The sequence below is a fragment of the Ideonella sp. genome (genome assembly GCF_044358605.1).
Taxonomy (GTDB): Bacteria; Pseudomonadota; Gammaproteobacteria; order Burkholderiales; family Burkholderiaceae_C; genus Ideonella.
On sequence record NZ_JBIKNQ010000019.1, the window covers coordinates 1 to 56037 of the forward strand.

Sequence of the window (56037 nt, forward strand, 5' to 3'; positions counted from 1 at the left end):
CCTACAACCATCGAATTCCTCAACGCGCCCTCAACCACCAGACCCCCATCGAGGCCCTGAAAAAATGGCACGCCTCACACCCCAAGCTCTTCACAAAACGTGTGAATGATCTCCCGGGGCTTGACATTTAGTCAAATGCGTTCTCGAATGAATTCTGCTTTCCCATGGGCGCTGTCCCTCGGGCTGGCTGCTGCTTGTTTGTCGGGTTGTGGCGGAGGTGGCGTTGAAACGGGTGGTACGGGCAAAGAGCCCCCCGCTTTTGCCAACGGCCCCATCAGCGGCTTTGGCTCCATCATCGTGGGCGGCGTGCGTTACGACGACAGCGCAGCCACGGTGCGCAACGATGACAACCAGAGCCTGAGCAGCGCCGATCTGCGTCTGGGCATGGTGGTGACCATCGACGGCAAGAACCTCGACCGAACCTTGGGCACGGGGGTGGCCAACAGTGTGGTGGTCAACAGCGAGATCGTGGGCCCCGTGAGCGCCAGCGTCATCACCACGGGCGATCTGACCGTCTTGGGTCAGGCGGTCAAAGTCACGACCTCGACCGTGTTTGATGACCGCTTGGTTGGCGGGCACAACGGCATCACCCTGGGCTCATTGCTGGAGGTCTATGCCGTGTATGACCCGGTGACTGGCACCTACATCGCCAGCCGGGTTGAGCCCAAGAGCAGCGCCTCGGCTTACAAGGTGCGTGGGGTGGTGAGTGCGAACAACACGACACAGCGCACCTTCCGCATCGGTGCCGCCACCTTCACCTATGCTGCTGGTGCAGCACCGGCGGGCTTGGCCGATGGTGTGTTGCTGCGCGTGAAGGTAGGCACCAGCACCGATGGCAATGGCTACTGGGTGGTTACCAGCAGCGACAGCGACCGCCCCAAGCCCGGTGAGGGCGTTGAAGTCGAGGTTGAAGGCGTGATTGCCAGCTACAGCAGCAATGCCAGCTTCAGCCTCAACGGCATCACCGTCAATGCCAGCTCGGCGGCACTCAGCCCAGCGGGCTCGGTGTTGGCGGCTGGGGTGCGGGTAGAGGCCGAGGGCAAGATGAGTGGCGGTGTGTTGCAAGCCACCAAGGTCGAGGTCAAGAAACGCGAATCGTCTGGCGGAGATGACGACGATGGCGGCGGCGACGACTCCAGCAAAGAGTACGAAATCAAGAGCACCGTGCAGAGCGTGGACACCGTGGCCAAGACCTTTGTGGTGAAGGCGGGCCTGCAGAAAGTCAACTACGCTCAGGCCAGCTTCAAGGATGGTACGGCGGCCGACCTGAAGGTGGGCGCCAAGGTGGAGGTCAAGGGCCGCATCTCTAGCGACGGCACGGTGGTGAACGCCAGCGAAGTCAAGTTCGACGATTGAGTCGCCGCTCCTCCGCCGCGCGGTGGAGGGCTACAGAAAAGGCGCTCACGACGAGCGCCTTTTTTATTTTGGTTAGGGAGCGCTCAAACCAAGCGCTTCAGGTGCCGCTCAATCTGCGCCTGAGCCTGTGCGGGCGCGGTGCCCCCCAGCACATTGCGGGCATTGAGCGAGCCGCGCAGTGACAGCACCTCAAACACGTCTTGCTCAATGCGGGCGTCAAAGCCTTGCAAGGTGGCCAGCGGCAGGTCGGATAAGTCCACCCCCAGCTTCAGGCCCTCCTTCACCGCATGGGCCACCACCTCGTGGGCGTCGCGGAAGGGCAGGCCCTTCTTCACCAAGTAGTCGGCCAGATCAGTGGCCGTGGCATAGCCGCGCAGCGCAGCCGCTTCCATGGCCTCGGCCTTCACCGTCAGGCCACCGCTGCGCGAGCCATCGGCTGCCACTTCGCCGCCAATCATCTCGGCCATGATGCGCAGCGTGTCCTTGACCGTGTCCACGGTGTCGAACAGCGGCTCTTTGTCTTCTTGGTTGTCTTTGTTGTAGGCCAGGGGCTGGCCCTTCATCAGGGTGATCAGGCCCATCAAATGGCCCACCACGCGGCCACTCTTGCCACGGGCCAGTTCGGCCACATCGGGGTTGCGCTTCTGCGGCATGATGGAGGAGCCGGTGCAGTAGCGGTCGCTCAGGTTGATGAAGCCGAAGTTCTGGCTCATCCAAATCACGATCTCTTCGGCCAGGCGCGAGACGTGGATCATCACCAGCGTGCTGAAGCTGGTGAACTCGATCGCAAAGTCGCGGTCACTCACGGCGTCCAAGCTGTTCTGGCTCACGGCTTCAAAGCCCAGGGTGCGCGCCACCCGTTCGCGGTCCAGTGGGTAGCTGGTGCCGGCCAGCGCGGCCGAGCCCAAGGGCAGGCGGTTGACCCGCTTGCGCAAGTCGGCCAGGCGCTCGGCATCGCGGGCGAACATTTCCACATAGGCCAGCAGGTGGTGGGCAAAGCTCACCGGCTGAGCCACCTGCATGTGGGTGAAGCCAGGCATCACCGTGTCGGTGTTGTGGGCTGCCACGGCCACCAGGGCGCGCTGCATGTCGGCCAGCAGCAGGGCGATCTGGTCGATCTCGCTGCGCAGCCACAGGCGCACGTCGGTGGCGACTTGGTCGTTTCGGCTGCGGCCGGTGTGCAGGCGCTTGCCTGGGTCGCCCACCAACTGGGTCAGGCGCGCCTCGATGTTGAGGTGTACGTCTTCCAGCTCCAGCTTCCACTCAAACGCACCCGACTCGATTTCGGCGCGGATCTGGGCCATGCCGCGCTGGATGTCGGCCAAGTCTTGCGCACCGATGATGCCCTGTGCCGCCAGCATGTCGGCATGGGCCAGGCTGCCTTCGATGTCGGCCTGCCACATGCGCTTGTCAAAGAACACGCTGGAGGTGTAGCGCTTGACCAGCTCGCTCATGGGTTCAGAGAACAGGGCCGACCAGGCCTGGGACTTCTTGTCGAGTTGATTGGTGCTCATGGGGAGGCGATCTGGAAGCGCAGGGCGTTGCGCCTGCAAAGAAGGGGGCGGGCCACCACAGGGCCAGCGCCGCAAGAGGGAAAGCCGTCATTGTAGGGGGGGACCTTGCCGGTGCTTGACGCGCACCGGCCTCGCGCCCCGCGCCCTTTCCCTGAGAATGGAGGGCATGAGCCAGCGCCCAGACTTTCAGCACAGCACCTTGTTCGAGGACCTGCAGCAGGTGTTGCAGGCCGCTGGGGCAGGGGGTGCGGGCCGTCAGGCGGCGGTGCTGCCTCTGTGCGGCACGGGTCCTCTGATCCGTGCCTTGATGCTGGTGCTCAGTACGGTGTATCTCGGGCTGCTGTTCGTGCAACCCAGCTACTCCGAGTGGTTGCTGGCGCTGCCCACGGCGGCCTTGGTGGCCATTCCTGCCACCTTGATGTGGTTGGTGCTGGCCTGCAGTGCGCGCCGCTTGTTGGCCACTTGGGCACCCCTGTTGCAGTGGTTGGCCGTCAGTCTGACAGGCGCCTTCGCTGCCCTGTCCGCCATGGGCTTCACCCATTGGCTGGGCCTGTGGCAGCCCACCGCCCTGCAACCACTGGCCGTGGGTTTGACGGGTGCTGCCATGGCCGCAGCGGTTTACCAGGTGGAGCGCCTGCGCGAGCGGGCGCGCCTGCCCACGGTGGCCACGGCACGGCTGGCCGACTTGCAAACCCGCATCCGCCCGCACTTTTTGTTCAACACTCTGAACACCGCCATTGCGCTGGTGCAACTCGACCCGCAACGCGCCGAAGAAGTGCTGGAAGACTTGGCCGAGCTCTTCCGTGCTGCGTTAGGCGCCCTGGACCAAGCCACCACCTTGGGCGCCGAGGTCAGCTTGACCCAGCGCTACATCGCGATTGAGCAACTGCGCTTTGGCCGCCGCCTGGAGGTGGACTGGCAGCTCGATCCCCAGGCCGCCGCCGCCCGCCTGCCGCCCTTGACCCTGCAGCCCTTGATTGAAAACGCCGTACGCCACGGTGTGGAGCCCAGCGACAAGGGCGGCGTGATCGAAGTGCGCACCTTGCGCCGCCGCGACAGGGTGCTGATCTCCATCACCAACACCCGGCCGACAAATCCATCACGCCCTGGCCATGGCATTGGCCTGGCCAGCGTCAAAGAGCGGCTGCGCCTGATGCATGATCTGGACGCCGACTTTCGCAGCGGCGTGATTGAAGATGGCCGCTGGCGTGTCAGCATCAGCGTACCAGCCTCCAGCTGAGCATCCAAGAAGGACAGTTGACCGTGAGTGAGCCCAAGCCCACCCGACTGCGGGTCTTGATCGTCGATGACGAGCCCCTGGCGCGCATGCGTTTGCGCAGCCTCTTGGCCGACTGCGGTGTGGCGGGCGTCGAGGTGGTGGGCGAAGCTGGCAGCGCGCCCGAGGCCCTGCATGTCTTGAGCATCTCGGGGGTAGATCTTTTGCTGCTGGACATCCACATGCCCGGCCTGAACGGCCTGGAGGTGGCCCGGCGCCTGCGCGAACAAGCCCAGCGCGAAGGCAGCCCCGCGGCACCGGCGGTGGTGTTTGTCACTGCCCATGCCGAGCACGCCTTGGATGCCTTTGAGCTGAACGCTTGCGACTACCTCACCAAGCCTGTACGCCGCCAGCGCCTGCAAGAAGCCTTGCAGCGCGTCGCTCAACGCCTGGGCCGCAGCTTAGTGGCGCCCCAAGCTACCGCAGCGCAGCCCGACAAGGTCTTGGTGGTCAGCGACCGGGGCCGCATCTTGCGCCTTCCCATCGCTGAGTTGGTGTCGCTCAAGGCCGAGATGAAGTACGTGACCCTGCGCACGCTCACTCACACCTATGTGCTCGACGACGCCTTGGTCGACCTGGAGCAGCGCCTGGGTGACGCGGCGGTACGCATCCACCGCAGCGCCGTGGTCGCCAAAGCGGCCATCCGCGCCCTTGAGAAACGCGTGCTGCCCGGCGCAGAAGAAGGCGACGCCACCGAATCCTGGGCTGTCCACCTGGCTCCCACCGACGAATGGTTGCCGGTGTCCCGGCGGCAGTTGACGGCGGTGCGTGAGGCGCTGGTGGTTCTCTGACCGTTGGGATGCGCATCGGTTCGCCCTCTCAAGAAAGCGTCGGGGGCCGGGACGGGCAAGCCCCAGCCCTTGGGGGTGCTCAGAACAGGGTACTGATCGCATCCACCACATTCAGCCCCTCATCCACCACCGGCATCCAGCGCCATTTGTCGAAGGTGGTGCAGGGGTGGGAGATGCCCAGGGCGACGCGGTCGCCGACCTGCAGCGTGGGGGCGCCGTCGGCCAGGCGCAAGTAGGCGTGTTGGTCGTTCATGGCGGTGAGGCTCCAGCCAGCGGGGGCGGCTTGGGCCGTGCGCGCGTCAGCGGGTGCCCAGGCCACGGGCACGGGCAGACCCATGTCGGTAGAGGCGTCGCGCTTGCCGGCGTTCAAGATCACCAGGCCGGGTTCGGGGCCGGATTGCACCAGGGTCCAGACGCGCAGCGCGGCGCGCAGGCCGTCACCATCAGCACAGCCCAAGCGGCGGTTGGCCACATGCACCAGGCGCTGGTAGTGGCCGTCGTCATGCGTCAGGTAGCAGCCTGAACGCAGCAAGCCCAACACCGGGCGAGAGAGTTTGGGCGTGAGGGCGCCAGAGACTTGGTCGAACAGGGCCGAGCCACCGGCGGTGATGATCACCTGATCGTGCTCGAACAGGCCTTCTGCATCACAGCGCTGAGCCAAGCGGTGCACAGCGTCGGTCAGCCCGTGGACCAGAGCCTGGTCGGCGGCGGAGTCCCCACTGCCCCACAGGCCTTCGTAGGTGGACAAGCCCACCAGCCGCACCGCCGGGCTGGCCTTGGCCGCACGGGCCACCGCCAGGGCTTCGGCTTCGCTGCGGCAGCCCGTGCGGCCCTGCGCCAAGCCCCATTCCAGCAAGACTTCAAAAGGCTCACTCAATCGGTGGGTGGCAGCCGTGGCTTCAATGGTGTGGAGCTGTGCCAGTGAGTCCAGCAAGAAGGGGGCACGCAAGCCTGGGTGGGTGGCCCGCAAGCCATGAAGCTGTAGCAGGTCAGCGGCTTGCAGTACTTGATTGGCGATCAAGGCCTGCCGCACGCCATGCTGCAGACCCAGCGCCAATTGATGCACCGAGGCAAAGGTGATGCCCCAGGCCCCGGCCTGCAGTTGTGCTGCAAACAGCTCGGGCGACAGCGTGGTCTTGCCGTGCGGGGCCAGCGCAATGCCGGCATCGTCCACATGCTTTTGCATCCAGCCCAGGTTGTGCCGCAAGGCTTGGCGGTGCAACACCGCCACCGGCAGTGGCAGGTCGCCTGCCAGCACGTTCCAGCCTTGGGCGCTGATCTGCGCACGGTCCAAGGCGGGTGCAGTCCAGGGGTAGCCTTTGAGGCCAGGGGCGAAATGAGGGGCTTGCATGGTTGAATTGCACCACATCGCTCACAGCCCGTTACGGGAATTGCGCGCTTAGCGTCTATGTAAAGACGCTTCTCGCATACCCTCTGGCCTGTGGTGACAACGGGGGTAAGGTGTGCAAGGTCGACGATGGGTGCTGGCGGTTCTGGTGGGCTTAACGGCCTGCGGTGGCGGTGGTGAAAGCGCCGCGCCCGTGCCACCGCCCGTTCCGCCGTCGTCCTTGAGCCGGGCCGATGCCTTCAGGTTGGCCGAGCAAGCCACCTTCGGCCCTACCGAGAGCTTGCTCACCAGCATGACCCAGCAAAGCGCAGCCGCTTGGGTCAAGGGCCAGATGAGCACCAACGGCTCGCGCTACACCTTGGGCCAAGGTGATGCCATCCACCGCGACACCTCGGGCAAAGACTTTTGCAGCTTGCCCGCTTATGCGGGGCCGAATTGCTGGCGGGACTGGTTCTCAACTCAGCCTCTGGCTTGGGACTTTTATCGCAACGCCACCACCCAGCCCGATCAACTTCGTCAGCGGGTGGCGCTGGCCTTGCAGCAGATCTTGGTGATCAACAACCAAGAGGTCGATGGCACCTATGGCTTTAGGCTGTACTACAACAAGCTGCTCGATCAGGCTTTTGGCAATTACCGCGAAGTGCTGCGTCAAGTGACGCTTTCGCCGGTCATGGGCGAGTTCCTCAACAACGTCAATAACGATAAAGCGGCGCCCAATGAAAACTTTGGGCGTGAGCTCTTGCAGCTCTTCAGCATTGGCACCTGCGAGCTGAACCTCGATGGCAGCCTCAAGGGCGGAGCCTGCCAAGCCAGCTACAACAACGAACAGGTCCGGGCCTATGCCTATGCGCTGACCGGATGGACCTATCCTGCGGGAGGTCAATCGGCCAAGACATGCTGGCCCAAGGGGGCGAACTGCCGCTATCTGGGCGGTGAGATGGTGCCGCTGCCGCGCTTGCATGATGAAGCGGCACGCACGCTGCTGTCAGGTGTCGCCGTGCCCGCAGGCAGCACCGCACCTCAGGCCTTGGAAAAGGTGTTGGACAGCCTCATGCAGCACCCCAATATGCCGCCCTTCATCGGCCGACAGTTGATCTTGCATCTGGTCAGCAGCAACCCCAGCCCGGCGTACGTGCAGCGGGTGGCCCAGGCCTTTGCCAGTGGCAGCTTCACCGCCCAAGGGCAGAGCTTTGGCGCGGGCCAGCGGGGTGATTTGGCCGCCACGGTGGCCGCCGTGCTGCTGGATGTGGAAGCGCGCGGTGACACCCCCAGTGCTGCCCAAGGCGGCAAGCTGCGCGAACCCGCGCTGTACTTCGCCGGGGTGATCCGGGCTTTGAATGGGCAAACCGATGGCAATGACTTCACCTGGTGGTGGGGCGAAGGCCTGCAGCAGCATCTTTTCAGGCCGCCCTCGGTGTTCAACTTCTACCCGCCCGACTTCCCAGTCGCGGGCACCACCCTGCGCGGCCCGGCCTTTGGCATTCACAACGCCAACACCGGGATGCAGCGCCTGAACTTTCTGACCTACCTCCTGTTCTGGAATGGCAGCGCGCCGGACAGCACGGTGCCAGGCGCCACGGGCACGCGCATCAACACCACAGCCTTTGAGCCCGATGCGGGCCAAAGCACGGTGCTGGTCGATCGGCTGGCTGTGCTGTGCTGCGGCGCTCGTTTGAGCGCTGCGGCCCGTGCCGAGGTGGTGCGTGCGGTGGACAGCATTGCGGCTGATGCGCAGCGCAACCCCGGCTGGGCGCGCGACCGGGTGCTGCAGGCCGCTTTTCTGCTGTGGGCCTCCCCCGCGCATCAGGTGCACCAATGACGAAAGCGCCCCACATGCCTACACGCCTCTTGGCCTACGACGAACAACGTCGCCGCTGGCTGCGTGCGGCCGCAGGGTTGGGAGCCACCTTGGGGCTGGGCGGGCTCGGCACCTTGCTGCTGCCGGCGCGACGAGCCTGGGCGGCTGACTACAAGGCCCTGGTGTGCATCTCGCTCTATGGCGGCAATGACGGGCTCAACACCGTGGTGCCCACAGATGCAGCCTCATGGGCCGCCTACAGTGCGGTGCGAGGGGCGCTGGCCTTGCCAATCTCCAGCCTGGGTGTGTTGCCGGGGACAAAGTTTGGCCTGCACCCCTCGTTGGCGCCTTTGCAGGCTGCGGCTCAAGCGGGGCGTCTGGCGCCTGTGTTGAATGTCGGCCCCTTGGCCCAGCCCCTCACCAAGGCTCAATACCTGGCTGCCCAGCCGAACGACGGCACGGTGCCGAATAGTTTGTTCTCGCACTCTGACCAGCAGATCGTGTGGGAGGCGGCAGACCCGGACTCTTTGGCCCGAACCGGTTGGGGTGGGCGCGCTGCCGCCACCCTGCGGACCACGAACCCGGTGATCTCAGTTGCGGCCAACGCTCACTTCGGCCTGTCGAGTGTGGGCGCGCCCATTGTGGTGCCCGCCTTGGGCGGAGGCTTCGGGGTGGAAGAGTTGTCGGGCGACCCGCCGCGAGACACTTATGCCCCTTATATCGCCCGCGCCGCAGCCCTGCGCGCCCTGCATGCAGAAGCGCAAGCCCATGCCTTGACGGGGGCCTACAGCCGCATGCAGGCGGATGCGTTTGAGCTTTCTGCGCGCTTGGGTGGCTTGGTAGAGGCCGCACCTGGCGATGCTTTGGCGGTGCCCGAGATTGACGCTGCCTTTGCCAGCCTGATCAGCAACAAGCGCGTCACAGAGTTTCTGGCCAGCCAGCTCTATCAGGTGGCCAAGCTGATTGCAGGCCGCGCCACCGTGCAGGGCCAGCGCCAAATCTTCATGGTGCGCCTGGGGGGCTTTGACACCCATGGCGGGCAGATTGCGGGCGATGCCTTGAGCGGAACCCATGCCGACCTGCTGGCCCGCTTAGGTAAGGCCATGGCGGCCTTTGACGATGCCATGCAGCGCCTGGGCTTGGGCGGCGCGGTGACCAGCTTCACCCAAAGCGACTTCGGCCGTACCTTCGCGCCCAATAACTCCAGCGGCACCGATCATGCCTGGGGCAACCACCACTTGGTGATGGGCGGCGCGGTGAAGGGCGGCGCAGCCTACGGTCGAGCCCCGGAGCTGGTCTTGGGCAGCGACGACGATGTCGGCGTCCAAGCCTGGGAGTTGCAAGGCCGCTGGATCCCCAGCAGCAGCGTGGACCAGTACGCCGCCACCTTGCTGCGATGGTTTGGAGCGGAAGAATCGCAACTGGATCAGATCCTGCCCCAACTGAGCCGCTTTGGTCAGCGGGACTTGGGTTTCATGGCGGGCTGAGCCGCATTCAACCCGTGTTGCGCAGGCCCGCCGCGATGCCGTTGATCGAGAGATGAATACCGCGCTGCACACGCTCCAGCGTGGGGTCCAGCGCGCTGTCATCGGCGCTGGCCTTGGGGCGCTTGCGGTAGCGGCGCATCAGCTCCACTTGCAAGTGGTTGATCGGGTCCAGGTAGGGGAAGCGGTGCTCGATGGAGCGGGCCAAGCTGGGGTTGGATTGCAGACGGTCTGATTCGCCGGTGATCAGGCTCAAGGCGGCTTGGGTACGCTCCCACTCGTCCTTGATGGCGGTGAAGATTTTCTTGCCCAAGCGCTTGTCCTCGACCAACTCCACATAGCGTTGGGCAATGCGCAAGTCGCTCTTGGCCAGCACCATGTCCAGGTTGGACAGCAAGGTGCGGAAGAAGGGCCACTGCTTGAACATGCGCTGTAGCAGCTCCAGCCGTTGGGCATGCTGCTTCTTGTCTTCGCCCAGGTAAGACTCCACGGCAGAGCCGAAGCCGCACCAGCCCGGCAGTGCCACGCGGCACTGGCCCCAGGAGAAGCCCCAGGGGATGGCGCGCAGGTCTTCGATGCGGCGGGTGGCTTTGCGCGAGGCCGGGCGCGAGCCGATGTTCAGCTCGGCAATCTCGCGGATGGGCGTGGCCGCGAAGAAATAGTCGGTGAAGCCCGGCGTCTCGTAGACGATGTGCCGATAGGCCGCCATGCTGCCCACGCTCAGCGCCTCCGCCGCCTCTAAAAAGGCTTTGGGGGCAGATTTGGTGGGGTGCAGCAAAGTGGCTTCCAAAGTGGCGGCCACCAGGGTTTCCAGGTTTCGTCGGCCGATCTCCGGGTGGGCATATTTAGAGGCGATGACTTCGCCTTGTTCGGTCAGCCGGATCTGGCCCTTCACCGTGCCCGGGGGTTGGGCCAAGATGGCCTGATAGCTGGGGCCGCCGCCCCGGCCCACCGTGCCACCCCGGCCATGGAAGAGGCGCAGGCGGATGCCGTGGGCGGCTTCCAGCTCATCAAACAAGGCCACCAGCGCGATCTCGGCGCGGTAGAGCTCCCAGTTGCTGGTGAAGAAGCCGCCATCTTTATTGCTGTCGGAGTAGCCCAACATCACGTCCTGCTCGCCACCGCTGCGGGCCAGTAGGCCGGCAATGCCAGGCAGGGCGTAGAACTCGCGCATGATGCGTCCGGCTTGGCGCAGGTCTTCAATGGTCTCGAACAAGGGCGAGACGATCAAGGCCGCCACCGCCGCTTCGTCCAGCGTGCCCACCAGCAAGCCGCTTTCCTTCTGCAGCAGCAGCACTTCCAGCAGGTCAGAGACCTCTTCGGTGTGCGAGATGATGGTGTGGCGGATCGCCTCGCGGCCAAAGCGCTGCAGGCTTTGCGCGGCCGTCTCAAAAATGGCCAGCTCGCCCAGGGTCAGCGCCGAATAGGCGGCGCCGGGGACGCGCAGGGGCCGGGCATCGCAGAGTTGGCGCAGCAGCACTTGGCGCTTGGCGGCTTCGTCCAAGCGCACATAGTCCGCCTCCAGCCGCGCGTGGCGCAGCAACTCCGCCACGACCAGCTCGTGCTGGTCCGAGCTTTGGCGCAAGTCGACCGTGGCCAGATGGAAGCCAAACACCTGTACCCCGCGCATCAAGGGCGCAAGGCGAGGTGCCACCAAGGCCTGGGCATGGTGGCTCTTGAGCGAGGCCTCCACGGTGCGCAGGTCGGCCAGGAAGTCATCGGGGCTGGCGTAGGGGTCTTGCGGGGCCACGGCATGGCGCAGGGCTTCGGTGCCGGTCAGCGCATGCAAGGTGGCGGCCAAGCGGGCATAGACGCCGATGAGCGCGCGGCGATAGGGCTCGTCTTCGCGGTGCGGGTTGGTGTCGGGCGAGCGCTGGGCCAAGGCTTGCATGGCTGGGGTGACGGGCGCCAGCATGGCCGACATGGACAACTCTGCGCCCAGGGCGTGCACTTCAGTCAGGTAGTGGCGCAGCGCCACTTCGCTCTGGCGGGTCAGTGCGATCTTCAGGGTGTCGGCCGTGACATTGGGGTTTCCATCGCGGTCGCCACCAATCCAGTGGCCCATGCGGAAGAAGGAGGGCACGGCGTGGCCGGGCAGGGCGCGCTCAATCTCTTGGTACATGCGCGGGATCTGGCGCAGAAAAGTGGCGGGGTAGTAAGTGAGCGCGTTGTCGATCTCGTCGGGCACGGTCAGCTTGGTGTAGCGCAGCATGCGGGTCTGCCACAGCTGGGTCACCCGGGCGCGGATCAAGGCCTCGTTTTCCTGCAGGTCACGCTCAGAGCGCAACTCGTCGCGCTGGCCCACCAGCTCGGCCACGGCCCGCTCGGCGTCCAAGATGCTCTTGCGCTGCACTTCGGTGGGGTGTGCCGTCAGCACCGGGCTGATGTAGGCCTGTTGAAGGGCCGCGGCAATGTCGGTGGCGCGGTGGTCGGCGCGGGCCAGTTTTTCAAAGCACATGGCCAGCGAGCCTTCGGCCAGGGTGCCTGCCGCCTCGTGGTGGGCGCGGCGCCGCACATGGTGGCGGTCTTCAGCAATATTGGCCAGGTGAGAGAAGTAGCTGAAGGCCCGGATCACGCTGACGGTTTGCTCGGCGGAGAGGTTTTTCAGCAGCCTATCCAGCACGCGTCCGGCACTGGCGTCTTTCTTGATGCGGTAGGCCACCGAGAGCTGGCGCACCCGTTCGATGAGTTCAAACGCCTCTTTGCCTTCTTGCTCGCGGATCACATCACCCAAGATCCGGCCGAGTAACCGAATATCCTCCACCAAGGGTTTGTTCTTGCTGGTGTCATCTTGGCGAGCCAAGGCTTTATCAGCAGACTTGCTCACTTTTGCGACGGGAGATCGGGTGCTGGACTTGGCTTGAGCGCTGGGCATGAATAGCTCCAATAATCGGTAACCTAATTACCAACCGCAAATACTAACCGATCTTCGGCCGGACGCGATAATCCGTGGCATGAATGCAGCATCTTCACTTCCAACGCCGGTGGTCATTGCCACACGGGAAAGCCGCTTAGCCCTGTGGCAAGCGGAACATGTCCGCGACCGCCTGCGCGATGAGCTGGGCCTCTCGGCCAGCCTTTTGGGCATGACCACCAAGGGCGACCAGATCCTCGACCGTGCGCTCTCCAAGGTGGGCGGCAAAGGGCTGTTCGTCAAAGAGCTAGAGACCGCGCTGGAGTCCGGTCAGGCCCACATGGCCGTGCACTCGCTCAAAGATGTCCCCATGGAGCTGCCCGACGGCTTTGTGCTGGCGGCCGTGCTGGAGCGCGAAGACCCGCGTGATGCCTTTGTCTCGCCCCACTATGCCGACGTGGCCAGCTTGCCCCAGGGCGCCTGTGTCGGCACCTCCAGCCTGCGCCGCGTGGTGCAACTGCTGGCGTTGCGCCCCGACCTGCGCATTGAGCCGCTGCGCGGCAACCTGGACACCCGCTTGCGCAAGCTCGATGAAGGCCAGTTTGACGCCATCGTGCTGGCAGCGGCCGGGCTCAAGCGCTTGGGCCTGGGTGAGCGCATTCGCAGCGTGTTCACGCCCGAGCAGATGATCCCCGCCGCCGGGCAGGGCGCCTTGGGCTTGGAGGTGCGCAGCAGCAGTGCGGGCTTGCTGGCCGCCTTGCAGCGTCTGGCGCACCAGCCCTCCGCCTTGGCCACTCAGGCTGAGCGCGAGGTCTCACGCCGGCTGGGCGGCAGTTGCAGCATGCCCTTGGCGGCGCATGCGGTGTGGCAAGACGGCCAGATGACTCTCAATGCCGCGCTGGGCCATGCCACCGAGCCCCAGCAGCCCTTGGTCAAAGTGGCCTTGCGGGCCCCGGTGGCAGACGCCGATGCCGCGCTGGCCTTGGGGCGCCAGGCGGCGGAAGCGCTGCTGGCCCAAGGCGGTCAGGCCTATTTGCCCTGCGGCGCGTGAAGCAGCGCCTCGCACTCATCACCCGGCCCCAGCCTCAGGCCACCCAGTGGGTGGGCAAGCTGGCGGCTTTGGGCTTGCATGCGGTGGCGCTGCCTTTGCTGGAGATTGCGCCTGCGCCCGAGCCAGAAGTGGTGCGAGCGGCAGCGGCCCAATGGGTAGCCGGTGACCTGGTGATGTTTGTCAGCCCGAATGCGGCGGCACAGTGCATGGCCTGCTTGGGTGCGGCGTGGACCTGGCCGGCCGGTGTGCAGGCCGCAGCCACCGGGCCGGGCACGGTGGCCGTGCTGACAGCGGCGGGCGTGCCTGCAGCCAGCATCGTGGCGCCTGACGCCGACGCCGCTCAACTGGACTCCGAGCATCTGTGGCTCAAGCTGAAGGCGCAGGCTTGGCAAGGCCGCCGCGCCTGGGTGGTGCGGGGCGACGGCGGACGAGACTGGCTGGCCAAAACCCTGCAAGCGGCGGGTGCCGAGGTGCAGTTTGTCCCAGCCTACAGCCGTCGTCGGCCTGAGTGGAGCCTGGCCCAACAGGCTGTGCTGGCCCAGGCGGTGGCCAAGCCTGAAGCACATGTCTGGTTGCTCAGCAGCAGTGAAGCGCTGGATCACTTGCTTCATATGGCCGCCGATGTGGCCTGGGCGCGCAGCGTCGCCCTGGCCTCGCACCCCCGCATCGCCCAGCGCGCCCGAGACTTAGGCTTTGGCCGGGTGGATGAGATTCAACCCACGCCCGAAGCCGTGGCTCAATGGTTCCATCACGCCAGTGTGGCGCCTTAGCAGCGCCCGACAAAGCAGGTCGGAACCGCTCTATACAATGGTTCGCACATGGTCAGCATGAACGAACCTACCGCCCCAAGTCCTGTGGCCGCCGCCGAGCCTGCGGAGGCTAACCCGCCCGTTTCTACGCCGCCGCCAGTCCCCAGCGCGGCCTCTGGCGGCCCGAACTGGCGCGTGGTGGGTGGCGTCGGTCTGCTTGTTTTGGTGGTGGGGTGCTTGGTCTTGGTCTGGAGCACCCAGCAGCGTGTGCGCAGCCTGGAACAAGAATTGGTCCGGCGGCAGCAAAGCAGCCAAGACCAATCCACCGAGGCGCGCTTGCTGGCCAAGCAGTCGCATGACTCCTCCACTCAGCTGGCCGCCAAGATGGCTCTTCTGGAGGCCCGTGTGGCCGAAACAGCCTTGCAGCGCAGCCAGGTTGAAGAGCTGATCCAAAGCCTGGCCCGGTCACGCGATGAGAACGTGGTGGCCGATATCGAGGCGGCCCTTCGCGTGGCGCAGCAGCAGTCGGCCATTACCGGCAGCCTGGACCCGATGGTGGCCGTGCTGCGCCAAGCCGATGAGCGCCTTGCTCGCTACGAGCAGCCGCGTCTGGAGCGTGTTCGGCGAGCCGTGGCCAAAGATCTGGACAAAGTGCGTGCGGTCCACGTGGCCGACCTGCCGTCGCTGTCCGCCCGCTTGGATGAGTTGATCCGCACCGTGGATGAACTGCCCTTGTTGTCGGAACCCGCACGCCGCATCGCGCCGGAACCCGTGCGTGCGGCCGCATCTGCTGCAAATGCTGCCAAGGCGGGCGGTTCCACCGCTCTGCCTGACACTTCGTGGTGGGGCACCTTGGCCTTGGGCAGCCAAAGGGTGATGGCCGACATTTGGCAAGAAGCGCGCTCCTTGGTGCGTGTGACCCGCATCGACCATCCGGAAGCCATGCTGGTCACGCCGGAGCAGGCTTTCTTTGTGCGCGAGAACTTGAAGCTGCGCTTGCTCAATGCGCGCTTGGCCCTGCTGTCGCGCCAGTTTGATGTGGCCCAGTCGGATCTGGCGCAGGCGCGCGCCGCGCTCGATCGTTACTTTGATCGCAGCACCAGGCGGGTCGTGGCGGCTTCTGAGCAAATGGCGGCGATCGCAGCCCAGAGTCGGCAAGTGCCTCTGCCGCGTGCGGATGAATCTCTGGCGGCCCTGGCTGCTGCGGCTGCGGGCCGCTGAAGGGTAAGCATGCGGGGCGTCATCTGGCTGGTCTTGCTGTTCACTGCGGCAGTGGTGTCGGCCTCGGTGCTCGGGCCTAATGACGGCTTGGTGTCCATCTACCAAGGCGCATGGCGGGTTGATCTCTCGCTCAACCTGTTCTTGCTCTTGCTGCTGGCCGCGGTGGTGCTGACCTTTGTGGCTTTTCAGGCCGTCACCGGTTTGCTGGCTTTGCCCACGCGTGCACAGGCTTGGCGCGAGCAAAAGCGTGAGCGGGCGGCTCATGCGGCCTTGCGTGAGGCTCTGACCGAACTGTTTGCGGCGCGTTATGCCCGCGCGCAACGGGCCGCTGATCAAGCCCTGCTCCTGCAATCGCATGTCCCAGAGTTGACCCACGACGCGCAGTTCGCCACCTTGTCGCATTTGATTGCGGCCAGCAGTCTGCATCAACTGCAAGATCGCACTGGCCGCGACAGCCGCTTGGCCGGCGCTTTGGAGTCGGGACGGCAGGCCGGTGGCTCCAGTGCCGATGGTGCGCAACTCTTGGCAGCGCAGTGGGCCCTGGACGATCGCGATGCGGAGCGCAGCTTGGCCTTGTTGAGTGCGCTGCCGCCTGGTGTGGCCCGCCGAACGCAAGCCTTGCGGGTCAAGCTCAGTGCCACACGACAGCAGCGCAAACCGCTAGAGGCGCTGCAAACCGCCCGTCTGTTGGCCAAGCACCAAGGCTTCTCGGCCTTGGCGGCCAAGGCCTTGCTGCGCTCCTTGGCCATCGAGGCGCTTGAGCAATCCTTAGATGAAGAGCAGTTGCGCCGCACCTGGGCGGCGCTGGATGCTGCCAATCGCAAAGATGCCTTTGTGGTGGCTCGTGCCGCGCGGCGGGCCAAAGCCTTGGGTCAAGTGAGTTTGGCCCGTGAATGGCTGCAACCGCTGTGGGACCACATGCCGCGTCAAGACGCCGAGTCCCGCCAAGAGCTGGCGCTGGCCTTGGTGGAGTGCGCTCAAGGCCTGGGCAGCGATTGGCTGCCACGTGTGGAAGCCGCTTTGGCTGCGCACGGCCATGATGCGGCCCTGCTGGCGGCGGCTGGAGCGGCTTTTGAGCAGCGCCAACTGTGGGGCAAAGCCAAGCGCCCGCTGGAGCAAACGGCCGCCAGCGAAGCCTTGCCCAAGTCCGTCCGCCGCCAAGCCCTGCGCAGCTTGGCCAGCATCGCCCGCAGCGAAGGCGATGAGCACAAGGCGGCTTCTATGGAGCGCCGCGCGGCGTTTCTTGAATAATTTTCCGAACAAAACTATGCAGATGAAAATAGCTGTGCTATAGTTCTATCTTTCAGCGGCTGTAGCTCAGTTGGATAGAGTACTTGGCTACGAACCAAGGGGTCGTGGGTTCGAATCCTGCCAGCCGCACCATACGAGAAAGCCAGCATGTGAAAGCATGCTGGCTTTTTTCTTGCCCGCTCCACATTCAGCCCCGCTGACTTGCACATGGACGATCAATCCGCCTTCATCCCAGAGAGCTTTTTGAAGCTCTATGCGGGCATGCGCGGGCGGCTCTTGCGGCCACTGCCTGAAGTGCGGGCCCGCTATGACCTCTGTGACGACTTGGCGCATCACCTGATGGCCAGCGCCCAAGCCCTGCACCACGACCAAGGGCTGAGCGAAGACATGGTCCTAGAGCGTTGCCTGCGTGGCTTGCAGACGCCCGATGCCGGTATGAACGATGGCGAGCCGCTGTGGGTGGTGAGGCGCTTGGCTGAACTCCTGAATTGGCCTTGCGAGGGCCTTGCGTCCTCAGGTTCGCCGTAGGGCGGAGATGCAAGCGCAGCTTCCACTTCGAGGGATCAAGTGGAAGCTCAGTGATCACCGCATGCGCTGGCGCGCCCAGCAAGCCGCCAAGCCCCGCCAAAAATGTCAGTGCTGACAGTCACTTGTTTTCAGCGCTAGGTGCTTTCACCAGGGGGTGCTGTTTCTGGCACGTCTCTTGAGACAAGACAAGCCACCGCGTGTCGCGGGCTTGATGTCTGGAGGAGACCCCACATGGAAACCTTTTACGAGGTGATGCGCCGGCAGGGCATTTCCCGCCGCAGCTTGATGAAGTACTGTTCGCTGACCGCCACCTCCCTGGGTTTGGGGCCGGCCTTTGTGCCGCAAATTGCGCATGCCATGGAGACCAAGCCGCGCACACCGGTGCTGTGGCTGCATGGCCTGGAGTGCACCTGCTGCACGGAAAGCTTCATCCGTTCGGCCCACCCGCTGGCCAAGGATGTGGTGCTGTCCATGATCTCGCTGGACTATGACGACACCTTGATGGCCGCCGCCGGTCATCAGGCCGAGGCCATCCTCGAAGAGATCATGACCAAGTACAAGGGTCAGTACATCTTGGCGGTCGAAGGCAACCCGCCCCTGAATGAAGACGGGATGTTTTGCATTCAGTCCGGTAAGCCCTTCATTGAGAAGCTCAAGCGGGTGGCCAAAGACGCCAAGGCGGTGATCGCCTGGGGTTCCTGCGCGTCTTGGGGCTGCGTGCAAGCGGCCAAGCCCAATCCGACCCAGGCGACACCCATTCACAAGGTCATCACGGACAAGCCCATCATCAAGGTGCCGGGCTGCCCGCCGATTGCCGAGGTGATGACCGGCGTGATCACCTACATGCTGACCTTTGACAAGGTCCCGGAGTTGGATCGCCAAGGGCGGCCCAAGATGTTCTACAGCCAGCGCATTCACGACAAGTGCTACCGCCGCCCCCACTTTGACGCGGGCCAGTTTGTCGAAGCCTGGGACGACGAGTCGGCCAAGAAGGGCTACTGCCTCTACAAAGTGGGCTGCAAAGGCCCGACCACCTATAACGCTTGCTCGACGATGGAGTGGAATGAAGGCACCAGCTTCCCCATCAAGGCGGGCCACGGCTGCATCGGCTGCTCGGAAGACGGCTTCTGGGACAAGGGCTCCTTCTACGACCGCCTGACCACCATCCACCAGTTCGGCATCGAAGGCACGGCAGACCAGATTGGCGGCGTAGCGGCGGGCGTGGTCGGTGCGGCCGTGGTGGCCCATGCCGCCGCGTCGGCCATCAAGCGCGCCGGCGTCAAACCCGACACCACCCACACCAGCGGCTGACCCCGCGCTAGCGCAGCAGCCCACGCCGTGTTTGGCACGGCACTCACTACCGAATCAGAAGGACCTCACATCATGGGTGTATCGAAACTCAAGGCTTCAAGCTCGACAACACGGGCAAGCGCATTGTCGTGGACCCGGTGACCCGCATCGAAGGCCACATGCGCTGTGAAGTCAACGTCGATAAAGACAACATCATCCGCAACGCGGTCTCCACGGGCACCATGTGGCGCGGGCTGGAGGTCATCCTCAAAGGCCGCGACCCGCGCGATGCCTGGGCCTTTGTCGAGCGCATCTGCGGCGTTTGCACCGGCTGCCATGCGCTGACCAGCGTGCGGGCGGTGGAAGACGCCCTGGGAATCAAGATCCCGCTGAACGCGCACTTGATCCGCGAGATGATGGCCAAGACCTTGCAGGTCCATGACCACGCCGTGCACTTCTATCACCTGCATGCGCTGGACTGGGTGGATGTGATCAGTGCGCTCAAGGCTGATCCCAAGAAGACCTCTGAATTACAGCAACTCGTCTCCCCCAGCCATCCGCTGTCCTCGCCCGGTTACTTCCGCGATGTGCAGAACCGGCTGAAAAAGTTTGTTGATTCGGGCCAGCTCGGCCCCTTCATGAACGGCTACTGGGGCTCCAAGGCCTATGTGTTGCCGGCCGAGGCCAATCTGATGGCCGTGACCCACTACCTGGAGGCGCTGGACCTGCAGAAGGAATGGGTCAAGGTGCACACCATTTTTGGCGGCAAGAACCCGCACCCCAACTACCTGGTGGGCGGTGTGCCCTGCGCCATCAACATCGATGGCAATGGCGCGGCGGGTGCGCCCATCAATATGGAGCGGCTGAACTTTGTCGAGGCCCGTATCAAGGAGATGATCGAGTTCAACAACAACGTCTACATCCCCGACGTGTTGGCCATCGGTACGATCTACAAGCAGGCGGGCTGGCTTTATGGTGGCGGCCTCTCGGCCACCAACGTGGCCGACTACGGCACCTACGAGAAAGTGCCCTACGACTACAGCACGCACCAGTTGCCTGGCGGTGTCATCTTGAACGGCAACTGGGACGAGATCCTGCCCATTGACCCGCGCGACCCCGAGCAGGTGCAGGAGTTTGTCTCTCACAGTTGGTACAAGTACGCCGACGAGACCAAGGGCCTGCACCCCTGGGATGGCGAGACCGTGCCTGACTACAACCCGAGCGGTCCCAACTTCAAAGGCACCAAGACCAAGATCGAAGCCTTGGACGAGTCGGCCAAGTACTCGTGGATCAAGTCGCCCCGCTGGCGCGGCCATGCGGTAGAGGTCGGCCCGCTGTCGCGCTACATCTTGGCCTATGCCCATGCCAGCAAGGGCAACAAACACTGCCAGCGTGTCAAAGAACAGGTCGATAGCGCGGCTGTGGCCATCAACAGCGCCATCCCCAAGGCCCTGGGCTTGCCCGAGACCCAGTACACCTTGAAGCAGATGCTGCCGACCACCATTGGCCGCACCCTGGCGCGCGCCTTGGAGAGCCAGTACTGCGGCGAGATGATGATGGACGACTTCAAGCAACTCATCGCCAACATCAAGGCCGGTGATTCCAGCACCGCCAACGTTGAGAAGTGGGACCCCGCCACCTGGCCCAAAGAAGCCAAGGGCGTGGGCACGGTGGCCGCGCCGCGCGGCATGCTGGGGCATTGGATCAAGATCAAAGACGGCAAGATTGAGAACTACCAATGTGTGGTGCCCACCACCTGGAACGGCTCGCCGCGTGACCACAAGGGCCAGATTGGCGCCTTTGAGGCCTCACTGTTGAACACGCCCATGGCCAACCCCGAGCAGCCCTTGGAGATCCTGCGCACCCTGCACAGCTTCGACCCCTGCTTGGCCTGCTCAACCCATGTGATGAGCGAAGACGGTGCGGAACTCACCACCGTCAAGGTGCGCTGAAAAGCGCACCCTCACCCCTGCTGTACGGAGAACACCCATGAAGAACAAGCACATCTTGCTGGCGGCGGCCCTGGGCGGCGCCACCACCTGGGCGTCAGCCCACACCGGCCACGACACCACGACCCTGATGCACGGCCTGGCCCACCCCTTCGGTGCCGACCATCTGCTGGCCATGGTGGCCGTGGGCCTGTGGTCGGCCGCCGCCTTGAAGGGCGCCCAGCGGGCCTGGGGCCCGGCCGCCTTCTTGCTCGGCATGATGGCCGGCGCTCTGGCCGGCATCGCAGGCTTGGCTTGGGCGGGCACTGAGATAGGCATTGCGCTGTCGGTGCTGATATTCGGCGTGATGCTGTGGGCGCGCGCTAGCTTGTCACCGCGCTGGGGCTTGGCCTTGATCGCCGCTGCCGCCAGCCTGCATGGCTTGGCCCATGGTGCAGAGATGCCCGTGGGTGCCAGCGTGCTGGCCTATGCCACGGGCTTCTTGGCCACTACCGCCGCCCTGCACCTGGCGGGCTTGGGCCTGGGCCAGGCCTTGCACCAAGCCCGTGCGGTGGTGTGGCGGCTGCTGGCTTTGGGCGTCAGCGGCGCAGGCCTGCTGCTCGTCAGCCGTCTCTGAGCCACCCCCACCACTTCGACGAGGAGGCAGCGCATGACCGCCGCAAACGCAGACAAGCTGGCCGATGTCACCGGGATCGACCCAGGTGCCATCGAGCAAGGCGCGACCATCAAGTCGGTCTATGTCTATGAGGCGCCGGTGCGCCTCTGGCATTGGATCAATGCCCTGGCCATCACCGTGCTGGCCATCACGGGCTACTTCATTGGCTCACCCCTGCCCACCATGCCGGGCGAGGCCAGCGACCACTACGTGATGGGCTACATCCGCTTTGCCCACTTTGCCGCTGGCTATGTGTTTGCCGTGGGCTTGCTGGGGCGCATCTACTGGGCCTTTGTGGGCAACCACCATGCGCGTGAGTTGTTCACCTTGCCGCTCTTTCAGAAGGCCTATTGGGCAGAGGTGCTGACCATGCTCAAGTGGTATGCCTTTCTCATCCCTGCGCCTAGCCGCTATGTGGGCCACAACCCCTTGGCTCGGGCGGCCATGTTCTTGGGCTTTTTCTTTCTGTCGGTGTTCATGCTGGTCACTGGGTTTGCGCTGTATGGCGAGGGCACTCAGGCGGGCTCCTGGGCCGAGGTGTGCTTTGGCTGGGTGATTCCGCTGATGGGCCAGTCGCAGGACGTGCACACCTGGCACCACATGGGCCTGTGGGGCATGGTGATCTTCGTGATGCTGCATGTCTATGCCGCCATCCGCGAAGACATCATGGGCCGCCAAAGCATTGTCAGCACCATGATCTCTGGCTACCGGACGTTTAAGAAATGAGCGCTTTGGCCTGGGATTCTGGATGGGCGTCGCCCGCGCGCCCTGCAGGTCGCCCCGAAGGGGTGCCCTTGCGTGCGCCCATCCACCCAGGCCGTTTTCTGGAGCGGCAGTATCTGCAACCGCTGGCGCTCTCTCAAACCAAGGCGGCTGTCTTGTTGGGCGTGTCGCGCCGCCGGGTCAATGAGCTGATCATGGGCCACCGCGCCATGTCGGCCGACACCGCCGTGCGCTGTGCCATGGTGTTTGGCACCAGCGCCACCTTCTGGTTGGGCCTGCAAGCCCGCTGGGATGCCTGGCAAGCCTGGCGCGATTTGCGCCTGCAAATGGCCACGCACCCTGATGGCTTGACCGCCACCCGCCCCCCGCAAGCGCCGACCTTGTCGCCGCGCTGCCCACCGGCCTCGCTGGCCCAGCCCTCGGTCGCCTGGGCCTGAGCCCGGCACCACGCCCTCTTTTGAAGACGAGGATCACCCCATGAGCCCCACCACCACCCCAAGTGCCTGTAACGCAGAAGGTGACACCACCGAGCCCACGATTGTGGTGCTCGGCATCGGCAATGTGCTGTGGGCCGATGAAGGCTTTGGCGTGCGCTGCATCGAAGCCCTGGACCGCGACTGGCAGTTCGCCCCGCATGTCCGCCTGATCGACGGTGGCACCCAAGGCCTTTACCTGATCCAGCATGTGCAAGAAGCGCACAAGCTACTCATCTTGGATGCCATTGACTACGGGCTGACCCCCGGCACGCTCAAGGAGGTCGAGAACGAAGAAGTGCCGCGCTTCTTGGGCGCCAAGAAGATGAGCCTGCACCAGACCGGCTTTCAGGAGGTCTTGATGCTGGCGCTGTTGACCGAGCGCTATCCCGCCGACGTGCTGCTGATCGGCTGCCAGCCGGAGGAACTGGAAGACTATGGCGGCAGCCTGCGCCCCTGCGTGAAGGCGGCGCTGGACGAGGCAGTGCAGCGCGCGGTGGCGCGGCTGGCCGAATGGGGGGCGGCGCCAGTGCGGCGCGAGGCGCCACCGGCCGAGGCCGAGATGGTGACGGTGCCCACCTTGACGCTGAGTGCTTATGAAGCCGGACGACCCGACGCCCAGTTGGCCTGCCGGGTGGGCGACGAGCGTTTCATGTTGCGCTGAGGGAGGGCCGCCACATGTGCATTGGCGTGCCCATGCAAGTGCTGAGTCTGGAGCCTGGCCACGCCCAGGTCTGGGGCCGCGGTGAGCAGCGGCGCATCAACACGGCCTTGGTCGGGGCGCTGCAGCCCGGTGACTGGGTGCTGGTGTTCTTGGAGGCCGCCCGCGAACACATCAGCCCGGAGCGGGCCGCAGAAGTGAACGCTGTGCTGGACCTGGTGGCCCACAGCATGGTGGGGGCCACGCTGTCGCCAGAGGCTCTGGACGACCCCGGATTTTCATTGCCCTCGGCCATGAGCGCTGAGCAACTACGGGCGCTGGCAGGCGTCCCCAAAGAGGTGAGACATGACTGAATCTGCAACGCTAGTCGCGCTTAGCGACAGCCCCGAAGCCTGGGCCCAAGAGCCGATCTTGGTGCAGCGCCTGGTCAGCCAACATGGCGCCCAGTGGGTGGATGCCCACAATGCCCTGGCGTTTGCCCAAGGCGCAGGCGAGCGCGTGCTCTTCTTCTGTGGCGACCCGGTGCGCTTCCCTGAAGGTGTGGATGTGGCCGTGGTGTTGCCTGAGCTGCAAAAGGCTTTCGAGAACCGCTTCACGGTGGGGGTGGTGCTGCGGGGAGACGAAGACGCCGTGGCGCGCCGCTGGGGCGTGCAGCGCTGGCCGTCCTTGGTGTTCCTGCGCGACGGCGCGTATGTCACCACCCTGGCCGGCATGCTGGACTGGACCGACTATCTGGCACGCGTCAAAGACGCGCTGGCCATGCCTACCTCGCGGGCGCCCAGTGTGGGCATCCCCCTCGTCAGCGCCACGGCTGCGTCTTCTTGCCACTGAGGCCTCTTCATCATGAACTCACCTTTTGCTGCCAAGCCCTTTCCCATTCCGGTGGTGGCTGCCGGTCCCGGCACCCATACCGAGGATGAGACGCTGGACTACCTGCACATGCCTCAGGGCATGTCCACCTTTCGGGCGCCACCGCTGCCCGAGCCCGAAGAGCTGGCAGGCCACGAAGGCGCGGTGGCGGTTTTGCAGCAGGTGTTGGACGCGGCCCAAGCGCTGCTTCGGGGCGAAGCGGTAACGCCGGTCACCGTGCAAGGCTTGGATGCAGCCAACCTCAAGCTGCTGAATCAGTTGTTAGGCGAGGGCGAGGTCAGCGCCCAGGTCTTGACCCAACCGGGAGACCCGCGTGCCCTGCAGCCCGGCGAAGCCGCACTCCGCGTTCGGGTGAGCGTGCAGGAGTCGGTATTTGCGGGCATTTGGCGCGTCATCACCACCGCCGATGACGGCGCGGTGAGCGACACCATTGAAGTTGCCACGGTGCCCGCTGTGCTCCAGCAAGCGGCCCGTGAAGACCTGCCTTGGGCGCCCGCAAAACTCCAGCCCCCGCCCAGTGTGCAGAACGCGCCCATGGTGCTGGTGGAGTTGGCCGACCATCGCCAGCATTGGCGGGCGGGTGACACGGCCCAGGTGGTCAACCTGACGCTCTTGCCGCTGACGGTGGAGGACATCTCCTTCTTGGACGCGCAGTTGGGCACAGGGCGGGTGTTGATCCTCTCGCGCGGCTACGGCAATTGCCGCGTCACCAACTGCTGCGTGGCCAACACCTGGCGGGTGGTCTATTACAACTCCCAAGACACCGTGATCCTGAACTCGGTGGAGGTGACTGACATGCCCGAGGTGGCCTGTGCGGCCCGAGAGGATCTGGTCGACTCGACCGAGCGCCTGGCCGAGGTCTTGGCCTGGGTTCGGCAAGGCTAAGCACCATGAGTGAGCAACCCCGCGCAGGCTTTGAGGGCAGCTATCTGGGCGACCGCGCACGCTTGCCCGCCGAGGCGCGCCTGGAGTGCAAGATCTGCTGGTGGGTCTATGACCCGGCCGAGGGCGATGCCCAGTGGCAGATCCCACAGGGTGTGCCGTTCGTGGACCTGCCCGCGCATTGGCGCTGCCCGCAGTGCGACTGCGCGGCTGATCAATTCATGGTCTTGTGAGCCATGCGTTTGAGCCCCACCGCCCAGGCCCGCATCCACCAGCTCGCGCAGGTGTTCGAGCACATCGCCCAGACCCGCATGCAGGGCCTGGGCCTGCTGCACCCAGGCTTGCGTGTGCAGGCGTTGGGCTTTACGGAGGCGCATGAGCCGGATGGCAGCGTGTGGCTGCAGGGCGTGTTGATCACGCCGTGGTTCATGAACCTAGTGCGCTTGCCCTGGGTGCGCGCGCAAGCCTTGGCGCCTGGCGTGGTAGCGGCCCGCCGCTTTGCCACCCAGCAGGCCGACTTCATCGGCGCGCACGAAGCCGCCCTGGGTGGCTTTGAGGCCTGCTCACTGTTCTCGCCCATGACGGAATTTGCCGACCAGACGGCGGCTGTCTTGACCGGCCATGAGGTGCTGAGGCAGATGTCGCTCACTGTTGAACAAGCGACTGCGACCGGGGCTGCGCCATCCACCCCATCACTGCCCTTGGCGGTGGCGAGCACGCTAGCGCCTGCGCCAGACGCTACGCTGCCGCCGTCTCGGCGTGGCTTCTTGCTGGGCCGCCCTGCGGCGGGGAGGGCCTTGCCTTGAGTGCAGACCTGGCCGGTCAAGTCTGGATCAGCCCAGGGGCGCCTCTGGGTAGGGCGCTGCGCAGCACGCGCCCCATGCTCGCCCCGCGCTTGCTGGAGGGCCGCCCCGCGCGCCAAGTGCCCGCGCTGGTGGCCGCCGCCTTTACGCTGTGCGCCCATGCTCAGCGCTGGACGGCGGAGCGTGCGCTACAGGCGGCCTTGGGTCACGAGGTGCAGGTCAGCAGCGCCGACCTGCAAGCACATCAGGCCGCGACGGCCCGGGAGCACCTGCTGCGCATCGCCCACGACTGGCCCCGTTGGTGGCCCGAGGTCACCCAGACGCTCGGTCTACAAGGCTGCCCTCTGTGGCCAGCTCGCGCCGACGTGCAGCCTGCACTCTCCCGCTTGCCCGATTGGCTGGCCCGTCACTGGCTGGATCAACCCGCCACAGACTGGCTCGCCCAAGTTGGCCCTTTGACGCCAGAGACCAAGCGCTGGGCGCGGCACGCCGACAGCCCCTTGGCGAGCATGCTGCACCGCCAAGCCAGCGCTGCGACGGCACTGACCACACCCGGCCTGAGCTTGGTGGCCGGGGCTGTGACCCAATCGCATTGGGCGAGCTTGGCGGGTCGCATGTTGGACGAGCCCCGCTTTTGTGCCCAACCCGACTGGTTAGGCCAAGCGGCAGACACCGGGCCTTGGTGCCGAGCCTGGGACCACCCCGGCAGCGCAGCGCTGCAGCCGCAGGCCTTGACGGTGTGGGACCGCTGGTGGGCGCGGCTGCGTGAGCTGGTGCACCTGGCACTGCCGCAAGGGCAAGGCCTGTTGGCCCACGGCACATGGCACGGCGATGAGCACACCGGCTTGGCCTGGACGGAGACGGCCCGTGGCCTGCTGGTGCATGTGGTGCAGCTCAGTGACGCGAGCCCCGAGGCTCGCGTCTTGCGCTACCGTGTGCTGGCGCCCACAGAATGGAACTTTCACCCCCAGGGCGCCCTGGGGCAGGCCCTGAGTGCGCTGCCCCAAGTGGGCAGCGAGCATGATGCCTTGCGGCTGACCACCGCGTTTGACCCTTGTGTTGGCTTTGAGCTGGCGCCCTTTGTCGGCGCCACCCCGTTGATGGAGACCACGCCCTGTGCATGAACTCAGCCTAGCCGGTGGCATCTTGCGTTTGGTGGAAGACGCCGCCCAGCGCGAGCGCTTCAGCCGCGTCTCCCACCTGCGCCTGGAAGCGGGCGCGCTCAGTGGTGTTGAGGTGAGAGCCTTGCGCTTTGCGCTGGAGACCTTGCAAGCTGGCACCTGCCTAGAAGGCGCCGATATTCAGATAGACGAGCCTGCAGGCACGGCGTGGTGCTTGCGCTGCGCCTGCACGGTGCAGATCCTGAGCCGCGCCGATGCCTGCCCTCAATGTGGCGGCCACCAAATTCAAGCCACCGGCGGCACCGAGCTGAAGGTGGTGGACCTCCTGGTCCATGACGACGAACCCATCCCCTGAAGGAAACCCCATGTGTGTTGTTTGCGGTTGCGCCACGGGCCACGAGCCTGCTCATCACCATCATCATCACGAGCATTCGCACGACGCTGCTCACGATGCCGCGCACGATGAAGCCCATGCCCGCGCCCATGCGCTGGGCCTGCCTCATCATCATGGCCCGCAAGAGGCAGCCGTCGTGGTTGTCCATCCCGAAACGGGTGACCTGCACTACGGCGCGGGCTCGGCCCGCGTTTCGGTGCCTGGCATGAGCCAAGCCCGCGCCATCAAGCTGGAGGCCGATGTGCTGGGCGCCAACAATGCCCTGGCGGCCGACAACCGCGCGCACTTCGGCGCCCATGGTGTGACGGCCTACAACCTGGTGTCCAGCCCCGGCTCGGGTAAGACCACCTTGCTGTGTGCCACCATCCAAGCGCTGAAGCAGCGGGCGCCCCAACTGCCCGTGGCCGTCATTGAAGGCGACCAGCAAACCTCGCATGACGCCGACCGCATTCGCGCCACCGGCGCGCCCGCCATCCAAGTCAACACCGGCAAGGGCTGCCACCTGGACGCTCAGATGGTGGGCGATGCTTTTTCAAGGCTGAGCTTGCATGGTGCAGCGCATGCCCACACGCAGGGCTCACAAGAGGCGGACGTTCAAGCCCTGCTCTTCATCGAGAACGTGGGCAACTTGGTCTGCCCCGCCATGTGGGACCTGGGAGAGCAGGCCAAGGTGGCCATCCTCTCGGTGACCGAGGGTGAGGATAAGCCGCTGAAGTACCCGGACATGTTTGCAGCGGCCAGCGTGATGGTGCTCAACAAAATTGACCTGCTGCCCCACCTCAACTTTGATGTGGAGCGCTGCATCGCCTATGCCCGCCGCGTGAACCCCAGCATCGAGGTGTTGTTGGTCTCGGCCACGCGCGGTGATGGCCTGGATGCATGGCTGGATTGGCTGTTGCAGGCGCCGTCAACGGCCGTCAGCACCATGCCCGAGACCACCGAAGCTCAGTTGCGCCGCCGTGTGGCCGAGCTGGAAGCCAAGCTGCAGGCCCTGGAGGCCGTGCGTTGAACTTGCAGCACCACCGCCTGCCCAGCGCCGCGCCTGCGCGCGTGCTGGCGCTGGGTGCTTACCTGAAGAACAGCGCCTGCTTGCTGCAAGGGCAGGATCTGTGGTGCTCGCCGGTGCACGGTGACCTGGGCGAGGCACAGGCCTGCGACGCTTTGTGGGCGTCGGCGCAGGCCTTGCAGGCAGCGGCCGATGGGCCGATAGCCGCAGTGGCCCACGACCTGCACCCCGACTTCGAGTCCACTCGTCTTGCACAAGCCTTGGCCGCCCAATGGGGTGTGCCTGCTGTGCCCATTCAGCATCACCAAGCCCATATCGCCGCCGTGCAGGCCGAGCATGGCCTGCAGGGCCCGCTGCTGGGCCTGGCGCTGGACGGCGTGGGCCTGGGCACCGACCACACGGCGTGGGGCGGCGAGCTTCTGCTGTTGCAAGAAGGCGGCGCTGCGTGGCAGAGGCTGGGCCATTTGCCCAGTCTGGCCCTGCCCGGTGGCGATGTGGCGGCACGGGAGCCTTGGCGCATGGCCGCTTCAGCGCTGCAGGCCGCTGGTTTGGCGCCCGAATTGCTGCCGCTGTTGGCACCCACGGCGGGCGAACCGGCGGTGCGCTTCTTGAGCCAGATGCTGGAGCGTGGCCTGAACTGCCCACCCAGCACGGCGGCAGGCCGCTGGTTTGACGCGGCGGCCGGCTTGCTGGGTTTGAGCGTGCGCCAAGGCCAAGAGGCCGAAGCGGCCATGGCCCTGGAGCAGTGCGCCAGCGCTTGGCGCGAGCAGCATCCCCAAGCCAGGTGGCCCGCTTTGGCCATGGCCCACGGCATGCCGGATCTGCGGGCCATGGTGCTGCACCTGCTGCAAGCGCGGCGAAATGCCGACCCCGAGGCCGTGGGGGAGGCTGCTGCCTACTTTCACGTGGCCCTGGCCGAGGGCTCGGCGCAGGTGGCCGTTGCGGCTGCCCGCCTCACCGGCGCCACCCAACTGGCCTTGGGCGGTGGGTGCTTCTTCAACCGCTTGCTGAGCCGCGAACTGGCCCGGGCGCTGGCGCCTAGCGGCTTGTCGGTGTGGCGACCAGCCCAGTTTTCGTGTGGCGATGCCGGTCTGGCGGTGGGCCAAGCTTGGGCTGCGGCTCACCACGTACTTGCCTCGACCCCCGCCATCTCCTCTGCCCCTGCGTTCACCTCTTCGTCTGCATTGGAAGCCTGACCCATGTGCCTTGCACTGCCCGCCCGAATCGTGTCTTTGACAGACACCGAACATGCCGTGGTTGACCTTGGCGGTGTTCGCAAGTCCATCTGCATTGCGCTGACGCCAGGCGTCGTGGTTGATGACTACGTCATCGTCCACGTGGGCCATGCCATCGGCCAAATTGATGCCGAAGAGGCCGCACGCACCTTGGCGCTGTTTGCTGAGTTGGCCGCAGCCCCCGCAGAAGGAGCGCTGTGATGAAGTACATCAGCGAGTTCCGCGATGGCGAGTTAGCCCGCCAAATGGCCGAGGCTTTGGCCCGCGAGGTGGAGCCTGACCGACGCTATAACTTCATGGAGTTTTGCGGCGGCCACACGCACGCCATCTCACGCTATGGCATTGCGGAGTTGCTGCCTCCACAGGTGCGGATGATCCATGGCCCCGGCTGCCCTGTGTGCGTGCTGCCCATCGGCCGCGTCGACCAGGCCATCCAGTTGGCGCTGGAGCAAGAGGTGATCTTGTGCACCTATGGCGACGTGATGCGGGTGCCGGCGTCTCAGGGCTTGTCGCTGATGAAGGCCAAGGCCCGGGGCGCCGATGTGCGCATGGTCTACTCCGCCGCTGACGCGCTGAAGCTGGCCCAAGAGAACCCGCTGCGCGAGGTGGTGTTCTTGGCCATTGGTTTCGAGACCACCACGCCGCCGACGGCATTGGTGATCCGTGAGGCGGCGCGCACCCAGACTCGCAATTTCAGCGTGCTGGCCAATCATGTGCTGACGCCCGCCGCCGTGGCCCACATCCTCAACAGCCCCGAAGTGGCGCAGTGGGGCACCGTGCCTTTGGATGGGTTCGTGGGCCCTGCCCATGTCAGCATCGTCATCGGCTCGGCCCCTTATGTGCCGTTTGCGCTGGGCTACCGCAAGCCGGTGGTGATTGCGGGCTTTGAGCCGCTGGATGTGATGCAGGCCATTCGCATGTTGGTGGCCCAGGTGAATGAAGGCCGTGCGGAGGTCGAGAACGAGTTCACCCGCGCGGTGACACCCGAGGGCAACCAGGCTGCGCAGGCGGTGGTGGCCGAGGTGTTTGAGCACCGGGAGAGTTTTGAATGGCGGGGGTTGGGCGTGGTGCCGGACAGCGCTTTGCGCATCCGCCCCGCTTTTGCTGCGTTTGATGCCGAGTTGAAATTCGGCCTTGTCTACACGCCGGTGCCTGACCACAAGCAATGCGAATGCGGCGCCATCTTGCGCGGGGTGAAGCGGCCCACGGACTGCAAGCTTTTCGGCACGGTCTGTACGCCCGAGAACCCAATGGGTTCCTGCATGGTGTCGTCCGAGGGCGCGTGCGCGGCGCATTACTCCTACGGACGGTTTCGGGATATTCCGGTGGTGGTGGAGACAGTTGCGCCCATCCCATCCTGAGGTCTATGCATGACGAAGTTGCCGAGGAGTCCTGGCGTGCGCGTGCTGATGCTTGTGCGGGAACAGGCCACTGGGGGGCGCTGTTCCGTTCATGTCCTCCGTTGTCGGCCTTCGGCCGCCGCCTCCCCCTTTACTTCACTACACAGCGCCCCCCAGCGACCTGTTCGTTCGTTGCGTTGCTTGACTCCCGCACATGGCAAAGGCAGATGCCTTGCGTTGATAGGCTCGAAAGAGCTGTTGGGCTTGGTGTGATGCAGTGCGGACACGCAACGACACCAAGTGATTGGGGGGACGGGCGCAGCGAAGTAAAGGAGGAGCCAGCGCCGCTAGGCGTTGGCGGGGGACATGAGCGGAGGCCGTCGCCACAAGCGCTTGGCCGCCACCCACAGTTGCAGTGGTTTCTCTGAAGTTGACGGACTGACTAACACGATATGAGCATCAAGAAAGACTACATCCGCCCTCTGGATATCAAGCAGGGCAGGGTGGACATGAACCACGGCGCGGGTGGTCGGGCCAGTGCGCAACTCATCAGTGAGCTGTTTGCCCGAGCCTTCGACAACGACTACCTGCGACAAGGTGACGATGGGGCGCGGATGCCCGCGCTGCCGCCGGGGCATGAGCTGGTCATGGCCACCGACGGCCATGTCATCAGCCCCTTGTTCTTTCCGGGCGGCGACATCGGCAGCCTGGCCGTGCATGGCACCGTCAACGACGTGGCCATGATGGGGGCGACGCCGCTCTACCTGTCAGCCAGCTTCATTCTGGAAGAAGGCTTCCCCTTGGCGGATCTCCAGCGCATCGTTCAATCCATGGCGGCAGCGTCGCGTGCCGCCGGAGTACCCGTGGTCACAGGGGATACCAAAGTCGTTGAACAAGGCAAGGGCGATGGCGTGTTCATCAGCACCACGGGTGTGGGTGCGGTGCCGGCGGGGCGGCGCCTCAGCGGCAGCTTGGCCCGCGCGGGCGACGTGGTGTTGGTCTCGGGCACCATGGGCGAACACGGCGTGGCCGTGCTCTCCAAACGGGAGTCCTTGGAGTTTGAAACGGCGATTGAGTCGGACTCTGCCGCCTTGCATACCTTGGTGGCCGCATTGCTCGCCGCCGTGCCTGAGGGCGCGGTGCGCACGCTGCGCGACCCAACGCGCGGCGGCCTGGCCACCACACTCAACGAGATCGCTCGGCAGTCCAGCGTGGGCATGATGCTTGAAGAAGCCGTCATTCCCATCTTGCCCCAGGTCGACGCGGCCTGCGAACTGCTGGGGCTGGATCCGCTCTACATGGCCAACGAAGGCAAGCTCATTGCCGTGGTCGATGCGGCCCACGCCGAGGCGGCCTTGGCCGCGATGCACGCCCACCCGCAGGGCAGGGCGGCCGCGCGGATCGGCCTAGTCACCGAAGACCCCCACAGGTTTGTGCAAATGAACACCGCCTTTGGCGGGCGCCGTGTGGTGGACTGGCTCAGCGGTGAGCCTTTGCCGCGCATCTGTTGACCCCTACACTAGCCTCAACTAAGCAGTACTCGTTGTGAACGCACCGCACCCCTTGAGCCCTGATGAGCTGCCCGTGGTCTTGCTGGTGGACGATGAAGTCCGCTCGCAAGACGCGATGCGCCGCACGCTGGACGAGGACTTTCGTATCCTCACCGCCAGCAGTGCCAACGAGGCGCGCGAGTGGCTGACCCGCCAAGAGGTGGCGGTGATCCTCTGCGATCAGCGCATGCCCGGTCAAATGGGCGTGGACTTCTTGAAAGAAGTGCGCGAGCGCTGGCCTGACACCGTGCGCATCGTCATCTCCGGCTATACCGACAGCGAAGACATCATCACCAGCATCAACGAGGCCGGCATCTACCAATACATCCTCAAGCCCTGGGTGCCCGACCACCTGCTGGCCACGGTGCGTACCGCCGTCGAAGCCCGTAGCTTGCAGCAAGGTTTAAGCCGCTTGGAGTTGGAGTTGCGCACGGGGGCGCCACTGCTCAAGGCGCGCCGCGCCCAGCGCTTGAACGAGGCCCAGGCGGTGTTCGGTTTTGAGCGCATCATCCGCGCCCCCGGCAGCCCCATGGAGGCCGTGTGCGCCATGGCCGCGCGGCTGGCCCGCTACGACCTGCCGGTGCTGGTGCTTGGCGAGTCGGGCACCGGCAAAGAGCTGTTGGCCCGCGCCATCCACTACGCCAGCCCCCGCCAAAGCGGCCCGTTTGTGATGGAGAACTGCGCGGCCATCCCCGACACGCTCTTGGAAAGCGAGCTGTTTGGCCACAAGCGCGGCGCCTTCACCGGTGCCTATGAAGACCACATCGGTTTGTTCCAGCGGGCCCATGGCGGCACGGTGTTTTTGGATGAAATTGGCGAGACCTCGCCGGCCTTTCAGGTCAAGCTGCTGCGGGTGCTGCAAGAGGGCGAGCTGCGCCCGGTGGGCTCCACCCGCGCGGTGCCGGTGGATGTGCGCGTGCTGGCCGCTACCCACCGCACCCTGGAAGACGAGGTCAAGGCCGGCCGTTTCCGCGAAGACTTGTACTACCGCATCGCCGGCACCACGCTGCACATGCCGGCCCTGCGCGAGCGGGCCGACGACATCGCGGTGATTGCCCAGCACGTATTGCGTCAAGTGGCGCAGGAGTTGGGCCGCCCAGAAGTGCATTGGACAGAGGAAGCCCTGGCCTGCCTTTCGGCCTATACCTGGCCGGGCAATATCCGCGAGCTGCGCAACGAAATCGCACGCGCCGTGGCGCTGTCGGACGAGGTGGCTTTGCGGCCGCAAGCGTTCTCGCTGCGGCTGCGCTGTGGCGATGGGCCTCTTGCCACGCCCAGTGCGCCCGAGCTGGCCAGCCTGCCGCGCAAAGGCACGCTGGCCGAGCGCCTGGACGCCGTCGAAGCCATGGTGCTGCGGGAAGTGCTGGCCCGTCATCAGGGCAACAAGACGCGTGCGGCGGCGGAGTTGGATTTGTCGCGCGTGGGCCTGCGGGCCAAGATGCAGCGCTTTGGATTGGACGACGCATGATGAACGTGCTCTGGCTGCAATCCGGGGGCTGTGGCGGCTGCAGCATGTCGCTGCTGAACGCCGACACGGCCGACTTTGAAGGCCAGTGGCGCCAAGCCGGTTTGAACTTGCTGTGGCACCCTTCGTTGTCGCTGGCCTCGGGCACGCAGGTAACGAGCGTCTTGGAAGATTGCTTGAGCGGGGCTACCCCGTTGGATGTGCTGTGTGTGGAGGGCTCGCTGTTGCGTGGGCCGCAGGGCACGGGCCGCTTTCATCTGCTGGCGGGCACGGGCCTGCCCATGATCGATTGGGTGCGTCGTTTGGCCCAGGTGGCCCAGCATGTGGTGGCCGTAGGCTCTTGTGCCGCCTGGGGCGGGGTCACGGCGGCTGGGGCGAATGAGGTTGAAGCCTGTGGTTTGCAGTACGAAGATGATCGCGTGGGCGGTCTCTTGGGCGCAGGCTTTCGGGCGCGCGGTGGCTTGCCGGTGATCAACATTGCCGGCTGCCCCACGCACCCCGCTTGGGTCACTGACGCGCTGATGGCGATGGCTGCAGGTTTGTTCGGTGAGGCTGATCTGGACCCTTTGAACCGCCCCCGCTTTTACGCCGATCAACTAGTGCACCACGGCTGCACGCGCAATGAGTTTTATGAGTTCAAGGCCAGCGCCGAGCAGCCCTCGGACATGGGCTGTTTGATGGAGCACATGGGCTGCAAGGGCACGCAGGCGCATGCTGACTGCAACACGCGGCTCTGGAACGGCGAGGGCTCGTGCACGCGCGGCGGCTATGCCTGCATCAGTTGCACTGAACCTGGCTTCCAAGACCCTGGCCACGCCTTCCACGCCACGCCCAAGCTGGCCGGCATCCCCATCGGCCTGCCCACCGACATGCCCAAGGCTTGGTTTGTGGCTTTGGCCTCTTTGTCCAAGAGCGCGACCCCCAAACGCGTGAAAGAAAACGCCACTTCAGACCATGTGGTGGTGGCGCCGGTGGTGCGGCGGACGAGGTTGAAGTAATGACTTTCGGTGCCTGTTTTGTTGGCGTAGGGTGGCATGTGTTTCATGGCTTTGGAGTCAATCGTTCGCCGAGGGCTGGGGTACTCTGCGCCGCTCATGTCCTCCGCCAGTGCTTGACAGCACTGGCTCCCCCTTTACTTCGCTCTGCAGAGCACCCCAACCCTCGGCTCAGCGCATCTGCTGTGCAACTGTTGAGCGAGATGCTGCACCCAAGCTTGGGAGCTGAATCGAACCTGCAGGCCGGCTCAACCCTGACTTTTGGCTTTCCCCTCAGTTGCTACCTACGCACCGAAGAGAACGTGGTGGCGGCCCGAGGGAGCGAAGTAAAGGAGGAGACAACGCCGAAAGGCGTTGGCGGGGGACATGAGCGGACTCGGGCCGGCGCCGCGTTCTCAACAAGCTGCCCTGTGCAGGCCTACAGTGGAGGGGTGGTTTCGTGAGCACCACCAACACCCGCCTCCTCGTCGGCCCCTTCAATCGCGTGGAAGGGGATTTGGAAGTGCAGTTGGAGCTGCGCGATGGACACGTGGCTGAGGCGCGGGTGACGGCCACCATGTATCGAGGGTTTGAGAACATCCTGCCCGGGCGGGACCCGCATGATGCGATGGTCATCGTGCCGCGCATTTGCGGCATCTGCTCGGTGTCGCAGTCGGTAGCGGCGGCGCGGGCCTTGGCGGATGCCGCGGGTGTGAGCCCACCGCCCAACGGCCTGCATGCCACCAATTTGATGCTGGCCTGCGAAAACCTGGCCGACCATCTGGCTCATTTTTACCTGTTCTTCATGCCCGACTTCACCCGCGAGGTCTATGCCCAGCGGCCTTGGTTTGCTGAAGTGCAGCGGCGCTTTGCCGCCCTGGGTAGCGGGGCGGGCGGTGGTGGCGTGCACGCGCGTGCGGCGGTGGCGGCACGCCAGCGCTGGTTCACCTTGATGGGCACGCTGGGGGGCAAGTGGCCGCACACCCAAAGCGTGCTGCCCGGCGGCAGCTCTCGGGCCATTGATGCGGCCGAGCGCATTCGGCTGCTGGCCAAAGTGCGGGAGTTCCGTGCCTTCTTGGAAGGCACCTTGTTTGCCGCGCCGCTGGAAGAAGTCAGCGCTCTGCAGAACGAGGCCGAGTTGCAAGCCTGGCATGCTCAAGCACCCGAGCGCGGCGATTTACGCCTGTGGCTCACCATTTCAGCCGACCTGGGCCTGGATAGCCTAGGCCCTGGGCCCGGCCGTTACCTGAGTGTGGGCGCCTATCGCCAGCCCGATGGCCAGCATGCCTTGGCGTCTGGGCTGTGGCGCGCCGGTGTGGGCTTGGAGGGCGTGGACCTGGCGCGCATCACCGAAGACGCCACCCACGCCTGGCTGGACGATGCGGGCGGTGCGCGGCACCCGGCGCAGGGCCACACTCGCCCGCTGGCCGACAAGCCCGGCGCCTACACCTGGAACAAGGCGCCGCGCCTGGGCGGTGAGGTCATAGAGACCGGCGCCATTGCACGCCAGCTGACCAGCGGCCAGCCCTTGATTCGCGACGCCGTGGCGCGCTGCGGCGGCACCGTTTACACACGGGTCCTCGCGCGTTTGGTGGAACTGGCGCGGGTGCTTCCGATGCTGGAGCAGTGGCTGGCGGCCATCACGCCGAAAGAGCCCTTCTTTGTGCCGGATGCGCTGCCCGACGAGGCGCAAGGTGTGGGCACCACCGAGGCGGCGCGTGGGGCTTTGGGCCACTGGCTGCAAGTGCGTGGCGGCAAGCTCAGCCACTACCAAATCATTGCGCCGACCAGTTGGAATTTCTCAGGCCGTGATGCAGCGGGCCAGCCCGGCGCACTGGAGGCGGCCTTGGCGGGCGCGCCCGTGCTGCCCGGCGAGACCACGCCGGTGGCTGTTCAGCACATTGTTCGCTCGTTCGACCCTTGCATGGTCTGCACGGTGCACTGATGCCACGCCCCAGCCCGCTCGCCACCATTCCGCCTAACCCAGAGATGGAGGGCGTGGATGAGTCCACCTGGATGGATGTGATCCACAAGATGGACGAGGTCTATTCGCAGCTGGTGGCGGATGAGATCAAGCTGGAGCAAAAGAACGCCGAGCTGGAGCAGTCGCAGCAGTTCATCTTCAGTCTGCTGACGGCCATGAGCGACGTGCTGGCCGCCTGCAATGAAAGCGGTCAGATCGAAGAGACCAATGCGGCGCTGTGCGAGCTGGTGGGCCGCAGCGACGCGCAACTGCGCGGCATGGTCCTGAGCCAACTGACGGCCGACGACAGCAGTGCGGCCCGCCTGCGCCATGTGCTTGGCACGCCTGCGCTGCAGCGCAGTGGCACCACGGTGGAGGTGGAGCTGCTGGACGCGCAAGGGCAGCGTGTGCCGGTGGACTTCAACTGCACGCCGCGCTTGGACGGCCAAGGGCGGCGGGTGGGCATGGTGTTTGTGGGGCGGCCCATGGGCGAGATCAAACGCGCCTATCACCAGCTGCGAGAGGCGCACGAGGCCCTCAAGCTGACCCAGCAGCAACTGCTGCACTCCGAAAAAATGGCCTCACTGGGCCGGCTCGTGGCGGGCGTGGCGCATGAGCTGAACAACCCCATCAGCTTTGTGCTGGGCAATGTGCATGCGCTGCAGCGCTACACCGAGCGCCTGCGCCAGTACCTGGGCGCGGTGCATGCTGACGAACCAGCGGCCGAGCGGGCCGCGCTGCGCGCCAAGCTGCGCATTGATCACCTGCTGGCTGATTTGCCTTCGCTGATGGAAGGCACGCTGGAAGGCGCGCAACGCACGGCCGACATCGTCAACGGCCTGAAGCGCTTCTCGGCGGTGGATCGGGAGGAGCGCAGCCTGGTGGACATGAACCGCGTGATCGAGCGCGCCGTGCATTGGGTCAAAAAAGGCACGGCGCCCGCCTTTGACGTGCATTGGCAGCCCGGGGCCGAAGCCCCGGTGATGGGCAGTGCGGGGCAGTTGCTGCAGGTGCTGATGAACCTGGTGCAAAACGCCTATGACGCGGCCTCGCAGCGCCCGGGTGCGCTGCCGGCACTTTGGATTGCCTGCGAGGCCTCAGACGGTTGGGTGCGCGTGAGCTTGCGCGATAGCGGCCCCGGCATTGCCGAGGCCGACCTCACCCGCATCTTCGACCCCTTTTTCACCACCAAGCCGGTGGGTAAGGGCACGGGCCTGGGCCTGTCCATCTCCTACGGCATCGTGGAGCAGCATGGCGGCCGCCTGCGCGCGACCAACCACCCGCAGGGCGGGGCCGTGTTCACGCTGGAGTTGCCGCAGGCTTGATTTTGACGCGCCTGGCTGAGTGTCATAACATGCAGACATTTGCTGCTTAGGAGCTTGCCATGGCCCGCATCACCAGCATTCCAGCGCGAGAGTTTGCGCGCAACCTCGCTGGCGCCAAGCGCGCTGCTGCTCAGGGTCCGGTACTCATCACCGACCGCGGCGAGCCGGCCTATGCGCTGCTGCGCATCGACGACTATTACCGCTTGTCAGGGGGACGGCCTTCATCGCGCTCCTTGCTGGAGGTCATGGATGGCTTGCCTGACACCACAGGGATTGATTTTGAGCCTGCTCGCCTGAAGGGCGAGGTGGCTGCGGCCGACTTGGAGTGAGCATGATCCTGCTCGACACCAACGTGGTTTCGGAGTTGAGGCCAGGCAAGCGCGAGTCCTCTGCAGAGGTTCGCGCATGGGCGGCCGCGCAGGCCATTGAGACCCTCTATCTCAGCAGCATCACCTTACTGGAGTTACGCGTCGGCATGGAGCGCAAGGCTCGCCTGGACGGCGAGCAAGGGCGACGTTTGAAGGCCTGGATAACCGCGCTCGAAGCCGAGTTCGAAGCGCGAATCCTGCCCTTCGGCGCGAGGTCAGCGCAATGTTGTGCGCCCTTGCATGTGCCCAACCCTCGCGAATGGGGCGATGCCGCGATTGCTGCCACGGCGCTGGAGTACGGATTCGCCGTGGCAACGCGCAATGTGCGCGACTTCGAGCACACGGGCGTGCGTGTGATCAACCCTTGGGAGGCTTGAAGGCGCCGCGGCTTGCCGCAGCGCTGAAGAGGGGCCTTACATGCCCGCGTAGTTCGGCCCGCCGCCGCCTTCTGGCGTCACCCAAATGATGTTCTGGGTCGGGTCTTTGATGTCGCAGGTCTTGCAGTGCACGCAGTTCTGGGCGTTGATCTGGAGGCGGTCTGACCCGTCGTCGCTCTTGACGAACTCGTACACCCCTGCGGGGCAGTAGCGGCTCTCGGGCCCGGCAAAGCGCGCCAAGTTGGTGGCGACGGGCACCGAGTCATCTTTGAGCGTCAAGTGGGCCGGTTGGTTCTCTTCATGGTTGGTGTTGCTGATGAACACCGAGGAGAGCCTATCAAACGTCAACACGCCATCGGGCTTGGGATAGTCGATCTTGGGGCACTGGTCGGCTGGCAACAGCTTGATGTGGTCGGGCAGCAGGTTGTGGGTGGTCCAGGGCGGTGTCGTCACGCCCACCTTGGGCAAGAACCAATGCTCGATACCAGTCATCAGCTTGCCCACCAGCGGGCCCTTCTTGAACCAGTTCTTGAAGTTGCGGTAGGTCCACAGCTCTTCATGCAGCCAGCTGGCTTGGAACTTCTCAGGGAAGGCGGCCAACTCGTCTTGGCTGCGGCCTGCAGCCAAGGCTTCGGCCAAGGCTTCGGCGCAGAGCATGCCGCTCTTCAGCGCGGCATGGCTGCCCTTGATGCGGGCGGCGTTCAAGAAGCCCGCATCGCAGCCCACCAAGGCGCCACCGGGGAAAACCAGCTTGGGCAGGGCTTGCGGCGTGCCGTTGTTCAGGGCGCGCGCACCATAGCTGATGCGCTTACCGCCCTCAATGTGGCTGCGGATGGCCGGGTGGGTCTTCCAGCGCTGCAGTTCTTCAAAGGGCGAGAGCCAGGGGTTGCTGTAATCCAGGCCGATCACAAAGCCCAGGGTGACCTTGTTGCCCTCCAGGTGGTAGAGGAAGCCACCCCCAAAGGTGTCGTCGTTCATGGGCCAGCCGGCGGTGTGCACCACGCGGCCGGGCTGAGCCTTGTCGGCGGGGATCTCCCACAGCTCTTTGATGCCGATGGCATGGGTCTGGGCGTCGCGCTCGGCGTTCAGGCCAAAGCGGGCGATCAACTGTTTGCCCAGGTGGCCGCGCGCGCCTTCAGCAAACACGGTGTACTTGCCCAGCAGCTCCATGCCGAGTTGGAAGCCCTCGTGCGGCTCGCCATCTTTGCCAATGCCAAGGTTGCCGGTGGCCACGCCGCGCACCCGGTCTTGTTCGTCAAACAGCACTTCAGCGGCGGTGAAGCCGGGGAAGATCTCCACGCCCAGGCTCTCGGCTTGCTCGGCCAGCCACTTGGTGACCGCACCCAGGCTGATCACATAGCAGCCGTGGTTATGGAAGTTGCGGGGCATCAGCCAATCCGGGGTGCGGCTGCTGCCTGTTTCATTCAGCACCAGCAGGTCGTCGCCGGTCACGGGCTGGTTCAGCGGTGCGCCGCGCTCTTTCCAGTCGGGGAACAACTCGGTGATGGCGCGCGGGTCCATCACGGCACCCGAGAGAATGTGTGCGCCAGGCTCCGAGCCCTTTTCCAGCACCACGACATTGATCTCCTGGCCCTTATCGGCGGCGATCTGCTTCAGGCGGATGGCTGTGGCCAAGCCTGCGGGGCCGCCGCCCACGATGACCACGTCGTATTCCATGGACTCACGGGGGCCAAATTGGGCCAAGAGGTCGGCAGAGGTCATGTCACAGTCCTGGGCAGAGGGATACAAATCGGGGAGGGTGCGGGCTCGCACCGAGAATTGGCGACGATTCTAGCGGTTGTTCATCATAAAAAGAACGGTCGTGCTATTTTGAAATCTACTCTTCCCATCACTAATCTGACAAGCGATAGTGTCGATGCTCCCCAGATCGACCGACCAAAGACGCACTAGCATGGTGCTGATCTGAGGGTCATCAGCGAGGCTGCCGCATGTTAGGCATGGTGTTCACGGAATTCTTGGAGATGGTGGAGGATGGTTTTGGCCCAGATGCGGCGGACGCTATCCTCTGCGCTGCGGTGCCCGGCCACGATGGGGCCTACACCGCCGTAGGCTATTACGACCATGCTGAGTTGGTCTCCATGGTGGTGGCCTTGTCGGAGCGCACCGGCATTGCAGTGCCGGATTTAGTCAAATCGTTCGGGCGTCACTTGTTGCTGCGCTTCACTCAGGTGCATCCCAAGATGTTCCTGGGCGCCGACAGTCTGTTCGACCTGGTGTCCCGCATTGATGGCCACATCCATGTCGAGGTGCACAAGCTCTACAGCGAAGCCACCTTGCCGCGCTTTACGGTGCGCGAGCGTAGCCCCGAGCGCATGACCGTGCTCTATCAATCCCCCCGAGGCTTGCACGAATTGGCTGTGGGTCTGTTGGAAGGCGCGGCCGAGCACTATGGCGAGCCTTGCATCATTCAGACCCAAGCCTGGCAAGACGATCAGGGACAAACCGGGACGATGATCACTCTGGAGCGCGTGGCCGCATGATGGACACCCAGCCCGGTCTGCTTGACGCGATGTCAACGTCCGACCAGATCGAGGTGATGAAGCGGCGCTTGGACCGAGAGCGGGCCGCGCGCAAGCAGGCTGAGAGCCTGCTGATGGACAAAAGCCAAGAATTGTTTGACGCTTTGCAGCGTGCCCGACAAACCGAGAACCGCCTTCAAATGGCCCTATGGGGCAGTGGCGAAGGCATTTGGGACTGGACCAGTGGGCAGGCTGCAGTGCATGTGCTGGGCCTGCGCTTAGGTGCGGACACCGTCGCCGAGGCCGACTATGAGATCCGCGCTTTGGCGGCTCGCGTGCACCCTGATGACCGCGAGGCGGTGCTCCTGGCCAGCCGCTTGCATTGGGCGGGCGCGCGCGAAGACATGGACATGGCCTGCCGCTTCCAAACAGTGGAAGGCTGGCGCTGGGTGCGCGTGCGCGGCCGTGCCATTGAGCGGGATGACGAAGGCCTGCCCATGCGCATTGCGGGCACCGTCAAGGACATCACCAATCAACGCGCCTCAGAGCAATCGCTGAACCTGATGGCTCAGGCCTTTGCCAGCACCCATGATGCACTGGCCGTGGTGGATGAACGTTGGCGTGTGGTGGAGGTCAACGACTCCTTGACCCAGATGATCGGTGCGGAAGCGTCGACCCTGCAGGGGCAGTCCATTTTGGATCGCGTGGACATTGACAAAGCAGGAGCCGCACGCGGAGGCTGGCGCGCCGAGCGCGTGCTCAAAGGCCACGACAACGACGTACCCGTGGAGGTGAGTGTGACCCCGGTGCAAGCGCTGGCTGGGCAAGGGCGCTGCTACATCATTGCCATGCACGACATCAGCGAGCGGCACTTGGTGGCCACGCGCCTGGAGCGCTTGGCGCTGAACGACACCTTGACAGGCTTGCCCAACCGGGCTGCGCTGGAGCAGCACTTGGCCGAACGCGTGAGCCAAGATGGCGCGGAGTGCTTTGTGGTGCTGTTCATGGACTTGGATGGCTTCAAGGGTGTCAACGACTCCTACGGCCATAAGGCAGGCGACGATGTGCTGCGCCAGGTTTCGCAGCGCTTGGTTCGGGCTTTACCGAACGCCTTTGTGGGCCGTTGGGGTGGCGATGAATTTGTCGCCGTCCTGCCGCCAGGCAGCGAGGACATAGCAGTGCGTGAAGGCGCACAGCTCCTGATGGCCGGCCTGGCGGCACCACTGACCCTGGGCGAAGGCCATGAGCTGGTCATCAGCCCCAGCATGGGGGCAGCGCAGTTCCCTCTGCACGATACTGACGCTGCAGGCTTGCTGCGCAAGGCGGATTCGGCCATGTACGCCGCCAAGGCCCAGGGCAAAAACCGGCTGCAGATCTACGAGCCATCCATTGATCAAGACTCGCTGCGGCGCGTGCGCTTGTTAAGCCAGTTACGGGTAGACGCCGAGCGCAGCGCGTTCACCTTTGAAGCACAGCCCAAGGTGGATCGTGAAGGCAAAGTCACCGGCGCTGAGCTGCTGGTGCGCTGGACCACCCGTGAGTTTGGCGCCATCTCGCCGGTGGAGTTCATCCCACTGGCAGAGCAGTCGGGAGCGATTGAGCTGTTGGGCCGCCAAGCCCTGTTGTGCGCTGGGCGCTTGGCTCAAGAAGTGGCGGCCAAAGGCTTGCGCTTGCACATTGCCGTCAACCTCTCCCCGCGCCAACTCCACAACATGGCCTTTGAGCGCATGGCGCTTCATGCCTGCGAGCGCTTTGGCATCAAGCCCGCCCAGCTCGAGCTCGAATTGACCGAGTCCGCCTTGGCGGATGCTTCGGTGCTGCCCTTGTTGCGCCGCCTGCGCAACCACGGTTTCACCTTGGCCTTGGATGACTTCGGCACCGGCTACTCCTCGCTGAGCTATTTGCTCAAGCAGCCGGTGCAAAAAGTCAAGATCGACCGCGCCTTTGTGCGTGACATCACCTCTGATAACGCCGCGAGTGAGGTCATCAAGGGCACGCTGCAAATCTGCCGCGGCCTGGGTTTGAAGACGGTGGCCGAAGGTGTTGAAACCTGGGCGCAGTTTGAGATGCTGCGCGACCTGGGGGTGGATGAATTCCAGGGTTACCTGTTTGCCCGGCCCATGCCCATTGACCAATGGCTAGAGCAACTCTCTGGCGAAGGTCTCGGCGACGTGGGCTAGGGCCTGTGCTGGGCCGAATTGGCGGCACTGCTTAACGCTTTGGTGACGGGGCCGCGTGATATGGTTGCTTCAACAGCTAGTCTCTAGCTGCCAGAGGCAACACCAACCCACGCGGTTCGTGCTGCATCCCCGAATTCTTCACGGCCCTTGCAGGCCCATTCATTCATGAGCTATAGCATTGATCTGTCGGGCCGCGTGGCCCTGGTGACGGGCGCCTCCAGTGGTCTGGGAACCCAATTTGCGTTAACCCTGGCTCGCGCTGGTGCTGCCGTGGTGCTGGCCGGACGCCGCACCGAGCGGCTCAAAACATTGCGTGCCGAAATTGAAGGTGCTGGTGGCGATGCCCATATGGTGCATCTGGATGTGACGGATGTGGCCAGCATCAAGTCGGCCGTAGCCCATGCCGAGACGGAAACCGGCACGCTGGACATCCTCATCAACAACTCTGGCGTGAGCACGACCCAGAAGTTGACGGATGTGACCCCCGACGACTATGACTTTGTGATGGACACCAACACCCGTGGTGCCTTCTTTGTGGCTCAAGAGGTGGCCAAGCGCATGATTGCCCGCTCTCGCGGTGCGGCGCCGGGCACCTTCACCGGCGGGCGCATTGTGAACATCGCTTCCATGGCGGGCCTGCGGGTGCTGAGCCAGATTGGCGTCTATGCCATGAGCAAGGCGGCGGTGGTCCACATGACGCGGGCCATGGCCTTGGAATGGGGTCGCTACGGCATCAATGTGAATGCCATCTGCCCGGGCTATATCGACACCGAGATCAACCACCATCACTGGGACACCGAGGGCGGCCAAAAGCTGGTGCAGATGCTGCCGCGCAAGCGCGTGGGCCAGCCTAAAGACCTGGACACTGCCTTGCTGATGCTGTGCGCCAACGAAAGCCATTTCATCAATGGCGCGGTGATTCAGGCCGACGACGGCTTTGGGGTCTGAACATGGGGCTGTAGCGGCTTGATAATCAAAGCCATCTGATTGGCTTTGAAGATCGAGTCTGACCATGACCTTGCGAGCATTGACGCCTCTGGAGGCGCGCGTTCTGGCGGTGCTGGTGGAGAAGCACCACACCGTCCCTGACACCTACCCGCTGTCCCTGAATGCCCTGGTGGCCGGCTGCAACCAAAAGACGGCGAGGGCACCCGTGATGGAGGCCTCTGAGTCCGACGTGATCGTGGCTTTGGATGGGCTCAAGCAACTCCACTTGGTGGAGGTGTCGGGCAGCCGCGTTGCCCGCTATGAGCACAATGCCCCGCGCGGCCTGGGTGTGCCCAGCCAGTCGGTGGCCTTGCTGACCACGCTGATGTTGCGGGGGCCTCAAACGGCCGCCGAGTTGCGACTGAACTCGGAGCGCCTGCACAAGTTTGCAGATGTCTCCTCAGTGGAGGCATTCCTCGATGAGCTGAGCAGCAAGGAGCCGGCCCGCGTGGTCAAGTTGCCGCGCGCCCCTGGCGCGCGTGAGGCGCGCTGGACCCATCTGCTCAGCGGAGAGCCCTCCGCCGAACTCTTAGCGCTCAGCGCCAGCACATCGTCTGCGGCTGACTCGGTTTCCGCCGGTGAACTGTCTGTGCTCAAGGCCGAAGTGGCGCGCTTGTCCGGCGAGATGCAGGCCTTGCGGGTCGAAGTCTTGGCGATGCAGCAGGCTTTGGGCATCAGCCCCAGCACGGAGGCCTGAGCATGCGCTTTGAGCTGCCCCAAAACAAGAAGCTGAGCTTCGAGATGACCATCCCCATTCGCTGGGGCGACATGGACGCGATGGGCCATGTCAACAACACCATCTACTTCCGCTACCTGGAGATTGTGCGGGTGGAGTGGCTGCGCCAAGTGGGCGGCCCACCCGACCCCAGTGGCGAAGGGCCGGTCATCGTCAACGCCTTCTGCAACTTCCTCAAGCAGTTGGAATATCCCGGTGACGTGCTCGCGCGGCATTACGTGGCCAACCCCGGCCGCAGCAGCTTTGACACCTTCATCACCCTGGAGCGGGTGGACCAGCCCGGTTTGATTTATGCCGAGGGCGGCGCAACCACGGTGTGGATGGACTTTCCCAGCGGCAAATCCGCCCCCATGCCGGACTGGCTGCGCCAACTGGTGAGCTGACATGGCCAGCGACGACGCCGCCCTGGTTGACTTGTGCGACACCTGGATTCGCAGCCGCCAGCACATCGGCCCCAAGCACCTGACGGAGCCCGCGCCGGATGAGGCGACCTTGCGGGCCTTGTTTGCCGCTGCTGCCGCCGCGCCTGACCATGCTCAGTTGCGGCCCTGGCGCTTTTTGGTCTTGGGCCCGGCCGCGCGCGAGCGCTTGTCTGAGGCCTTTGCCCAAGCCCTGCTGGAGCGCGACCCAGCCGCCCTGGACTATCAACTCAGCGAGGCCCGTCAAAAGGCCTTCCGAGGCCCGGTGCTGATCTTGGCCGTGGTGGATTTGCGCGCCGACCATGCCGATGTACCGCCCATGGAGCGGGTGTTCTCGCTGGGCAGTGCGGTGCAAAACCTGCTGCTTGCGGCGCAGGCGCGAGGCTTTGCCAGTGGCTTGTCCAGTGGCCGTGCTTTGAACAGCGACGCCTTGCGCCAGGCCTTTGGCATCGTGCCTGGCGAGCATGCGCTGTGCTTCATCAGCCTGGGCACACCCACGCGCCACAAAACGCCGCGTCAGCGGCCAGCCGTCGACGATTTCGTGCGCTGGGTCTAAGAACTTGTCCGCAAATAGCCGAGGTCGGCTGGTTGGCGATTTGGGCGTCGGGCGGCGTTGCAAATCCTCGCAATGCCGCCGGGCATTGCTGCGGTGTTGCGCCTTCCCCGTCATCCCAAAGTCGCTCAACCCTCCTCCGCCCGTCTATTGACGGACAAGTTCTAAGGCTCGCAGCGCGCATTCAGTCGGTCCCAGCCGCGCGCCACCTGCACGCCTTGCGGGCCGACGCACAACTCCACGCGCTGCGCTTCGGGCCATTGTTGATGAATGAATGCCTCCATGCTCTCGGGGGTGCTGACGCTGTAGCGGGGCTGATCGGGCTGAAGCAGCGGGTGCTCGTCGTTATGCAGCCAGGGGCTCAGCGCGGACACCCCCCACCAAGCGCCGACATTCACCACGCTGGGCTCATAGCCCGCCTCGCGCAACCAGGCCTGCGCTGCGGGGCGTGGTGGCTGCGAGCTGGGCGGTGCCACCGCGTGGGCCAACAGCTCTAAAGCCCACTGATTGCAGTTTTGTGAGCGGGTTGAAAACGCATAGGCGTTGGCGCTGTAGCGGCCATTCTGCAGGCTCAGCGCGCGGGCTTTGTCCGCCGCAGCCGCAGCCAGGGCCTGGGCCGGGCGTTCTGGCAGCCACACCAAGGAGATGAATGCCAACTCAGGGTCATCGACGCCCCTCACAAAGCCGGTTAGGCCTTGATCGAAGAGACGAGGAAACTGTTCGTCGCAGTCAAAGTAGAGCTGGCGCACGGCCCAGGGCAGGTCCGCACCAGCGCGCAGGCTCCAGCCAGCATGGGTGTAGCGCAGGCCAAAGCGCCCTAAGTTGAGCCCAGAGCGCGACACCAAGGCCACCGGGGCACCTGCGCGCTGCAACTCCGCTTTAACGGCGGCCGTGAGCAACAGCAGTCGTTCCTCTTGGGCGACCGAGCGGTCTGGGGGCAGGCCGCAAAAGCGCATGGAGGCCTGAGCGGGCAGGGCGGCCAGCACCGCCACTGCCAAGAGCGTGCGCCGCAATCCCGCGGCGCGCATTCAGATCACGACAGGGCGGCTGTCCAGCTCACGCTGCCAAGCGTCATCCAAGACCAGGAAGAAGGGCTCACGGGCTTGGGCGACAGCAAAGGTCAGGCCAAAGTCACGGTGCTGAACATCCACCCACACCCCTCGGGCCAAACCGGCCTGCTGCGCAATGTGCTGGGGCAACTTCAGCAAGACGGGTGCGTCTTGGTTGATTTGCAAAGCCACTTGCACGCGACCGTCAGCGCCCGGGGCGTCGGCCATCTCGATGATCTGATAGCGCCCTTGAGCGACGCGCTCCTTGCCGGAGGAGCTGTTGCTGGAGCCCTGCAGCGAATCGGACAGGCTACCAATGCCCTTCGATGCAGCGCTGGAGGCCGAGGACGCGCCGGAATCAGAAGCTTGGGCGCCGGCGACACCCAGTGCCAAAGCCGAAGCGGCGAACAAGGTCTTGAGGCTGAGTCGCGAAGAGTGGAGGGTCATGATGGCTTGTCCTGAGAGGGGCTTGATGCCCTATTCTTGCTCATATGCACCCTACTGCAGCGGCACAGGCAGAGAATTCGCCGCTGCGCGCAGCCATTGGCCCGGGTCGATGGTGGTGATCAAGCCCTCCGAGCGCATGCGCTCCAGCACACGGCGGCTGGCGGTAAACGGGGTGTCGCGCGGCCGCGAGAACGAATAAAAGCGTTGACGATCGCTCACCCAGTCGAGGCGCGCACTGGTCCAGCGGCCTTGCATGAAGATGCGGCACATTTGCCCTGCCGCCAAGCCGTTGATCCAGGCAGCGCGGGCTAAGCGGCCCGGGCTGTCCGGCGGGTCATCTTGCAAGACCTGTGGCACGGTTTCCAGCTCGGAGTGGTGGGCCCAGCGTGAAGACAGCATGTCTTCGGAGCCCGGCGTCGTGCCCTGGTCGCCTGCCGAGGCCAGGCGCTCGGTGGCGTCAGGCGCTGGCGGCGCCTCGGGGGCATCGTCAAAGCCCTGGTCTGCCACCACAGCAAAGGGCTCAGCCGCCGATTCAGGCGGCTTGCTCGGTGGCGCGTGCGGCAGAGGGGCGGGTGCGTTGGGGGCGGGAGCCGGGTGCACCGTGCGAGCACGGGGCCATTCGGCCAGGGCCGTCATCAAGTCTGCTTCATGGCTGCGAATGCGTTCGTCGGTGTGGGCGCCAGCACTCAGGCCTTCACGCACCTCCATCAGCAAGCACTCCAGCTCGGCGGGGCCCAGAGGCTGGCTCAAGTCTTGCGCGCTCTTCTCGATCAGCACGTCCACCAAAGCCGTCCAGCGTTGGGCTGCGGGGCTGTCTACGCCCTCCGTCGCACTCACGCGCGCCAAAACCTGTACCCAAGGGCCGAGCAAGAACTGGCGAATCTCCGGCTGAGGGTCTTGGCCACTCAAGCGGTCCAGCATTTGGAACAGGATCAGGGGCTCCAGCTCATCGCGGCGCACTTCCACATCCAGTTGAGCCTCGGGTTGGCGCTGCGCATCAGCAGCCGCCTTCAGGGCAGCCAAGTGCATTTGCTCGACGTGGTCCAGCACGCGCTGGTAGGCGCTGTCCTTGGCGGGCGACTTGGAGCGCTGCAGACGCTCAATCAGCGGTGCCATGCGCTGCTCCAGTGGCAGCTTACCGGGCTTGTGCAGTGGGTAAAGCTGGCCCAGCGCCACCAGCCGCTCCACCAGGCGCCACGTGACGCCCTGCTCATTGGCCAGCATCTCAGGCTGGGCTTCGACGCTGCGTTGCAATGCCACGGCAAGATCCGCCATCAACGCCGTCATGCCTGCGTCCAAGCCCGCTTGCTGGGCCATGCGCGCCAGCAAGGCGGGCACTTGGGTGGCTGTGATACCCACTGCAGCCTGGGGCAGGCTGGGGGGATAGGTTTCGAGCGTGGGGCGCGGCTTGTCAGTTTCGCTACTGGGCGGGGCGGCCAACTGCAGGCTGGTGGCTGAAGGCGCAATCGGGGGGGCGCTCACGCCTTGCAACTCCAGCCATTCCAACTGCCGCTCGTACAGGGGGTTGAGCAGGCGGGTCAGTGGCGTGGCGAGTTGCGACAGCACCTCCAAGCGCTGCTGAGGCACGCTGACGGACACGCGCAAGGCTTGGCACAAGGTATCGGCCAGCAAACCGGGGTGCAGCAAGGCTGCGTGTGGCCACTGGCCATCCGCCAATTCCGCGTGCCAGAGCGGCTCGCCGCGGGTTTGAAGCTCCACCAGCAACCAATCTGCAGCGGTGTGCATGTCTTGCACCAGGCGCTTCACGACAACGCCTTCGCTGACTTCGGCCTCCGACATGAGCATGATGCCGCTGGGCAAGCCGTTGCGCGCCGGGTGGCGCGTCAGGCCTGGGTCACTCAGCGCCCGCTCCAGCTTCATCAACCAAGCTTCACGCAAACCAGCCTGATGCTGCAGGCCCGCTGCACGCAGCGCACGCTGCACCAACTCCGCTGCATCGCTGCGGCAGCGTTGCAGCCAGTCCATAAAGCTTGGAGCGGTGATGGAATCGAGACGCATGGGGCCGAGAAGAGGGTTCTACTGCTGACTTGTTGAGCTAGCAGATTGTGGCGCTGTGCGGTGTGTGCTCGTTGGCCCCATCGGAGAAGAAGCTCTGCGGCGTGAAGCAGACCCGGCCATATTTCACACCTGCCAGAAACAACAAAGCCCAGTCTTGCGAACTGGGCTTTGTGCGGGGTGTGTGGTGCCGGAGAGAGGAGTCGAACCCCCGACCTTCTCATTACGAATGAGCTGCTCTACCAACTGAGCTACACCGGCTTGGAAGCCGCGCATCATAGCAGAAGGCGCGGCTGCCTCAGCGGCCGCTTAGGCGTCCTGGTGGTAGTCGTGGACCCGCTGGACTTCGTTCTTGGAGCCCAAGATGACGCTGACGCGCTCGTGCAGCTTGGTGGGCTGGATGTCCATGATGCGCTGGCGGCCGTTGCTGACCATGCCGCCCGCTTGCTCCACCACAAAGCCCATGGGGTTGGCTTCGTAGAGCAGGCGCAGCTTGCCGGGTTTGTCGGGGTCGCGCTTGTCCCAGGGGTACATGAAGATGCCGCCACGGGTCAGGATGCGGTGCACGTCGGCCACCATCGAGGCCACCCAGCGCATATTGAAGTCTTTGCCGCGCGGGCCTTCCTTGCCCGCCAAGCATTCGTCGATATAGCGCTTGACCGGGGCATCCCAGTGGCGCATGTTCGACATATTGATGGCGAACTCTTTGGTGTCATCGGGGATCTGCACGTTCTCTTCGGTCAACACCCAAGAACCCATCTCGCGGTCCAGGGTGAACATGGCCACACCGTCACCCACGGTCAGCACCAGCGTGGTCTGCGGGCCATAGATGCAATAGCCTGCAGCAGCCTGTTGCCTGCCTGGCTGCAGGAAGTCTTCTTCGCTGACGCCGCGCTGGTTGTTGACCTTGCGCAGCACCGAGAAGATGGTGCCAATCGACACGTTCACGTCGATGTTGGAGGAGCCATCCAGGGGGTCAAACAGCAGCAGGAATTCACCCTGCGGATAGCGATTCGGCACCACATGGATGGAGTCCATTTCTTCGGACGCCATGGCCGCCAAGTGGCCACCCCATTCGTTGGCCTCGATCAGCACTTCATTGCTGATCACGTCCAGCTTCTTCTGGACTTCGCCCTGCACGTTTTCAGAGCCGGCGCTGCCCAGCACATCGCCGAGCTCGCCCTTGTTGACGGAGATGGCAATGCGCTTGCAGGCGCGGGCCACCACCTCGATGAGCAGACGCAACTGGGCCGGGATGTGCCCGTGCTCGCGTTGCTGCTCAACCAGATACTGGGTCAGGCTGATCCGTTTGGTCATCTCAAAGTCCTCTTGATTTAGTCTTGAAGTGCGCGGTCGATGATCTCGCGTGCATCACCGCTGAGCTTGGGCGCTGCGGCCACGCGGCTGATGGCCTCGCGGGCGGCACTGCGGTAAGGCTCGGCCAGATTGCGCCAACGGTCCAGGCCGCGGGCAAAGCGCGAGGCGAGTTGTGGGTTGACACCGTCCATGTCCAACACCTTTTCGGCCCACAGCACATAGCCTGCGGCGTCGCTGCGGTGGAAAGCGGCCTGGTTGATCATCCAACTGAACAGCAGCGCGCGTGCGCGGTTGGGGTTGTTCAGCGTGAAGTCGGGGTGTTGCAGCAGTTGGCGCACACGGGCAAAGACTTTGCCGTCGCGCTCGGGTGCGCCAGCTTGCAGCATGAACCATTTGTCCAGCACCAGCGGGTCGTGTTTGAACTGGGCATGGAAGCGCTGCAGGGCAGGCTCGGCCAAGTCAGCATGGGCATAGACCAGGGCTGTCAGCGCGCCCAGGCGGTCGGTCATGTTGGAGGCATCTTTGCAGCGCTGATAGGCGCGGCCGGGCCAGACGGTGTCGCAGCTGCGTCGGGCGTCGCGCACCAACATGGCCAGGGCCAGGTTGGCCAGAGCGCGGCACCCGCTTTGAGTGGGTACGGGGCTGTAGCCCTCGCGCACTTGGTGGGCATTCCAGGCCCAGGTCCAGTCTTCATGCAGCTTCTCAGCCAATTGGTCGAGCAGGTGCTCGCGCGCCGCGTGCAGGGCTTGCGGGTCCACGCCTTCCGTGGCTTCCATCAAGAAGCGTGTGGAGGGCAGGGTCAGGGCCAGGTCTTTGAAGGCGGGGTCTAGGTCGGGGTGGCGCAGCACGCTGCGCAGGGCCTCCAGATAGGCCGTGTCCACCGGCGTGGGCTGGCCACTGGCGGCAGCGGCCAGCAGGCGGCTGGTGGCCAAGCGCTGGCTGGCTTCCCAGCGGTTGAAGGCGTCAGTGTCATGGGCCAAGAGCACCAGCAGGTCGGCATCGCTCAGGCCATCGTCTAGCACCACCGGGGCTGAAAAATCGCGCAGCAATGAAGGCACGACCTCGGTGCTCAAGCCGGTGAAGGTGAAGCGGTGTTCGTCGCGCGTCATCACCAGCACCCGCTCTGTGCCCTGTACTTGAGACTCATGCTCCAACTGCAAGGGCTGGGCTTGGCCGTTGCGGCCAAACAAAGCCACGCTGACGGGCAGCAGCTGCGGCGCTGCGCCCTTGGGGTTGTGCTGGCTCAGGGTCAGGGTGTAGCTGCCGGACTCGGCGTTGTACTCGCCGCGTGCGGTCAGGCGCGGTGTGCCCGCTTGGGCATACCAGCGCTTGAAGCCATCGAGCGAGGTGGCCAAGTGGCTGGACGGGTTGGCGTCTGCCATAGCCTGCGCAAAGTCGTCGCAGGTCACGGCCTGGCCGTCATGGCGCTGGAAGTACAGCGCCATGCCCGCCGCAAAGCCTTCGCGGCCGACCAAGGTGTGCATCATGCGCACGACCTCGGCCCCCTTTTCATACACGGTGGAGGTGTAGAAGTTGTCGATAGCCTGATAGGCGTCCGGGCGCACCGGGTGAGCCATAGGGCCTGCGTCCTCGGCGAACTGCACTTCGCGCAAGCGGCGCACATCGCCAATGCGGCAGACGGCGCGGCTGCTGGCGCTGCCCGCCATGTCGCGGCTGAACTCCTGGTCGCGGAAGACGGTGAGGCCCTCTTTGAGCGAGAGCTGGAACCAGTCGCGGCAGGTGATGCGGTTGCCCGTCCAGTTGTGGAAGTACTCGTGCGCCACCACGCTTTCAATGCCGTCAAAGTCGGCATCCGTGGCGGTGGCGGCGGTGGCCAGCACAAACTTGGTGTTGAACAGGTTCAGGCCCTTGTTCTCCATCGCGCCCATGTTGAAGTCGTCAACGGCGACGATCATGAAGCGCTCTAAGTCCAGCGGCAGCTTGAAGCGGGCTTCGTCCCAGACCATGGAGGCGATCAGCGAATTCATCGCATGTTCGGTCTTCTCCAAGTCGCCACGCTTCACAAAGATCTGTAGCAAATGGTCTTTGCCCGAGCGGGTGCGCACCCATTGCTCGCGGGCCACCAAGTCGGCGGCCACCACGGCGAACAAGTAGCTGGGCTTGGGGAAGGGGTCGCTCCACTTGGCATAGTGGCGGCCAGCGTCCAAGTCGCCTTGCTCCACCAAGTTGCCGTTAGACAGCAGCACGGGATACTTCTTCTTGTCGGCCCGGAGCGTCACACTGTAGACCGCCATCACATCGGGGCGGTCCAAGAAATAAGTGATGCGTCGGAAGCCCTCGGCTTCGCACTGGGTGAACAGGCCCGAGCCCGAGGCATACAAGCCGCTGAGCTGGGTGTTCTTCTCGGGGGCGATGGTGTTGCGGATCTCCAGCACAAAGCTGTTGGCCTCTGGGGCGTCCAGCACCAGCAGGCCGTCTTCATGGCGGAAGGACACGCTCTGGCCGTCGATCAGCACCCGCAGCAGGTTCAAGTCTTCGCCATGCAGGCGCAAGGCTTGCACGGGCAGGTCGGTGTTGCGCTCGATCTGCAGCTTGCTGGCGACGATGGTCTTGGCACCGTCCAGGTCAAAGGTCAGGTCGGCGGTTCGGATCCAGTAGGCGGGCGCTTGATAGTCGCTGCGCTGGATCACGGGGCTGGCACCTTCACGCATCATGATGGGTCATCCTTCAAAGGGGAGGGAGCGCGCGCAGTGGGGTAGGGCGCGCGCTGGGGTGGCTTAGAGGCCTTGCTTCAAGCTGGCAGCAATAAAGGCATCGAGGTCGCCGTCCAACACCTTTTGGGTGTTGGAGATTTCCACATTGGTGCGCAGGTCCTTGATACGGCTTTGGTCCAGCACGTAAGAGCGAATCTGGTGGCCCCAGCCGACATCGGTCTTGGTGTCTTCCAGTTTTTGCTGCTCTTCCATGCGCTTGCGCATCTCGTGGTCGTAGAGGCGCGAGCGCAGGCGCTTCCAGGCCACATCGCGGTTGCTGTGCTGGCTGCGGCCGTCTTGGCACTGCACCACAATGCCCGTCGGGATGTGGGTCAAGCGCACGGCGGAGTCCGTCTTGTTGATGTGCTGACCGCCCGCGCCCGAAGCGCGGAAGGTGTCGGTGCGCACATCGGACGGGTTGATGTCGATCTCGATCGAGTCATCCACTTCCGGGTAGACAAACAGCGAGGCAAAGCTGGTGTGGCGGCCACCGGCCGAGTCAAACGGGCTCTTGCGCACCAAGCGGTGTACGCCAGTTTCGGTGCGCAGGTGGCCAAAGGCGTACTCACCCTCGACCTTGATGGTGGCGCTCTTCAAGCCGGCCACATCACCCGGGGTTTCGTCTTCCATCGTCGCCTTGAAGCCCTTGCGCTCGCAGTACTTCAGGTACTGGCGCAGCAGCATGCCGGCCCAGTCGCAGGCCTCGGTGCCACCGGCACCGGCTTGAATGTCGATGAAGCAGTTGCTGGGGTCAGCCGGGTTGGAGAACATGCGGCGGAATTCCAGCCGCTCCACGATCTCGCGCAACGAGGCAGTTTCGGCCTCAATGGCTTCCAGGCCGTCGAAGTCTTCTTCGGCCTTGGACATGTCGAACAGCTCGGTGTTGTCCGACAGATTGCCGGTGAGGTGGTTGATGGTGCCGACCACGTCATCCAGTTGTTTTTTCTCTTTGCCCAGTTCTTGCGCCCGCTTGGGGTCGTTCCAGATGTCTGGGTTTTCGAGGGTGGCGTTGACTTCGTTCAGCCGCAGGATTTTGCGGTCGTAGTCAAAGATACCCCCGTAAATCGAGGGTGCGCTGGGTCAGGTCCGAGAGGGTGGTCCCGATCACGTTGATGCGCTCGATGTCCATGATCAATTCCTTGTAATTTGTGGGTTGCCAGCGGCAAACGGGCGATTTTCTCATGTTCCTGCTGGCTTGACGTTGTGCGGGTAAGTCCCGCCCGCTCAGACCCTTGGTCGCCCTACGCGTGGCGCGGGATTGCCCCGACAATGACAGCCTATGTCTTGCCCAAAGCGCTCGGCTTTGGGCCGTGCGAGTGCAGGAGAGGCCCATGTTGATGGCGGCCATGTTGATCAAAATGCTTACCGAAGTGGCTTTGCTGGCTTTGCTGGCGTTGCTGGGGAGGTGGCTCCTGGGCCTGCTGGTGGGTGTGGGCCGCGAACACAACGTGTTCTGGCGCTTGCTGGACGTGGTGGTTTCGCCCGTGCTGAACGCCGTGGGCCGCCTCAGCCAAGGGCGTTTAGGGCCAGGTGGCCAAGCCCGCGCAGCGGCGGCCCTGCTCTTGCTGCTGTGGGTGCTCGCCACTATCACCAAGATTTATCACTGCCTGGCCTTGGGGCCGGGTGCCTGTCGTTGAGTTGCCGCGACATTCATGTCTAGCCCTGCTGATGCCCCCGCCGCACCCTCCCACCTGCCCAATGCGGCGGTGCGGCGGCGCTATTGGCTGCGCAACCGTCGGCTCACGGCAGGGTTGTTGTTCCTGTGGATGGCGGTCACTTTCTTGGTGGCCTTCTTCGCGCGTGAACTGAGCTTCGATTTTTTTGGCTGGCCCTTCAGCTTTTGGATGGCGGCTCAAGGTGCGCCTTTGATGTACTTGGTGCTGGTGCTGGTCTATGCGGCAGCCATGAACCGGCTGGACCGGCGCTATGGGGTGGATGAGGATGACTGAGCCCGCCTTGCCTCCCCTGCCTCCTCGCCGCCCGCCCGGGCCCAAGGCTCAGGCCAGCATGGTGTTCAGGCGCAAGCTCAACTGGGTTTATGGCGGCTATGCGCTGGCCTTCTTGCTGTTTGTGGTGGCGCTCGCCATGCTGGAGCGCTGGGGCTTGTCGCGTCAGCACATTGGCTTCATCTTCTTGGCGGCGCCCATGGTGCTGTATGCCGTGATCGGCGTGATGTGCCGCACCACCGACGCCACCGAGTACTACGTGGCCGGGCGCCGCGTGCCTGCCATCTATAACGGCATGGCCACGGCCGCCGACTGGATGAGCGCAGCCTCCTTCATTGGCATGGCCGGCACGCTCTACCTGACAGGCTATGACGGCCTGGCTTTCATCCTGGGTTGGACGGGCGGCTATTGCTTGGTGGCCTTGCTTCTGGCGCCCTACCTGCGCAAGTTCGGTCAGTTCACCATCCCCGATTTTTTGGGAGCCCGTTATGACGGCAACCTGACCCGTTTGATCGGCCTGTGTGCCACCATCTTGTGCTCCTTCATCT

The 56037-nt window shown here is 64.6% G+C and carries 53 protein-coding genes and 2 tRNA genes (1 of these 55 only partly in view); 44 read left to right on the forward strand and 11 right to left on the reverse strand.

The annotated features are described in order from the left end of the window. The first annotated feature begins 147 nt into the window (after positions 1–147). On the forward strand, positions 148–1356 hold the full coding sequence (locus ACIQ3Q_RS08735; RefSeq protein ID WP_396268690.1) for a DUF5666 domain-containing protein: 1209 nt from the start codon (positions 148–150) through the stop codon (positions 1354–1356). An 83-nt stretch (positions 1357–1439) separates the two neighbouring features. Here ACIQ3Q_RS08735 and argH read toward each other — a convergent pair whose 3' ends face one another. Further along, the gene (argH, locus tag ACIQ3Q_RS08740) at positions 1440–2870 is read right to left on the reverse strand and encodes an argininosuccinate lyase (RefSeq protein WP_396268691.1); all 1431 of its coding nucleotides are present in this window, start codon (positions 2868–2870) and stop codon (positions 1440–1442) included. A 166-nt stretch (positions 2871–3036) separates the two neighbouring features. Here argH and ACIQ3Q_RS08745 point away from each other — a divergent pair, with 166 nt between their 5' ends. Beyond that, the gene (locus ACIQ3Q_RS08745; RefSeq protein ID WP_396268692.1) at positions 3037–4110 is read left to right on the forward strand and encodes a histidine kinase; all 1074 of its coding nucleotides are present in this window, start codon (positions 3037–3039) and stop codon (positions 4108–4110) included. 23 nt (positions 4111–4133) lie between these two features. Further along, the gene (locus tag ACIQ3Q_RS08750) at positions 4134–4937 is read left to right on the forward strand and encodes a LytR/AlgR family response regulator transcription factor (protein WP_396268693.1); all 804 of its coding nucleotides are present in this window, start codon (positions 4134–4136) and stop codon (positions 4935–4937) included. A gap of 79 nt (positions 4938–5016) precedes the next feature. Here the strand turns inward: ACIQ3Q_RS08750 and ACIQ3Q_RS08755 are convergent, their stop codons facing one another. Continuing rightward, positions 5017–6288, reverse strand: a complete 1272-nt coding sequence (locus tag ACIQ3Q_RS08755) for an alanine racemase (RefSeq protein ID WP_396268694.1) — start codon at positions 6286–6288, stop codon at positions 5017–5019. Between the two features lie 112 nt (positions 6289–6400). On the opposite strand from ACIQ3Q_RS08755, the gene ACIQ3Q_RS08760 reads away from it, so the two are divergent. Next, the gene (locus ACIQ3Q_RS08760; RefSeq protein WP_396268695.1) at positions 6401–8104 is read left to right on the forward strand and encodes a DUF1800 family protein; all 1704 of its coding nucleotides are present in this window, start codon (positions 6401–6403) and stop codon (positions 8102–8104) included. 14 nt (positions 8105–8118) lie between these two features. Continuing rightward, positions 8119–9570, forward strand: coding sequence for a DUF1501 domain-containing protein (locus ACIQ3Q_RS08765; RefSeq protein ID WP_396268696.1), 1452 nt, complete (start codon positions 8119–8121; stop codon positions 9568–9570). Positions 9571–9577: 7 nt separating this feature from the next. Here the strand turns inward: ACIQ3Q_RS08765 and ppc are convergent, their stop codons facing one another. Next, on the reverse strand, positions 9578–12442 hold the full coding sequence (gene ppc / locus ACIQ3Q_RS08770; RefSeq protein WP_396268697.1) for a phosphoenolpyruvate carboxylase: 2865 nt from the start codon (positions 12440–12442) through the stop codon (positions 9578–9580). 79 nt (positions 12443–12521) lie between these two features. Between ppc and hemC the strand changes: the two genes are divergently transcribed. The 30 genes from hemC (at position 12522) to ACIQ3Q_RS08920 (ending at position 38645) form a co-directional block, all read left to right on the forward strand. After that, positions 12522–13472 carry a hydroxymethylbilane synthase gene (gene hemC / locus ACIQ3Q_RS08775; RefSeq protein ID WP_396268698.1) on the forward strand — a complete coding sequence of 317 codons (951 nt, stop codon included), beginning with the start codon at positions 12522–12524 and terminating at the stop codon, positions 13470–13472. Next, on the forward strand, positions 13469–14242 hold the full coding sequence (locus tag ACIQ3Q_RS08780; protein ID WP_396268699.1) for a uroporphyrinogen-III synthase: 774 nt from the start codon (positions 13469–13471) through the stop codon (positions 14240–14242). The genes hemC and ACIQ3Q_RS08780 overlap by 4 nt, the downstream gene beginning before the upstream one ends. 57 nt (positions 14243–14299) lie before the next feature. Next, a complete protein-coding gene (locus ACIQ3Q_RS08785; protein ID WP_396268700.1) occupies positions 14300–15442 on the forward strand; it encodes a uroporphyrinogen-III C-methyltransferase in 1143 nt (380 codons plus the stop codon). Between the two features lie 9 nt (positions 15443–15451). Next, complete coding sequence (locus ACIQ3Q_RS08790; protein WP_396268701.1) at positions 15452–16693, forward strand: heme biosynthesis HemY N-terminal domain-containing protein; 1242 nt, start codon at positions 15452–15454, stop codon at positions 16691–16693. A 55-nt stretch (positions 16694–16748) separates the two neighbouring features. Next, positions 16749–16825, forward strand: a tRNA-Arg gene (locus ACIQ3Q_RS08795). Between the two features lie 75 nt (positions 16826–16900). Then, positions 16901–17221: a hypothetical protein gene (locus ACIQ3Q_RS08800; RefSeq protein ID WP_396268702.1), complete on the forward strand. Its 321-nt coding sequence runs from the start codon at positions 16901–16903 to the stop codon at positions 17219–17221. Between the two features lie 231 nt (positions 17222–17452). Continuing rightward, positions 17453–18532, forward strand: a complete 1080-nt coding sequence (locus ACIQ3Q_RS08805; RefSeq protein WP_396268703.1) for a hydrogenase small subunit — start codon at positions 17453–17455, stop codon at positions 18530–18532. A gap of 158 nt (positions 18533–18690) precedes the next feature. Continuing rightward, positions 18691–20463, forward strand: coding sequence for a nickel-dependent hydrogenase large subunit (locus tag ACIQ3Q_RS08810; RefSeq protein WP_396268754.1), 1773 nt, complete (start codon positions 18691–18693; stop codon positions 20461–20463). Between the two features lie 37 nt (positions 20464–20500). Then, on the forward strand, positions 20501–21076 hold the full coding sequence (locus ACIQ3Q_RS08815; protein ID WP_396268704.1) for a HupE/UreJ family protein: 576 nt from the start codon (positions 20501–20503) through the stop codon (positions 21074–21076). A 33-nt stretch (positions 21077–21109) separates the two neighbouring features. Next, the gene (gene cybH, locus ACIQ3Q_RS08820) at positions 21110–21841 is read left to right on the forward strand and encodes a Ni/Fe-hydrogenase, b-type cytochrome subunit (RefSeq protein ID WP_396268705.1); all 732 of its coding nucleotides are present in this window, start codon (positions 21110–21112) and stop codon (positions 21839–21841) included. Beyond that, complete coding sequence (locus ACIQ3Q_RS08825) at positions 21838–22275, forward strand: HigA family addiction module antitoxin (RefSeq protein WP_396268706.1); 438 nt, start codon at positions 21838–21840, stop codon at positions 22273–22275. The genes cybH and ACIQ3Q_RS08825 overlap by 4 nt, the downstream gene beginning before the upstream one ends. 40 nt (positions 22276–22315) lie before the next feature. Continuing rightward, positions 22316–22975, forward strand: coding sequence for a HyaD/HybD family hydrogenase maturation endopeptidase (locus ACIQ3Q_RS08830; RefSeq protein WP_396268707.1), 660 nt, complete (start codon positions 22316–22318; stop codon positions 22973–22975). Positions 22976–22989: 14 nt separating this feature from the next. Continuing rightward, positions 22990–23325, forward strand: coding sequence for a HypC/HybG/HupF family hydrogenase formation chaperone (locus tag ACIQ3Q_RS08835; protein ID WP_396268708.1), 336 nt, complete (start codon positions 22990–22992; stop codon positions 23323–23325). Continuing rightward, entirely contained in the window at positions 23318–23803 is a 486-nt protein-coding gene (locus ACIQ3Q_RS08840) for a hydrogenase (RefSeq protein WP_396268709.1), read from the forward strand. The genes ACIQ3Q_RS08835 and ACIQ3Q_RS08840 overlap by 8 nt, the downstream gene beginning before the upstream one ends. A 12-nt stretch (positions 23804–23815) precedes the next feature. Then, on the forward strand, positions 23816–24727 hold the full coding sequence (locus ACIQ3Q_RS08845; RefSeq protein WP_396268710.1) for a hydrogenase expression/formation C-terminal domain-containing protein: 912 nt from the start codon (positions 23816–23818) through the stop codon (positions 24725–24727). 5 nt (positions 24728–24732) lie between these two features. Next, positions 24733–24957 (forward strand): rubredoxin, encoded by a 225-nt coding sequence (locus tag ACIQ3Q_RS08850; RefSeq protein ID WP_396268711.1) that lies wholly within the window; start codon positions 24733–24735, stop codon positions 24955–24957. A 3-nt stretch (positions 24958–24960) separates the two neighbouring features. Continuing rightward, complete coding sequence (gene hybE, locus ACIQ3Q_RS08855; RefSeq protein ID WP_396268712.1) at positions 24961–25530, forward strand: [NiFe]-hydrogenase assembly chaperone HybE; 570 nt, start codon at positions 24961–24963, stop codon at positions 25528–25530. Then, complete coding sequence (locus tag ACIQ3Q_RS08860) at positions 25527–26651, forward strand: nickel-dependent hydrogenase large subunit (RefSeq protein ID WP_396268713.1); 1125 nt, start codon at positions 25527–25529, stop codon at positions 26649–26651. Before hybE ends, ACIQ3Q_RS08860 begins: the two co-directional genes overlap by 4 nt. Then, a complete protein-coding gene (gene hypA, locus ACIQ3Q_RS08865; protein WP_396268714.1) occupies positions 26644–27003 on the forward strand; it encodes a hydrogenase maturation nickel metallochaperone HypA in 360 nt (119 codons plus the stop codon). Before ACIQ3Q_RS08860 ends, hypA begins: the two co-directional genes overlap by 8 nt. Before the next feature lie 10 nt (positions 27004–27013). After that, positions 27014–28051 (forward strand): hydrogenase nickel incorporation protein HypB, encoded by a 1038-nt coding sequence (hypB, locus tag ACIQ3Q_RS08870; protein ID WP_396268715.1) that lies wholly within the window; start codon positions 27014–27016, stop codon positions 28049–28051. Further along, positions 28048–29244 (forward strand): carbamoyltransferase HypF, encoded by a 1197-nt coding sequence (locus ACIQ3Q_RS08875; RefSeq protein WP_396268716.1) that lies wholly within the window; start codon positions 28048–28050, stop codon positions 29242–29244. Before hypB ends, ACIQ3Q_RS08875 begins: the two co-directional genes overlap by 4 nt. Before the next feature lie 3 nt (positions 29245–29247). After that, the gene (locus ACIQ3Q_RS08880) at positions 29248–29484 is read left to right on the forward strand and encodes a HypC/HybG/HupF family hydrogenase formation chaperone (protein ID WP_396268717.1); all 237 of its coding nucleotides are present in this window, start codon (positions 29248–29250) and stop codon (positions 29482–29484) included. Further along, a complete protein-coding gene (gene hypD / locus ACIQ3Q_RS08885; RefSeq protein WP_396268718.1) occupies positions 29484–30644 on the forward strand; it encodes a hydrogenase formation protein HypD in 1161 nt (386 codons plus the stop codon). Before ACIQ3Q_RS08880 ends, hypD begins: the two co-directional genes overlap by 1 nt. 431 nt (positions 30645–31075) lie before the next feature. After that, positions 31076–32134 (forward strand): hydrogenase expression/formation protein HypE, encoded by a 1059-nt coding sequence (gene hypE / locus ACIQ3Q_RS08890; RefSeq protein WP_396268719.1) that lies wholly within the window; start codon positions 31076–31078, stop codon positions 32132–32134. 34 nt (positions 32135–32168) lie between these two features. Next, positions 32169–33641, forward strand: a complete 1473-nt coding sequence (locus ACIQ3Q_RS08895) for a sigma-54-dependent transcriptional regulator (protein ID WP_396268720.1) — start codon at positions 32169–32171, stop codon at positions 33639–33641. Continuing rightward, positions 33638–34636, forward strand: coding sequence for a HupU protein (locus ACIQ3Q_RS08900; protein WP_396268721.1), 999 nt, complete (start codon positions 33638–33640; stop codon positions 34634–34636). The genes ACIQ3Q_RS08895 and ACIQ3Q_RS08900 overlap by 4 nt, the downstream gene beginning before the upstream one ends. 436 nt (positions 34637–35072) lie before the next feature. Further along, positions 35073–36557 carry a nickel-dependent hydrogenase large subunit gene (locus ACIQ3Q_RS08905; RefSeq protein ID WP_396268722.1) on the forward strand — a complete coding sequence of 495 codons (1485 nt, stop codon included), beginning with the start codon at positions 35073–35075 and terminating at the stop codon, positions 36555–36557. Then, positions 36557–37900 (forward strand): sensor histidine kinase, encoded by a 1344-nt coding sequence (locus tag ACIQ3Q_RS08910; protein ID WP_396268723.1) that lies wholly within the window; start codon positions 36557–36559, stop codon positions 37898–37900. The genes ACIQ3Q_RS08905 and ACIQ3Q_RS08910 overlap by 1 nt, the downstream gene beginning before the upstream one ends. A gap of 59 nt (positions 37901–37959) precedes the next feature. Then, positions 37960–38229 carry a type II toxin-antitoxin system prevent-host-death family antitoxin gene (locus tag ACIQ3Q_RS08915; protein WP_396268724.1) on the forward strand — a complete coding sequence of 90 codons (270 nt, stop codon included), beginning with the start codon at positions 37960–37962 and terminating at the stop codon, positions 38227–38229. 2 nt (positions 38230–38231) lie between these two features. Then, positions 38232–38645, forward strand: coding sequence for a type II toxin-antitoxin system VapC family toxin (locus ACIQ3Q_RS08920; RefSeq protein WP_396268725.1), 414 nt, complete (start codon positions 38232–38234; stop codon positions 38643–38645). A 36-nt stretch (positions 38646–38681) separates the two neighbouring features. Here the strand turns inward: ACIQ3Q_RS08920 and ACIQ3Q_RS08925 are convergent, their stop codons facing one another. Next, complete coding sequence (locus ACIQ3Q_RS08925; RefSeq protein WP_396268726.1) at positions 38682–40367, reverse strand: electron transfer flavoprotein-ubiquinone oxidoreductase; 1686 nt, start codon at positions 40365–40367, stop codon at positions 38682–38684. Positions 40368–40603: 236 nt separating this feature from the next. On the opposite strand from ACIQ3Q_RS08925, the gene ACIQ3Q_RS08930 reads away from it, so the two are divergent. The 6 genes from ACIQ3Q_RS08930 to ACIQ3Q_RS08955 all read left to right on the forward strand — a co-directional run bounded on the left by ACIQ3Q_RS08930 (position 40604) and on the right by ACIQ3Q_RS08955 (position 46003). Next, entirely contained in the window at positions 40604–41146 is a 543-nt protein-coding gene (locus ACIQ3Q_RS08930; RefSeq protein WP_396268727.1) for a heme NO-binding domain-containing protein, read from the forward strand. Positions 41147–41175: 29 nt separating this feature from the next. Further along, the gene (locus ACIQ3Q_RS08935; RefSeq protein ID WP_396268728.1) at positions 41176–43305 is read left to right on the forward strand and encodes a putative bifunctional diguanylate cyclase/phosphodiesterase; all 2130 of its coding nucleotides are present in this window, start codon (positions 41176–41178) and stop codon (positions 43303–43305) included. 165 nt (positions 43306–43470) lie between these two features. After that, positions 43471–44253 carry an SDR family oxidoreductase gene (locus tag ACIQ3Q_RS08940; protein WP_396268729.1) on the forward strand — a complete coding sequence of 261 codons (783 nt, stop codon included), beginning with the start codon at positions 43471–43473 and terminating at the stop codon, positions 44251–44253. A gap of 64 nt (positions 44254–44317) precedes the next feature. After that, positions 44318–44989: a YceH family protein gene (locus ACIQ3Q_RS08945; protein ID WP_396268730.1), complete on the forward strand. Its 672-nt coding sequence runs from the start codon at positions 44318–44320 to the stop codon at positions 44987–44989. Positions 44990–44991: 2 nt separating this feature from the next. Then, a complete protein-coding gene (locus tag ACIQ3Q_RS08950) occupies positions 44992–45411 on the forward strand; it encodes an acyl-CoA thioesterase (RefSeq protein WP_396268731.1) in 420 nt (139 codons plus the stop codon). Between the two features lies 1 nt (position 45412). Beyond that, on the forward strand, positions 45413–46003 hold the full coding sequence (locus ACIQ3Q_RS08955) for a nitroreductase family protein (RefSeq protein WP_396268732.1): 591 nt from the start codon (positions 45413–45415) through the stop codon (positions 46001–46003). Between the two features lie 161 nt (positions 46004–46164). On the opposite strand, the gene ACIQ3Q_RS08960 is transcribed toward ACIQ3Q_RS08955, so the two are convergent. From ACIQ3Q_RS08960 to prfB, 7 genes are all read right to left on the reverse strand, one after another. Further along, on the reverse strand, positions 46165–47028 hold the full coding sequence (locus ACIQ3Q_RS08960) for a DUF2145 domain-containing protein (RefSeq protein ID WP_396268733.1): 864 nt from the start codon (positions 47026–47028) through the stop codon (positions 46165–46167). Then, positions 47029–47496: a hypothetical protein gene (locus ACIQ3Q_RS08965; protein WP_396268734.1), complete on the reverse strand. Its 468-nt coding sequence runs from the start codon at positions 47494–47496 to the stop codon at positions 47029–47031. Between the two features lie 51 nt (positions 47497–47547). After that, positions 47548–49515, reverse strand: coding sequence for a DUF1631 family protein (locus tag ACIQ3Q_RS08970; protein WP_396268735.1), 1968 nt, complete (start codon positions 49513–49515; stop codon positions 47548–47550). Between the two features lie 182 nt (positions 49516–49697). Next, positions 49698–49773: transfer RNA gene (locus tag ACIQ3Q_RS08975), tRNA-Thr, on the reverse strand. 48 nt (positions 49774–49821) lie between these two features. After that, positions 49822–50829 (reverse strand): class 1 fructose-bisphosphatase, encoded by a 1008-nt coding sequence (locus tag ACIQ3Q_RS08980; RefSeq protein WP_396268736.1) that lies wholly within the window; start codon positions 50827–50829, stop codon positions 49822–49824. 17 nt (positions 50830–50846) lie between these two features. After that, complete coding sequence (pepN, locus tag ACIQ3Q_RS08985) at positions 50847–53501, reverse strand: aminopeptidase N (RefSeq protein ID WP_396268755.1); 2655 nt, start codon at positions 53499–53501, stop codon at positions 50847–50849. A 66-nt stretch (positions 53502–53567) separates the two neighbouring features. Beyond that, positions 53568–54672 (reverse strand): peptide chain release factor 2 gene (gene prfB, locus ACIQ3Q_RS08990; protein WP_396268737.1). Its coding sequence is split into 2 segments (ribosomal slippage): positions 53568–54590 and positions 54592–54672, totalling 1104 coding nucleotides; the frame shifts between segments, so codons are not numbered across the junction. Positions 54673–54874: 202 nt separating this feature from the next. Here prfB and ACIQ3Q_RS08995 point away from each other — a divergent pair. The 3 genes in view from ACIQ3Q_RS08995 to ACIQ3Q_RS09005 are tightly spaced (at most 15 nt apart) and all read left to right on the forward strand, a layout consistent with a single transcriptional unit that may run on beyond the window. Continuing rightward, positions 54875–55180, forward strand: coding sequence for a hypothetical protein (locus ACIQ3Q_RS08995; RefSeq protein ID WP_396268738.1), 306 nt, complete (start codon positions 54875–54877; stop codon positions 55178–55180). 15 nt (positions 55181–55195) lie between these two features. Then, on the forward strand, positions 55196–55492 hold the full coding sequence (locus ACIQ3Q_RS09000; protein WP_396268739.1) for a DUF4212 domain-containing protein: 297 nt from the start codon (positions 55196–55198) through the stop codon (positions 55490–55492). After that, on the forward strand, positions 55485–56037 hold the 5' end (the start) of the coding sequence (locus ACIQ3Q_RS09005; RefSeq protein ID WP_396268740.1) for a VC_2705 family sodium/solute symporter. It continues 1574 nt past the right edge of the window; only the first 553 of its 2127 coding nucleotides appear in the window; its start codon is at positions 55485–55487; the stop codon falls past the right edge of the window. Before ACIQ3Q_RS09000 ends, ACIQ3Q_RS09005 begins: the two co-directional genes overlap by 8 nt.

Bases quoted from the DNA above. Each gene is read 5' to 3' on its own strand.
- hypB (WP_396268715.1), top strand. From the start codon at position 27,014: ATGTGTGTTGTTTGCGGTTGCGCCACGGGCCACGAGCCTGCTCATCAC.
- ACIQ3Q_RS08840 (WP_396268709.1), top strand. From the start codon at position 23,318: ATGACTGAATCTGCAACGCTAGTCGCGCTTAGCGACAGCCCCGAAGCC.
- hybE (WP_396268712.1), top strand. From the start codon at position 24,961: ATGCGTTTGAGCCCCACCGCCCAGGCCCGCATCCACCAGCTCGCGCAG.
- ACIQ3Q_RS08955 (WP_396268732.1), top strand. From the start codon at position 45,413: ATGGCCAGCGACGACGCCGCCCTGGTTGACTTGTGCGACACCTGGATT.
- ACIQ3Q_RS08910 (WP_396268723.1), top strand. From the start codon at position 36,557: ATGCCACGCCCCAGCCCGCTCGCCACCATTCCGCCTAACCCAGAGATG.
- ACIQ3Q_RS08745 (WP_396268692.1), top strand. From the start codon at position 3,037: ATGAGCCAGCGCCCAGACTTTCAGCACAGCACCTTGTTCGAGGACCTG.
- ACIQ3Q_RS08755 (WP_396268694.1), bottom strand. From the start codon at position 6,288: ATGCAAGCCCCTCATTTCGCCCCTGGCCTCAAAGGCTACCCCTGGACT.
- ACIQ3Q_RS08785 (WP_396268700.1), top strand. From the start codon at position 14,300: ATGAACGAACCTACCGCCCCAAGTCCTGTGGCCGCCGCCGAGCCTGCG.
- ppc (WP_396268697.1), bottom strand. From the start codon at position 12,442: ATGCCCAGCGCTCAAGCCAAGTCCAGCACCCGATCTCCCGTCGCAAAA.
- ACIQ3Q_RS08815 (WP_396268704.1), top strand. From the start codon at position 20,501: ATGAAGAACAAGCACATCTTGCTGGCGGCGGCCCTGGGCGGCGCCACC.
- ACIQ3Q_RS08810 (WP_396268754.1), top strand. From the start codon at position 18,691: ATGCGCTGTGAAGTCAACGTCGATAAAGACAACATCATCCGCAACGCG.
- ACIQ3Q_RS08800 (WP_396268702.1), top strand. From the start codon at position 16,901: ATGGACGATCAATCCGCCTTCATCCCAGAGAGCTTTTTGAAGCTCTAT.
- pepN (WP_396268755.1), bottom strand. From the start codon at position 53,501: ATGCGTGAAGGTGCCAGCCCCGTGATCCAGCGCAGCGACTATCAAGCG.
- ACIQ3Q_RS08945 (WP_396268730.1), top strand. From the start codon at position 44,318: ATGACCTTGCGAGCATTGACGCCTCTGGAGGCGCGCGTTCTGGCGGTG.
- ACIQ3Q_RS08965 (WP_396268734.1), bottom strand. From the start codon at position 47,496: ATGACCCTCCACTCTTCGCGACTCAGCCTCAAGACCTTGTTCGCCGCT.
- ACIQ3Q_RS08935 (WP_396268728.1), top strand. From the start codon at position 41,176: ATGTCAACGTCCGACCAGATCGAGGTGATGAAGCGGCGCTTGGACCGA.
- ACIQ3Q_RS08765 (WP_396268696.1), top strand. From the start codon at position 8,119: ATGCCTACACGCCTCTTGGCCTACGACGAACAACGTCGCCGCTGGCTG.
- ACIQ3Q_RS08980 (WP_396268736.1), bottom strand. From the start codon at position 50,829: ATGACCAAACGGATCAGCCTGACCCAGTATCTGGTTGAGCAGCAACGC.
- hypD (WP_396268718.1), top strand. From the start codon at position 29,484: ATGAAGTACATCAGCGAGTTCCGCGATGGCGAGTTAGCCCGCCAAATG.
- ACIQ3Q_RS08940 (WP_396268729.1), top strand. From the start codon at position 43,471: ATGAGCTATAGCATTGATCTGTCGGGCCGCGTGGCCCTGGTGACGGGC.
- ACIQ3Q_RS09000 (WP_396268739.1), top strand. From the start codon at position 55,196: ATGTCTAGCCCTGCTGATGCCCCCGCCGCACCCTCCCACCTGCCCAAT.
- ACIQ3Q_RS08830 (WP_396268707.1), top strand. From the start codon at position 22,316: ATGAGCCCCACCACCACCCCAAGTGCCTGTAACGCAGAAGGTGACACC.
- ACIQ3Q_RS08825 (WP_396268706.1), top strand. From the start codon at position 21,838: ATGAGCGCTTTGGCCTGGGATTCTGGATGGGCGTCGCCCGCGCGCCCT.
- hemC (WP_396268698.1), top strand. From the start codon at position 12,522: ATGAATGCAGCATCTTCACTTCCAACGCCGGTGGTCATTGCCACACGG.
- ACIQ3Q_RS08960 (WP_396268733.1), bottom strand. From the start codon at position 47,028: ATGCGCGCCGCGGGATTGCGGCGCACGCTCTTGGCAGTGGCGGTGCTG.
- ACIQ3Q_RS08835 (WP_396268708.1), top strand. From the start codon at position 22,990: ATGTGCATTGGCGTGCCCATGCAAGTGCTGAGTCTGGAGCCTGGCCAC.
- ACIQ3Q_RS08950 (WP_396268731.1), top strand. From the start codon at position 44,992: ATGCGCTTTGAGCTGCCCCAAAACAAGAAGCTGAGCTTCGAGATGACC.
- hypE (WP_396268719.1), top strand. From the start codon at position 31,076: ATGAGCATCAAGAAAGACTACATCCGCCCTCTGGATATCAAGCAGGGC.
- ACIQ3Q_RS08995 (WP_396268738.1), top strand. From the start codon at position 54,875: ATGTTGATGGCGGCCATGTTGATCAAAATGCTTACCGAAGTGGCTTTG.
- ACIQ3Q_RS08970 (WP_396268735.1), bottom strand. From the start codon at position 49,515: ATGCGTCTCGATTCCATCACCGCTCCAAGCTTTATGGACTGGCTGCAA.
- ACIQ3Q_RS08920 (WP_396268725.1), top strand. From the start codon at position 38,232: ATGATCCTGCTCGACACCAACGTGGTTTCGGAGTTGAGGCCAGGCAAG.
- ACIQ3Q_RS08900 (WP_396268721.1), top strand. From the start codon at position 33,638: ATGATGAACGTGCTCTGGCTGCAATCCGGGGGCTGTGGCGGCTGCAGC.
- ACIQ3Q_RS08845 (WP_396268710.1), top strand. From the start codon at position 23,816: ATGAACTCACCTTTTGCTGCCAAGCCCTTTCCCATTCCGGTGGTGGCT.
- ACIQ3Q_RS08880 (WP_396268717.1), top strand. From the start codon at position 29,248: ATGTGCCTTGCACTGCCCGCCCGAATCGTGTCTTTGACAGACACCGAA.
- ACIQ3Q_RS08735 (WP_396268690.1), top strand. From the start codon at position 148: ATGAATTCTGCTTTCCCATGGGCGCTGTCCCTCGGGCTGGCTGCTGCT.
- ACIQ3Q_RS08850 (WP_396268711.1), top strand. From the start codon at position 24,733: ATGAGTGAGCAACCCCGCGCAGGCTTTGAGGGCAGCTATCTGGGCGAC.
- ACIQ3Q_RS08925 (WP_396268726.1), bottom strand. From the start codon at position 40,367: ATGACCTCTGCCGACCTCTTGGCCCAATTTGGCCCCCGTGAGTCCATG.
- ACIQ3Q_RS08805 (WP_396268703.1), top strand. From the start codon at position 17,453: ATGGAAACCTTTTACGAGGTGATGCGCCGGCAGGGCATTTCCCGCCGC.
- ACIQ3Q_RS08790 (WP_396268701.1), top strand. From the start codon at position 15,452: ATGCGGGGCGTCATCTGGCTGGTCTTGCTGTTCACTGCGGCAGTGGTG.
- ACIQ3Q_RS08930 (WP_396268727.1), top strand. From the start codon at position 40,604: ATGGTGTTCACGGAATTCTTGGAGATGGTGGAGGATGGTTTTGGCCCA.
- ACIQ3Q_RS08915 (WP_396268724.1), top strand. From the start codon at position 37,960: ATGGCCCGCATCACCAGCATTCCAGCGCGAGAGTTTGCGCGCAACCTC.
- argH (WP_396268691.1), bottom strand. From the start codon at position 2,870: ATGAGCACCAATCAACTCGACAAGAAGTCCCAGGCCTGGTCGGCCCTG.
- cybH (WP_396268705.1), top strand. From the start codon at position 21,110: ATGACCGCCGCAAACGCAGACAAGCTGGCCGATGTCACCGGGATCGAC.